Raw genomic sequence first — 57,671 nt, forward strand, 5'->3', positions numbered from 1 at the left:
TCGGGTTCGCTGAGTTGGTCGAGCGCCCAGCCAATATCGATGCGAGTTCGGCCCGAGTGCAGCTCCTCGCCGAGCCCGATTCTGCGCACCCCCTCGGCCAATGCAGACGCGCCCAGAACGACATCGGAGGCCACCTGCGGCCAGGTCGATACCGTGCGGTCGATCTCTAGCAGTGAGGCGGCCGTGCGGGGCGAAAGGCGTTCTGCTTCAAGGTGACGCAGGATATGGGGCACCTTGTCGCGGCTGCTCATGCCGGGTAGGAGCCCGAGGTCCAGGTCGCCGAGTAGACCATGCAGAATCGGGCGCTGAGGTTCTTGATCGAAACGCTCCACATCGACCAGTCCGCGATCACTGGTGGCCATCAACACCGGAATCCGGCGCGCGCGGGCGCCTTCCCGCAGCACCGCCTTCATGTCCAGCGAATCGCATTCTTCGATGACGATGTCGAGCCCGTCCAGAAACGAGTCGACGCTATCGAATGTCAGCCCGGCGTCAAACACCTCGACCGGTAGGTACGGGTCGAGTTCGGCGATCCGGCGTGCCGCCACACAAGCTTTGTTGACACCGAGGTCGAACACGCTGGCAGGCACCCGATTCAGGTTCGACAGCTCGAGGTGATCGAAGTCGGCCAGCCGGAGGCGGCCGCACAATCCCTGGGCGGCCAGGGTGTGCGCGATTACATGACCGACGCTGAGGCCGGCTACGCCGATGCGCAGCGCGCCGAGGCGATCCTGTTCCGCCGGGGTGATGTTGTTGCGGTTGCGGTCCAGGCGTACCGCGCGGTATCCGCGCGGACCCAGGATCACCACAACGGTGCGCCGCCAGGGATAGTAGGCCCATCGCGGGGGCTCGGCGAGGAGCTCACGATCCGGGCTGGGTCGAAGGCTGCCCAGATTGGCCACCTGTGCGTCGAGTCGGTCGATGAACTCCACGCTGGGATCGCCTTGGAGCCGCCGCAACACCGCGTCGTCGTCGGGCGCGTCGGCATCGAGAATCTGCGCGGAGTAAGCGGATACGGCGGCCTCATCCATGGTGCTTCGTGTATAGCACCCGGACGGCAAGCCGGACCGGGTTTGACCCGGTTTCCGTCGCGCAACCTCAGCGTTGTCGGCGATCTCACACGCGGTGACGACTTGATCCCGGGGGTTCCGCTTCATCGAGGAATTGGCCATGCCGTATGAGGTTGGTGACGGCTGCATCCCAGCGTCGCAACTGCGGCTCGGTAAAGAACGACTCTCGCAGGTATAGCTCGATGTAGGGATGCAGAATGATCGCGCCGACACGCAGAATCAACGGGTTCAGCGCCGCCCAATCGGGATCGAGGTCGGGATGGGTCTTGCTTCGTCGGGAGAACTCGTCGCGCTGAGCTGTGCTGATGCCCAAAAGTCCGGTGAAGATGACCGATCCGAATGCGCCGCCCTCGGCGAGCGCGCGCCCGAGGTAGGCCATCAGGTCGGGGCGTTCTGCCATCAATGAGGTCAGGCGGCGGCCGGCCTCGTCGAGCCCGTCGGCGGGTACGTCGGAAAGCGCCGTCGGTTCCAGCGCCTCGCCGACCACCTGCACCACGTACTGATTGACGGCGGCGGTGAGCGCCGCCTTGGTGCGGAAGTGGTGCTGCACCAGCCCGACTGACACCCCGGCGGCCTCGGCGATCGTGCGGAGCGACGTGGCGGCAATGCCGTGCGCGGCAAAGCAGCTCAGGGTGGCGTCGCGAATCCGATCCTTGGCCGTTGGCGCGACCGGCGGAGGCGGTTCGTAGGGGAACATCCGGCTGGATTCCATCGCTCGACAATACTTCCGCACCGTATGTCGATATACAACGATCGACTTACCTTATATACATATTGTTTTGCTGACAGTTCCTCGACCGACGGGGCGGAAGTCGGGGCGCGGCAAGTGAATGCGACTTTCCCGCGGGGCAGTTTTAGCCGATGTCTTTGCGCAGCAATATCAATAGCCAAGCGCCGTGGTCGAGGTCAATTATCCCAGCACTATCGGAACAGGAGGCGAGGACGCCTGGCGGCGGGTCGTCACCTTCTTTGATGCGCACCTCAGGTAGCCGTGCGCGTTCTTTTCGACGAAGGGTGTTCCCACGCAGAAGGTCCCGTTACGTTACGGCCGACTGCCGGTCGAGATACCGAACCATCTGTTGCCAGTACACCAGCGTCAGCGCCATCTGCACCACCAGGGCGATCAGCGCCGGCCGTAGCCGATGCCGGCGCGCGGCGACTACCGCCACCAACGCGGCCGCCGACGTCGCCGCGCTGACCAACATCGCCGCATCGCGTGGCCGGTCGCTGATCCACAGCTCTTCACCCAGCATCGCCCGCGTCGACCATGCGCGGTGATGCGCGGGCTTGCCGAAGACCACGGGATTCACGGCCAACCACAATGCAATCCATACCGCATGGGCCCGTCGCCGCGTCCAGACCGGGACCAGGATAAGCGGCGTGCTGGCCCAACGACTCCATGCGCTGAACGGATGGCAGTGCCGCGCGAAGACTGCACGCCGAACGCGCGCAACGGATGACACCGCGCGCTACCGCTTGGCGGTGTTGGAACGTTCGGCCGGCACGACCACCGGGGTGCCGGCGGCAGGCGCGGAGGCGGTGGGCAACGGTGTCCGCGGGATTCCCGGCGTGCCCAGCTCCCCGGCCAGCCAGGGCAACGAGGTCGCGAACACGCGATCCGCGAATGGCCAATCGTGCCTGCCGGGCTGCGGAACCACCGCGCAGTCGATTCCGTTGGAGCGGCTGAGCGCACACAGAGAGTAGGCGGCCGCGGTCTGATTGCCGGGGTTGGCGGCCGCGTCGCGTGCGGCGAGACGGATGGCGCCGCTGTCGGTGAGCTGGACGTCACGGCGTGGCGCGGGCGGGCCGTCGGACGAGATCGCGAACCAGCCCGCCACGTCGCGGTAGTGGCCGTGCCGGTTGATCACCGTGGTCGGATCGAATGCCGCCCAGGCGTCGGCATTTCCGCCGAACAGCCTGGCGATGGTTTGGGCCTTGTTGCCGGCGTTCGGAAAGAAATCACCGGCCACGTCGACGAACGCGCTGAACAGCTCGGGGTGCATGACGGTCAAATCCACGGCGCAGGTTCCGCCCATGGACCAGCCCGCGACACCCCAGTTGGACCGGTGGGCGCTGACCCCAAAAGTCGAAATCATGAACGGCACAACGTCTTTGGTCAGGTGATCGGCCGCATTGCCCCGAACCCCGTTGACGCATTCGGTGTCGTTGTTGAACGCGCCGCCGGAATCCACAAACACCAGCACCGGAGCCTTGCCGTCGTGCGCGGCCGCGAAGTCGTCGATCGTCTTGACCGCATTGCCCGCTCGCGTCCAGTCCGCCGGCGTGTTGAACTGGCCACCGATCATCATCACCGTCGGCAGCGGTGGAGGAGGAGTGGTCGCGAACCATTCGGGCGGCAGGTAGACCAGCTCACCACGGTGTTTGAAGTGTGATCCGTCCGAGGGGATCGCCACCGGCACGACGGTGCCGTGCGGTGGTCGGGTTCCCTTGGCGGCCATCGCGGTAACGGTGGCCTGATCGGTCTGATCGGGCAGCGGGCCGGACGTCAGCTGGCTCCACGCGGACTGCACGGTGGGGAAGTAGCCAACCCAGAGGTTGAGCACCAGCGCCGCGCTCAGCAAGCACAGGGGCACGGCCAGCACCGCGGCGCCACGCCGCCAGCGGCGCGCGGTACGCCAGCCCAGGACCAGCACCGCCGCCGCCGTGCCCGTCAGCGTGATCCAGAGCCACAGCGCCGCCGGCGCGGGGTCATCGGAGAGCCCGCGGTCCACGATGTACCAGTGCGTCAGGTAGGCCGCGACCCCACCGGCCAGCGCGGCCACCGGCATCCACACGGTGCGCCAGCGGCGCGATCGCCAGCCGACCGCGAGCATCAGCACAACCGCGGCAAGCACCTGGATCGTCGTCGGCACCCAGCCATGCATCAGCGAGGTGTGGCTACTTGCCAGGAACTGCGCGGGAGCGCCGTCCGTCGGGGTTGTCACGTGACCCATTGTGATCCATTGGTAACCGGCCTGGAACAAATTTACCGAATGTTCGCTCTGGGCTCTCTGGACGTTCGGGGCTGCCCTAATGCGGTTTGGCCAGCGGAAATGGCAATGTCTCGCGGATACTGCGGCCCGTTATGAGCATGACGAGCCGATCGACGCCCATTCCCAGCCCGCCGGTGGGCGGCATCGCGTATTCCATCGCCTGCAGGAAGTCCTCATCGAGCTCCATCGCCTCGGGATCCCCGCCGGCAGCTAACAGCGACTGCTCCTGCAGGCGGCGGCGCTGCTCGACCGGATCGGTGAGCTCGCTGTAGGCGGTGGCCAGCTCGACCCCCCAGGCCACCAGGTCCCACCGCTCGGCGACACCCGGTTGGGTGCGGTGCGGCCGCGTCAGCGGCGACACCGACGTCGGGAAGTCGATATAGAACGTCGGCTCCTCGGTCCGGTCCTCGACCAGGTGCTCATACAGTTCCAGCACCACCGCGCCGGCATCCCAGTGCGCCCGATAGGGGATGCGCGCGGCATCGGACAGCTTGCGCAGGGTGGACAACGACGTGGCCGGGTCGACGCGCTCGCCGAGCGCTTCGGATACGGCGTCGTAGACGGTCTTGACCGCCCAGACCCCGGATATGTCGACAGGTTCCAGCCGGCCGTCGGTCCCGCCGGCGCCGTGCCGCATCACGATCTGCTCGCCGTGCGCGGCCTCGGCGGCGTTCTGGATGAGCTCACGGCATCCGTCGATCCACACCTTGTAGTCGGCGTGTGCCTGGTAGGCCTCCAGCAAGGTGAACTCCGGGTTGTGGCTGAAGTCGACACCCTCGTTGCGAAACGCCCGCCCCAATTCGAAGACTCGCTCCACGCCGCCGACGCACAACCGCTTCAGGTAGAGCTCCGGTGCGATGCGCAGGAACAGGTCCAGGTCGTAGGTGTTGATGTGCGTGACGAAGGGGCGGGCGGTGGCTCCGCCGTGGATCTGTTGCAGGATCGGGGTCTCGACCTCGATGAACTCCTTGGCGAACAGCGTCTGCCTGACCGAGCGCAACACGTCGCTGCGCGCCCTGATCAATTCGCGCGACTCGGGATTGACGGCCAGGTCGACGTAGCGGGTCCGCACCCGCGCCTCGGGATCGGTCAGCCCCTTCCACTTATTCGGCAACGGCCGCAGGCACTTCCCGATCATCCGCCAGTCGGCGACGATCAGCGAGCGGGTTCCCTTCTTGGAAAAGCCCATGTGCCCGGACACCTCGACCAGGTCGCCCAGGTCGATGGCCGCGGTGAAGTCGGCGGTCCGTCCCTGGTGCAGCTGCGAATTGTCCAGCAGCACTTGCATTTGACCCGACCAGTCACGCAGGTCGGCGAACAGCACCCCGCCGTAGTCGCGGATCCGCAGGATCCGTCCCGCCACCGTCACGCTTTCCTGATCGTCGGCGTCCAGGGCGCGGACGATCGTGTGGGTGGGCGGGGATCCCACCGGGTAGGCGTCAACACCGTGGTGCTGCAGGGCTTTCAGCTTGGACAGGCGCACCCGGACTTGTTCGGGCAGACGAGACCTGGACTCTTCCTCGTCTGCGGACTGCCCGCGTTCCCGCAGTCCGCTGACGTCCGGCGCGCTGCCGTCGTGATGTAGCAGCCCGGATTCCGCGAGTCGTTGCGGGACCGCGGGATAGTGGCCGGTGTGCGTCTTGCGCCGGCCGAACGGCAACACCAGGAATCCCTCGGCCAGGGCCGAAGCGACGCCGACCCGCGGAATAAGGCGGGCGTCCTCATAACAGGCGTAACGCGGCACCCAATCGGGTTGGTACTTCATGTTGGAGCGGTACAGGGTCTCCAACTGCCACCACCGCGAGAAGAACAGCAACAGCCCCCGCCACAGCCGGGCGACGGGCCCGGCGCCGAGCTGGGCACCCTGTTCGAATGCCGAGCGGAACATCGCGAAGTTCAGTGAAATACGGGTGATGCCAAGGGTTTCGCCGTTGAGCGCCAGCTCGCTGACCATCAGCTCGATGGTGCCGTTGGGGGACTGCGGCGAACGGCGCATCAAGTCCAGGGAAACACCGGTGGTTCCCCACGGAACCAGCGACAGCATCGCCACGACGCTGTCGTCGCGGTCCAGCGCTTCGACCAGCAGGCAGTCGCCGTCGGCGGGGTCGCCGAGCCGGCCCAGCGCCATGGAGAAGCCGCGCTCGGTCTGGGTATCCCGCCAGGCGTCGGCACGGGCGACGGTGTCCGCCATCGCTTCGGCGGTGATATCGCGGTGCCGCCGGATCCGCACGGTCAGTCCCGCCCGGCGGGCCCGGGTCACGGCCTGGCGGACGCCACGCATATCGGGGCCGGAGAGCTTGAAATCGGAGGTACGCAGAATGGCTTCGTCACCGAGCTCGAGCGCGTTCAGACCGCCTTCGCGATAGGCCCGCGCTCCCTGGGTGCTGGCGCCCATCACACCGGGGGCCCAGCCGTAGGTTTGGCACAGACCCAGCCAGGCGTCGACGGCCTGCGGCCACGCCCTGGGATCACCGATCGGGTCACCGCTGGCCAGGCAGACGCCGATTTCGACCCGGTAGGTGATGGCCGCGCGCCCGGTTTGGGCGAAGACCACCGACTTGTCGCGGCGGGTGGCGAAGTAACCCAGGGAGTCGTTCTTGCCGTACAACTCGAGCAGCCCGCGGATGGCGGATTCGTCCTCACCGGTCAGCGCGTTCTCCGCGCGCTGGGATTGGAACAGCACGATCGTCGCCAAGATCAGTGCCAGCGCACCGAACAACCCGAAGATCGCGTTGAGGAAGACGTGCGGCCGGCCGGTGAACAGGTCCGGATCCGCGAGCGCGAATCCGACCACCCGGTTGGCCACGTACGGCAGCCGGTCCTGGCGGGCGAGCGTTCCGGGGAACAACTCCACCAGACCCCAGGACAGCAGGATCCCCACCACGTCCCCGGCCACCAACACCGCGGCCGCCTTGACCAGGGCGCCCTTGCGGACCTTGGCCCAGAACTCGCGGTAGGCCAGCACCAGCAGGACGATCGCGACGATGTGTATGGCGAAGCCGAGGTTCTCGCCGAAGATCTCGGCGGCGGTGTTGTCGCCCGCGGCGATGTCGGCGGCGTTCAGCGCGGCGGCCAGAATCATGTTGGCCAGCAACAGCAGCCAGGCGATGCGCTTACGGGCGGTCAGGGCCGCGGCCAGCAAAGCCAGGACGAACGACCACGCGATGCTGGTGTCCGGGAAGTTGAACAGGTAATCGTTGATGAACTCGCGCGGGACCTTGATCAGGTACCTGATCAGCGGGGACACGCTGCCCAGCAGTGACACGGTGGCGATGACGCCCACGGTCCACCCGGCCGCTGCCGGCACCCAGCGATACCGCGAGTTCGTCCGGCCGCGAGGCCCCAAACGCGGCCCCGAACGAGGACCCGAACCAGGCGTAGCGAGTGTCACAGACCGCGAGGATATGCCCTCAATCCGTGAAAAGCTTGTCGAAGCGCTAAGAGTGGCGGGCACGAGTTTGGACATGTTTTCGGGCCGGGTTGAAGCCGGTTGCAGCGCGGTCGTCCGGCCGAAGTGCTAAAAGCCACCTCAAGGCTGCTAAACTAGCGCCTGCGACCATCCCGGCGAATGCCAGGAACAGTTAAGTGGAGTCCCACTCCCACCGCGAGCCGATGAAATCCCGTTGCGGATCTTCCCAGGTTCAGTGGTCCGGTCACAGGCATCGCGTATGCCTGTTCCGCGAGCAACGCGGGCGGCTCGAGTAGTTTTCCTGCCGTGATCGGTCGGCATTGGGCCCTGCTTGTGCAGGGCTTTTTTGCTAGTGGTGTGGTGTCTCCGCCGCTGCTTCCCGGACCGACCCAGGCAACTGGTTGTGACCGCAGGACATAGAGAAGCCCAACAAGGGAGGCCCCATCAGCACTGAGACCCGCGTCAACGAGCGCATTCGCGTACCTGAAGTCCGATTGATCGGCCCAGGGGGAGAGCAGGTAGGCATAGTGCGCATCGAAGACGCACTGCGCGTCGCTGCGGACGCCGATCTCGACCTTGTCGAAGTTGCCCCGAACGCCAGACCACCGGTCTGCAAGATCATGGACTACGGCAAGTTCAAATACGAAGCGGCGCAAAAGGCGCGCGAATCCCGCCGGAACCAGCAGCAGACCGTCGTCAAAGAACAAAAGCTGCGACCGAAAATCGACGATCACGACTACGAGACCAAAAAGGGCCACGTCATCCGCTTCCTGGAGGCGGGATCGAAGGTGAAGGTCACCATCATGTTCCGCGGACGTGAGCAGTCGCGGCCCGAGCTGGGCTATCGGTTGCTTCAGCGCCTGGGTGCGGACGTCGCCGAATACGGCTTCGTCGAAACGTCCGCCAAGCAGGACGGCCGCAACATGACGATGGTGCTGGCACCGCATCGCGGCGCGAAGACTCGCGCCAAGGCGCGGCATCCGGAAGGGCCCGAGGGCGACGTCGCACCGGATTCCGATGCGGCCGCCGAAGCCGACCCCTCGTCGAACTGACCTAACGGAAACTCCCGAGAGCTCGAGTACTGCACAGAGCGCTCGAGCACTTCACAGAACAGAGGAAACATGCCCAAAGCCAAGACCCACAGCGGGGCGTCAAAGCGGTTCCGACGCACCGGAACCGGCAAGATCGTTCGTCAGCAGGCCAACCGCCGGCATCTGCTCGAACACAAGCCGACGAAACGAACCCGGCGCCTCGACGGCCGGACCGCGGTGTCGGCCAACGACACCAAGCGAGTTAACAGCCTGCTGAACGGCTGACCACCGCGTCGGCCAGACCCGCAGCGCGAGCTGGCACGGCAACCCCACCAACTAATCTTGAACGAGAGTAGGAACATCCAATGGCACGCGTGAAGCGGGCGGTCAACGCCCACAAGAAGAGGCGCAGCATCCTGAAGGCCTCGAAGGGCTATCGCGGCCAGCGATCCCGGCTCTACCGCAAGGCCAAAGAGCAGCAACTTCATTCACTGAACTACGCCTACCGCGACCGTCGTGCGCGCAAGGGCGAGTTCCGCAAACTGTGGATTTCACGGATCAACGCGGCGGCGCGCGCCAACGACATCACCTACAACCGGCTGATCCAGGGCCTCAAGGCCGCCGGGGTGGAAGTGGACCGAAAGAACCTGTCCGACATCGCGATCGCCGACCCGGCCGCCTTCACGGCGCTGGTTGACATCGCGCGGGCGGCACTGCCCGAGGATGTCAATGCTCCCTCCGATTCGGGAGAAGCGGCCTAACCCGCGACGGCAGGTGCTGACCGAACGTTCGGCCAGGGTCGCTGCGGCGGTCAAGTTGCATCGCCACGTCGGCCGCCGGCGGGCAGGCCGATTCCTGGCCGAAGGCCCTAACCTCGTCGAGGCCGCCGCCCGCCGCGGCTTGGTACGCGACGTCTTCGTCACCGAAGTCGCCCAGCAGCGTCATGCGTCGCTGCTGGCGACTTTGGATTGCGCGCAATGCCCGGTCCACCCGGTCACCGAGCGCGCGGCAAAAGCGCTGTCCGACACCGTCACCCCGGCGGGACTGGTCGCCGTGTGCGAAACGCCGGCGACGCAACTTTCCGACGTGCTCACCGGCACGCCTGCGCTGGTCGCAGTCGCCGTCGACATCAGCGAGCCGGGCAACGCGGGCACCCTCATTCGCCTCGCCGACGCCATGGGCGCGGCCGGCGTGATCCTCGGCGGCCACAGCGTCGACCCGTACAACGGCAAGTGCCTGCGCGCGTCGGCCGGCAGCATCTTCTCGGTCCCGGTCGTCGTCGCCCCGGATACCCGCGCCGCGGTCGAAGCAGTGCGTGCCGCGGGACTGCAGGTGCTCGCCACCACCGTGGACGGCGAGACGCGGCTCGACGAGGCCACCGAACTGCTCGGCACGCCGACGGCATGGCTGTTCGGGCCCGAATCACACGGTCTGCCAATCGAAATCGCAACGGCGGCCGACCACCGGATGCGCATCCCGATGGCCGGCGGTGCGGAGAGCCTCAATGTGGCGTCGGCCGCGGCCATCTGTCTGTATCAGAGCGCGCGGGCGCTGAGCCTGCCTACGCGGCCTTAGCCGACCGTTTCGGCCGGCCCCGCCCGGCGCGCAGGCCGGCCAGCGACAGCGTCGTATGCACCAGGGAGCCGGCGCGTTCCATCAGCGCCCGCGCGGGTTGCAGCGCGGGGTCGAACGGCGACTTGGCCGCCGGCGGAAAGTAATGCATCGGCAGCCCGCGGCGGTCGCGCGGTGGCGCCATGAACGGCGGGGCCTCGACCAGCGGCGCGTCGCTGGCCAGCCGTCCCTGCGCTCGGCGGTAGGCGGCCAGCGCGCGCGGATGCAGCCGGATTTCGTCGGGCACCGCCAGGAACGCCAGTTCGACGATCTTGCCGAACAAACGCAACAGCACCTCGTCGCCCGGTGTCCAGTGCAGTCCCGCCTTCTCGCGCACCGCGGGCTCGAAGAGTCCCGCCGCGATCCAGCGCTGGCCGGCGACCAGCGGCTTGAAGATCTGATCCCAGATCGGTGTCGGCATCAACACGAATTTGGGCTTCGGGATGCGCATCTCGAAGATGTCCAGCGTCGCCCGGTTGATCTCCAGGGTGTCGCGGCCGGTGCGCTCCCAGTACTCCTGGAATTCTTCCCACGATTCGGGCACCGGCCGCATGCTCATCCCGTACATCCGGTACCACTGCACGTGCTCGGCGAAGAGTTGCCGCTTCTCAGCCTCGGTCAGGCCGCCGCAGAAGTACTCGGCGACCTTGACGATCAGCATGAAAAACGTGGCGTGTGCCCAGTAGAAGGTCTCCGGGTTGAGGGCGTGGTAACGCCGCCCGGCGGTGTCGGTTCCCTTGATGGTGTGGTGGTAGCTGGTGATCTGCCGGCCGGTCTGCGATGCCCGGTCGCCGTCGTAGACGACCCCCATGATCGGGTAGACCGACCGGGCCACCCGCTGCAGCGGCTCCCGCAGCACGATCGAGTGCTCCTCGACGGCCGCGCCGAGTTCGGGGTACATGTTCTGGATCGCCCCGATCCACACGCCCATCATTCCGGTGCGCAGGTCGCCGAAATACTTCCAGGTCAGGGAGTCGGGTCCGAGCGGATCAGCGGATTCAGTCCCGCAAGCATGCACAGTGCCAGTCATCGCGGCCTCCTGCTCCAATTGCGCTCACGATAACTTTGACAACGCGCGTTGTCTACGATTCGGCGACGTGTCCGCCCGGGTGTTATCGAGCTTCCATACCGGTGTGGCGCCACCGTGATCAGGCGGTTCGATGCGAGATGTGACACATACGGCCGAACTGTCCGGGCCTGTCGTTGCCTGCCTCTGAAGAAAACAAATAACCTGGCCGGGTGGAACTGGCGCGTCGCGATCTGGACTCGGGCGAGCCCGAAGAATCCCAGGCGCAATCCGCGCCGCAGCGCTCTGCCCTGTCGGTGCACAGCGCGACTCAATGGCTGCACAGCCGCAACCGCAGCCCCGGGGCGGTTGCCTTCATCCGGCGTGCGCGCCGACTGTTGCCCGGCGACCCCGAGTTCGGTGATCCGCTGTCCACGGCGGGCGACGGCGGTCCGCGCGCCGCGGCGCGCGCGGCCGACCGGCTGCTGGGGGACCGTGACGCGGTGTCGCGCGAGGTCAGCCTCGGAGTGCTGCAGCTGTGGCAGGCGCTGACCGAAGGGGTTTCGCGCCGGCCGGCCAATCCGGAGGTGACGCTGGTCTTCACCGACCTGGTGGGCTTCTCGACGTGGTCCCTGCAAGCCGGCGACGACGCGGCCCTTGCGCTGCTCCGGCAGGTGGCGCGGGCCCTCGAGCCACCCTTGCTCGATGCCGGCGGGCACATCGTCAAACGGATGGGTGACGGCATCATGGCGGTATTCGGTGATCCGACGGTTGCTGTGCGGGCCGCGCTGGCCGCCAAGCAGGCGCTGAAATCGGTCGAGGTGGACGGCTACACGCCCCGGATGCGGGTCGGGATCCACACCGGGCGACCGCAGCGGCTGGCCGCGGACTGGCTCGGCGTCGATGTGAATATCGCCGCACGAGTTATGGAAAGAGCCACCAAGGGTGGAATCATGGTGTCGAGTTCAACGTTAGATCTCATACCGCAAAGCGAGTTGGACGCGTTGGGCGTCGAGGCCAAACGCACGAGGAAGCCTGTTTTCGGGCCGAAGCCCGCCGGCATCCCCGACGATTTGGCGATATATCGCCTCAAGACTCTTAAGGAGTTGTCAGGCCCTGATGACACAGCCGAAGCAAAACCGCAGCCATAATGGATGCCAATGCTAGGGGGCATCGTGTCCCGGCTCGCCCGGGTCCAATTCACTGTGGGGTATGCGGCACTGCTGCTCGCCATCAGTTGCGCCATCCTGGCCCTCGGCCCGCACGCGCATGACGTCATCGTTCAGCGCGCCAGCACCAACGTGCACAACCTGGCCCACGGCCACCTGGGCACGCTGCTGGGCAGCGCGCTGGTGGTCGACGCCGGTCCGCTCTATTTCTGGCTGCCCTTCCTGACCTGCCTGCTGGCGCTGGCGGAGCTGCATCTGCGCACCATCCGGCTGGTGGTTGCCTTCGTCGTCGGCCACATCGGCGCGACGCTGCTGGTGGCCGCCGCCCTGGCCGCGTCGGTCGAGTTCGGCTGGCTGCCGGGGTCGATCACCCGGGCCAGTGACGTCGGCATGAGCTACGGCGCGCTGGCGGTGCTCGGCGCGATGACGGCGGTGATTCCGTCACGCTGGCGGGCCGCCTGGGTGGGCTGGTGGGTGTCGGCGGGTATCGCTTCGGCGATCATCGGCGGCGACTTCACCGACGCCGGCCACACCGTCGCCGTGATCCTCGGTGTGCTGGTCTCCGCCCGGTTCCGCCAGCCGATCCACTGGACGCCGGCGCGCTACCTGATGCTGGCGGCCTCCTCGGGCTTCGGCTTCCTGATGCTGGCCCACCACTGGGGGACCATGGCCGCGACGCCGGTGTTCGGTGTCATGGGTGCCTTCGTCGCCTACAAGGTGGCGAAGCTCGCCGGCGATCGGGGCCTTGGCGTCGCCACGCCGGAGGGTCCCGCGCTGGGAGACGACACGCTGAGCGGTCCGCAGCCGGCCGTCACCGGCTAACCAACCAGCGGCTGTCGGTGGCCTGCAGCGGCCACCCGCCATCGAAACCGCCCAGCGCCCGGCGGACTCCACGCGTCGAATCACTATGATCAGCACTCGACCCGTGCCGCGCGGAAGCACATCGATGCGGGCAGCCCGAACAGCCTCGTCAGCAAGGAGAGTGTCGCCGCGTGGGTGATCAACCCGTCGACCTGTCGCCGGAAGCCTTGGCCACAGCGGTCAGCGCCGCCCGGGAAGCCTTCACGCGGGCCGGCGATCTCGACACACTGGCGCGCGTCAAGACCGAGCACCTCGGTGACCGCTCACCGCTGGCGCTGGCGCGCCAGGCGCTGGGCGGCGTCGCCAAGGATGAGCGCGCCGATGCCGGTAAGCGGGTCAACGCCGCCCGAACCGAAGCCCAGCAGGGCTACGACGAGCGGCTCGCGGAACTGCGCGCCGAACGCGACGCCGCGGTGCTGGTCGCCGAAGGCATCGACGTCACGCTGCCGTCGACCCGACAGCCGACCGGCGCGCGGCACCCGATCACAATCCTGGCCGAACACATCGCCGACACCTTCATCGCCATGGGCTGGGAACTGGCCGAGGGCCCCGAGGTCGAGACCGAGCAGTTCAACTTCGACGCGCTCAACTTCCCGGCCGACCACCCCGCGCGCAGCGAACAGGACACTTTCTACGTCGCGCCCGACGATTCCCGGCAACTCTTGCGCACCCACACCTCGCCGGTGCAGGTGCGCACCCTGCTCGCCCGCGAGTTGCCCGTCTACATCGTCTCGATCGGCCGCACGTTTCGCACCGACGAACTCGACGCCACCCACACGCCGGTGTTCCATCAGGTCGAGGGTCTGGCGGTGGACCGCGGCCTGACCATGGCACATCTGAGGGGAACGCTGGATGCCTTCGCGCGGGCCGAGTTCGGTCCCGAGGCGCGCACCCGGATCCGGCCGCACTTCTTTCCGTTCACCGAACCCTCCGCCGAGGTCGACGTCTGGTTCGTCGGCAAGAAGGGCGGTGCCGGCTGGGTGGAGTGGGGCGGCTGCGGCATGGTGCATCCAAACGTGTTGCGGGCCGCGGGGATTGACGCGGATGTCTATTCCGGCTTCGCATTCGGCATGGGCCTGGAACGAACGCTGCAGTTCCGCAACGGGATTCCGGACATGCGCGACATGGTCGAGGGCGACGTCCGGTTCTCGCTGCCGTTCGGAGTGGGTGCATGATGCGCGTTCCGTACAGCTGGCTACGTGAGGTCGTGGCAGCCGGTGCTCCGGACTGGGACGTCGCTCCCGCGGAGCTCGAGCAGACGCTGGTGCGCATCGGCCACGAGGTCGAAGAGGTCGCCACCCTCGGCCCGGTCGACGGCCCCCTGGCCGTGGGCCGAGTCACCGATATCGAAGAACTTTCCGGTTTCAAGAAGCCGATCCGGTTCTGCCGCGTCGACGTCGGCGAAGGAAAGGACCGCGAGATCGTCTGCGGTGCAACCAACTTCGCTGTCGGAGATCTGATCGTCGCGGCGCTGCCCGGTAGCACCCTGCCCGGCGACTTCACCATCGCCGCCCGCAAGACCTACGGCCGCAACTCCGACGGAATGATCTGCTCGGCAGCAGAACTCGGCTTGGGCACCGACCATGCCGGGATCCTGGTGCTGCCGCCCGGCACCGCCGATCCCGGAGCCGCCGCCGCCGCGGTGCTGGGGCTCGACGACGTGATCTTCCACCTGGCGATCACACCCGACCGCGGTTACTGCATGTCGCTGCGGGGCTTGGCACGCGAAATCGCCTGCGCCTACGACCTGGACTTCGTCGACCCCGCCGGCAGCCAGGTGGTCAAGCCGCTGCCGGTCGACGGCGAGGCCTGGCCGCTGACCGTGCAACCCGGCACCGGCGTGCGGCGATTCGCGCTGCGCCCGGTCACCGGCATCGATCCCACGGCCGTGTCGCCGTGGTGGCTGCAGCGCCGGCTGTTGCTATCCGGCATCCGCGCGACCTCCCCGGCTGTCGACGTGACGAACTACGTGATGCTCGAGCTCGGTCACCCCATGCACGCCCACGACCGCAACCGCATCACCGGAAGCTTCGACGTGCGATTCGCCACGCCCGGCGAGACGGTGGTGACCCTCGACGACATCGAGCGCAAACTCGAACCGGCCGACGTCCTCATCGTCAATGACACGGCGACCACGGCGATCGGCGGTGTGATGGGCGCGGCGAGCACCGAGGTGCGCGCCGATTCGACCGACGTGCTGCTCGAGGCCGCGGTCTGGGATCCTGCCGCGGTCTCGCGCACCCAGCGCAGACTGCACCTGCCCAGCGAAGCCGCCCGCCGCTACGAGCGGGGAGTGGACCCGGCCATCTCGGTGGCCGCGCTGGACCGCTGTGCCGCGCTGCTCGCCGACATCGCCGGCGGAGTGGTCTCGGAGGGGCTGACCGACTGGCGAGGTGACCCACCACGCGATGACTGGTCGCTGCTGCCGATCGACATCGCGGTCGACCTGCCGGATCGCCTGGCCGGCGTGGGCTATGCGCCGGGCACGACCGCCAAGCGGCTCTCCCAGATCGGCGCTGACGTGGCGGACCGGGGCGACACGTTGACGGTGACGCCACCCAGCTGGCGGCCCGACCTCGTGCAGCCCGCCGACCTCGTCGAGGAGGTGCTGCGCCTGGAGGGGCTGGAGGCCATTCCTTCGGTGCTGCCGGCCGCCCCGGCCGGCCGGGGCCTGTCCGCCGTGCAAAAGCGCCGCCGCGCCATCGGTAGGTCGCTGGCCCAATCCGGTTTCGTCGAGATCCTGCCGACCCCGTTCTTGCCCGCGGGCGTGTTCGATCAGTGGGGTCTGCCGGCCGACGACCCGCGACGCACGACGACCAACGTGCTCAACCCGCTGGAGGCCGACCGTCCGCAGCTGGCCACCACACTCCTGCCCGCATTGCTGGAAGCATTGGTGCGCAACGTCTCTCGCGGCCTGGTCGACATCTCACTGTATGCCCTGGCGCAGGTGGTACAGCCGACCGCGGAAACTCGCGCGGTTCAACTCATTCCGGTGGATCGCCGGCCCACCGACGCCGAGATCGCCGTGCTCGACGCGTCGTTGCCCCGGCAACCCCAGCACGTCGCCGCGGTGCTGACCGGCCTGCGCGAACACCGCGGACCCTGGGGCCCCGGCCGCCGCGCCGAAGCCGCCGACGCGTTCGAGACGGTGCGCATCATCGCCCGCGCCAGCGGGATCGACGTGCGGTTGCGGGCGGCGCAATACCTGCCGTGGCATCCGGGGCGATGCGCCGAAGTGCTTGTCGGGGACACCCGGGTGGGTTACGCGGGCCAGTTGCATCCCGCGGTGATCGAGCGCGCCGGGCTGCCCAAGGGCACCTGCGCCCTCGAACTCGACCTCGACGCGATGCCGATCGTCGCGGCGCTGCCCGCGCCCCGGGTGTCGCCGTTCCCGGCCGTCTTCCAGGACGTCAGCCTGGTGGTACCCGCGCACGTGCCGGCTCAGGCGGTGGCCGACGCCGTTCGCGACGGCGCGGGGGAGCTGCTGGAAGACCTTCAACTGTTCGACGTGTTCACCGGCCCGCAGATCGGCGAGGACCGCAAATCGCTGACCTTCGCGTTGCGGTTCCGCGCATCCGACCGCACGCTCACCGAGGACGACGCCACCGCGGCTCGCGACGCCGCGGTGCGCCGCGCCGCCGAGGCGGTCGGCGCGGAGCTACGCGCCTAGGGGAATGGATTTGCAAAGCACTGCATAACCATGCAGAATCGGCGGAATGGCCGAAGGAATGAAGGTGGCGGTTGCCGGTGCCAGCGGCTACGCGGGCGGTGAAATCCTACGCCTGCTGCTCGGACATCCGGCCTACGCGCACGGGCGCCTGACGATCGGCGCGGTGACCGCCGCCGCCAGCGCCGGCAGCGTGCTCGGTGAGCATCACCCGCACCTGACACCGCTGGCCCAGCGCGTGGTCGAGCCGACCGAGCTCGCCGTGCTCGCCGGTCACGATGTGGTGTTCCTGGCCTTGCCGCACGGTCATTCGGCCGCGCTGGCCGAACAGCTCGGCCCTGACACCCTGATCATCGACTGCGGTGCCGACTTCCGGCTCACCGACGCGGCCGCGTGGGAGCGGTTCTACGGATCCCCGCACGCCGGCAGCTGGCCGTACGGGCTGCCGGAGCTCCCCGGGGCGCGCGAGCGCCTGCGCGGCGCGCGTCGGATCGCGGTTCCGGGCTGCTACCCGACCGCGGCATTACTGGCATTGCTGCCCGCGGTGGCCGAGGACCTCATCGAGCCCGCCGTCACCGTGGTCGCCGTCAGCGGCACATCCGGGGCCGGCCGGGCCGCCAAGACCGACCTGCTGGGCGCGGAGGTCATCGGATCGGCGCGGGCCTACAACATCGCCGGGGCGCACCGGCACACCCCCGAGATCGCCCAGGGCCTGGGGGGTGTTAGCGGCCACGACCTCACCGTATCGTTCACCCCGGTGCTCATCCCGACATCCCGCGGCATCCTGGCGACCTGCACCGCGCGCACCCGGTCGCCGCTGTCGCAACTGCGGGAGGCCTACGAAAAGGCTTACCACGCAGAACCATTCATTTACCTGATGCCGGAGGGGCAACTGCCCCGCACCGGCGCGGTGATCGGCAGCAACGCGGCGCACATCGCCGTCGCGGTGGACGAGGCGGCCAGTACGTTCGTCGCGATCGCCGCGATCGACAACCTGGTCAAGGGAACCGCCGGTGCCGCCGTGCAGTCGATGAACCTGGCACTGGGTTGGCCGGAGACCGAAGGCCTTTCGGTGATCGGGGTGGCGCCATGACGCGCGCCGGCGACGATGATGCCGGCGTAGCCGGGATCGCAGGAGTGGCGCCATGACGAGGACTGCCGCTGAGGCGCGGTTGCTGCGCGAACAGGGTGTCACGGCGCCGGCCGGATTCCGGGCCGCCGGCATCGCGGCCGGTATCAAGGCGTCGGGCAACCGCGATCTGGCGCTGGTCTTCAACGAAGGCCCCGACTACGCGGCGGCCGGGGTGTTCACCCGCAACAAGGTCAAAGCCGCGCCGGTGCTGTGGAGCCAGCAGGTGCTGAGCACCGGCGCATTGCGCGCGGTGATCCTGAACTCCGGCGGCGCCAACGCCTGCACCGGACCGGGCGGGTTCCAGGACACCCACGCCACCGCCGAGGCCGTCGCGGCCGCGCTGTCGGACTGGGGAACCGAGACCGGGGCCGTCGAGGTCGCGGTGTGCTCCACCGGGTTGATCGGTGACCGGTTACCGATGGACCGGGTCCTCGCCGGCGTGCGCACGATCGTGCAGGACATGGCGGGCGGTCTGTCCGGCGGTGACGAGGCGGCTCAGGCGATCATGACCACCGACACCGTGCCCAAACAGGTTGCGCTGCACCATCCGAACAACTGGACGGTCGGCGGGATGGCCAAGGGCGCCGGCATGCTCGCGCCGTCGCTGGCAACGATGCTCTGCGTGCTCACCACCGACGCGGCCGTCGACGCCGCGGCCCTGGACTCCGCACTGCGCCATGCCAGCGCCCGCACCTTCGACCGGCTCGACATCGACGGCGCCTGCTCGACCAACGACACGGTGCTGCTGCTGACGTCGGGGGCCAGCGGAATCGCGCCCAGCCAGGCCGACCTCGACGACGCCGTGCTGCGGGTCTGCGACGACCTCTGCGCTCAGCTGCAAGCCGACGCCGAGGGCGTCACCAAGCGGGTGAACGTCACCGTGCTGGGGGCGGCCTCCGAGGACGACGCCCTGGTGGCCGCCCGGACGATCGCCCGCGACAGCCTGGTCAAGACGGCGGTGTTCGGCTCGGACCCCAACTGGGGCCGGGTGCTCGCCGCCGTCGGGATGGCGCCCATCGCCCTGGACCCCGACCGGATCATTGTGTCGTTCAACGGTTTCACCGTCTTCGCCGATGGGGTTCCGGCGCCGGGTGCGCGTGAGGTGGATCTCTCGGGAGCCGACATCGATATCACGGTCGATCTGCGGCTCGGTGATGGCCGGGCCACCATCCGTACCACCGACCTGTCGCACGGTTACGTCGAAGAGAATTCGGCTTACAGCTCATGAGCCGCGCAACGGAAGGGTTGTCCACCGCGGTCAAGGCGGAGGTGCTCGCCGAAGCCCTGCCGTGGCTCAAGCAGCTGCACGGCAAGATCGTCGTCATCAAGTACGGCGGCAACGCCATGACCGACGACACGCTGCGGCACGCCTTCGCCGCCGACATGGCGTTTCTGCGTAACTGCGGCGTTCATCCCGTCGTCGTGCACGGGGGCGGTCCGCAGATCACCGCGATGCTGCGCCGGCTCAACATCCCCGGCGACTTCAAGGGCGGATTCCGGGTCACCACACCCGAAGTGCTCGACGTGGCGCGGATGGTGTTGTTCGGCCAGGTCGGCCGCGAACTGGTCAACCTGATCAACGCGCACGGGCCGTACGCCGTCGGTATCACCGGCGAGGACGCGCAGCTGTTCACCGCCGTGCGGCGCAGCGTCACCGTGGACGGCGTGGCCACCGACATCGGCCTGGTGGGCGACGTCGAACGGGTCAACACCGCCGCGGTACTGGATCTGATTGCCGCGCGCCGTATTCCGGTGGTGTCGACGCTGGCTCCAGATGCCGAGGGCGTGGTGCACAACATCAACGCCGACACCGCCGCGGCGGCGCTGGCCGAGGCGCTGCGCGCCGAGAAGCTGTTGGTGCTCACCGATGTCGAAGGCCTGTTCACGAGTTGGCCGGATCGCGAGTCGCTGGTCAGCGAAATCGACACTGCCACACTGTCGCAACTACTACCGACGCTGGAGGCGGGCATGATTCCCAAAGTCGAAGCGTGTCTGCGGGCCGTGACCGCGGGCGTGCCCAGCGCGCACGTCATCGACGGGCGCGTCGAACACTGTGTGCTGGTGGAGCTTTTCACCGATGCGGGCACCGGCACCAAGGTGATGAGCGCGTGATGGCGACGATGCAGCGCAGCGATGGGGAGGAGCGGCACCGTTGATTGAGACGCGCACGCAGGACATGAAGACCCGCTGGGAAGCGGTGATGATGAACAACTACGGCACCCCGCCGATGGCCCTGGCCAGCGGCGACGGCGCCGTGGTGACCGACGTGGACGGCAACACCTATCTCGACCTGCTCGGCGGCATCGCGGTCAACGTGCTGGGTCATCGCCATCCCGCGATCATCGAGGCCGTCACCCAGCAGATGTCGACGCTGGGCCACACCTCGAACCTGTATGCCACCGAACCGGGTCTCGCGCTGGCCGAGGAACTCGTCGCGCTGCTGGGCGCCGGTACCGAATCGGGCAGCGCGGCGCGGGTGTTCTTCTGCAACTCCGGGACCGAGGCCAACGAGGTGGCGTTCAAGCTGTCGCGGCTGACTGGGCGCACCAAACTGGTTGCCGCACAAGAGGCTTTCCACGGCCGGACCATGGGCTCGCTGGCGTTGACCGGTCAGCCGAGCAAGCAGGCGCCGTTCGCGCCGCTACCCGGCGACGTCACACACGTGCCCTACGGCGACACCGAAGCACTGGCCGCCGCGGTCGACGACGCCACCGCCGCCGTGTTTTTGGAACCGATCATGGGGGAGAGCGGCGTCGTCGTCCCGCCCGAGGGATACCTCGTCGCCGCACGCGACATCACCGCGCGGCACGGGGCGCTGCTGGTGCTCGACGAGGTGCAGACCGGGATGGGCCGCACCGGAACGTTTTTCGCCCATCAGCACGACGGCATCATCCCGGACGTGGTGACGCTGGCCAAGGGACTCGGCGGCGGCCTGCCCATCGGTGCCTGCCTGGCCATCGGGCCGGCCGCCGACCTGATGACGCCCGGCCTGCACGGCAGCACGTTCGGCGGCAACCCGATCTGCGCCGCGGCGGCGCTCGCGGTCCTGCGGGTGCTGGCCGAGCAGAACCTCGTCCGCCACGCCGAGGTGCTGGGCAAGTCGTTACGTCACGGCATCGAGGCGCTCGACCACCCGCTGATCGACCACGTGCGGGGCCGCGGACTGCTCTGCGGTGTGGCGCTCACCGTGCCGCGGGCCAAGGACGCCGAAGCGGCGGCACGCGGGGCCGGGTTCCTGGTGAATGCGGCCGCACCCGACCTCATCCGGCTGGCGCCGCCGCTGATCATCACCGAAGCCCAGCTCGACGGCTTCGTCGCCGCGCTGCCGGGGATCCTCGATACGGCGGGAGCCACACATGGCCCGCCAGCGACGATGCAGAGCCAAGCGATGAGGAGTGGCGCAGATGGTTAAGCATTTCCTGCGCGACGACGACCTCTCACCCACCGAACAGGCCGAGGTGCTCCAGCTGGCCGCCGAACTGAAGAAGGACCCGCTGGGCGCCCGTCCGCTGGAGGGCCCTCGCGGGGTCGCGGTCCTGTTCGACAAGAACTCCACCCGCACCCGGTTCTCGTTCGAGGTGGGCATCGCCCAACTCGGCGGGCACGCCGTCGTCGTCGACGCCCGCAGCACGCAGCTGGGCCGCGACGAAACCCTGGAGGACACGGCGCGGGTGCTGTCGCGCTATGTCGACGCCATCGTCTGGCGCACGTTCGGGCAGGAGCGCCTCGAGGCGATGGCCGCTACCGCGACGGTGCCGGTGGTCAATGCGCTCTCCGACGAATTCCATCCCTGCCAGGTGCTCGCCGACCTGCAGACCATCGCCGAGCGCAAGGGGTCGCTGGGCGGCTTGCGTATGACCTACTTCGGCGACGGCGCCAACAACATGGCGCACTCGCTGATGCTGGGCGGGGTCACGGCCGGCATCCACGTCACGATCGCCGCCCCCGACGGCTTCGCCCCCGACCCGGCGTTCGTAGCGGCGGCCCGGCGGCGCGCCGAGGACACCGGTGCCTCGGTCACCGTCACCGCCGACGCCGACGCGGCCGCGCGCGGCGCCGACGTCCTGGTCACCGACACCTGGACGTCGATGGGGCAGGAGAACGACGGGCTGGACCGCCTCACACCGTTTCGGCCCTACCAGGTCAACGCCCGCCTGCTGTCCCTGGCCGATCAGGAAGCCATTGTGCTGCATTGCCTTCCGGCTCACCGCGGCGAGGAGATTACCGACGAGGTGATGGACGGGCCGGCCAGCGTGGTCTGGGACGAGGCCGAAAACCGGTTGCACGCCCAAAAGGCGCTGCTGGCGTGGTTGCTGGAGCGGTCGCGATGACTCGCAGCAAGACCACACCCGAAACCACCCGGGCCGGCCGCCAGGCCCGCATCGTGGCGATCCTGTCGTCGGCCGAGGTGCGCAGCCAATCCGAACTGGCGGCGCTGTTGGCCGACGAGGGCATCGACGTCACCCAGGCCACCTTGTCGCGGGACCTGGAAGAACTGGGCGCGGTGAAGCTGCGGGGCGCCGACGGCGGCGTCGGCGTCTACATGGTTCCCGAGGACGGCAACCCGGTGCGCGGGGTATCCGGCGGCACAGCACGGCTGTCCCGGCTGCTGAGCGAACTGCTGGTGTCGGCTGACGCCAGCGCCAACCTCGCGGTGTTGCGCACCCCGCCCGGCGCCGCCGACTATTTGGCCAGCGCGATCGACCGCGCGGCGCTTCCGTACGTCGTCGGCACCATCGCCGGCGACGACACCGTCTTCGTGGCCGCTCGAGAGCCGATGACCGGCGCCGAGCTGGCCACCACTTTGGAAAAACTCACGTAAGCGTTTCAACCTAAGGAGATTGGTTCATGTCAGAACGCGTCATCCTGGCGTATTCCGGCGGTCTGGACACCTCGGTGGCCATCAGCTGGATCGGCAAGGAGACCGGCCGTGAGGTCGTAGCGGTGGCGATCGACCTCGGTCAGGGCGGCGAAGACATGGAGGTCATTCGCCAGCGGGCCCTGGACTGCGGCGCGGTGGAAGCCGTCGTCGTCGATGCCCGCGACGAGTTCGCCGAGGGTTACTGCCTGCCCACGATCCTGTCCAACGCCCTCTATATGGACCGCTACCCGCTGGTGTCGGCGATCAGCCGGCCGCTGATCGTCAAGCACCTGGTGGCGGCGGCCCGCGAGCACGGCGGCAGCATCGTCGCGCACGGCTGCACCGGCAAGGGCAACGACCAGGTCCGGTTCGAGGTCGGATTCGGTTCGCTGGCACCCGATCTCGAGGTGCTGGCGCCGGTCCGCGATTACGCCTGGACGCGGGAGAAGGCGATCGCGTTCGCCGAAGAGAACGCCATCCCGATCAACGTCACCAAGCGCTCGCCGTTCTCCATCGACCAGAACGTATGGGGTCGCGCGGTGGAAACCGGGTTCCTGGAACACCTTTGGAACGCCCCCACCAAGGACGTCTACGCCTACACCGAGGATCCCACGCTGAACTGGAGCACTCCCGACGAGGTGATCGTCGGATTCGAGCGCGGCGTGCCGGTGACGATCGACGGTAAGAAAGTGTCGGTGCTGGGCGCCATCGAGGAACTCAACACCCGCGCCGGCGCCCAGGGCGTCGGCCGGCTCGACGTCGTCGAGGACCGGTTGGTGGGCATCAAGAGCCGCGAGATCTACGAGGCACCCGGCGCCATGGTGCTCATCACCGCGCACACCGAGCTCGAACACGTCACGCTCGAGCGCGAACTGGGCCGGTTCAAGCGGCACACCGACCAGCGTTGGGCCGAGCTGGTTTACGACGGACTGTGGTATTCACCGCTCAAGGACGCGCTGGAGAGCTTCGTCGCCAAGACCCAGGAACACGTAACGGGTGAAGTGCGAATGGTGTTGCACGGCGGCCACATTGCGGTCAACGGCCGTCGCAGCGCCGAATCCCTGTACGACTTCAACCTGGCGACCTACGACGAGGGTGACAGCTTCGACCAGTCGGCCGCAAAGGGTTTCGTCTACGTGCACGGACTGTCGTCCAAGATCGCGTCTCGCCGGGACCAGAATTTAACCGGCCCGGCCCAAGCGTGAGCACTCGCGAGGGTTCGCTGTGGGGCGGGCGATTCGCCGATGGCCCGTCGGATGCGCTGGCCGCACTGAGCAAGTCCACCCACTTCGACTGGGTGCTGGCGCCCTACGACATCGTCGCCTCGCGGGCGCACACCGTGATCCTGTTCCGCGCCGGGCTGCTCAACGAAGAGCAACGCGACGGGCTGCTGGCCGGCTTGGACCAGCTCGCCGAGGACGTCGCCGACGGCAGCTTCTCGCCACTGGTCACCGATGAGGACGTGCACGGGGCGCTGGAACGCGGACTGATCGACCGGGTCGGGCCCGACCTGGGCGGGCGGCTGCGGGCCGGCCGGTCACGCAACGACCAGGTGGCCACCCTGTTCCGGATGTGGCTGCGCGACGCGGTGCGCCGGGTCGCGGCCGGCGCGCTGGACGTCGTCGGCGCGCTGGCCGCCCAGGCCGCCGCCCACCCCCGTGCCATCATGCCAGGCAAGACGCATCTGCAGTCCGCCCAACCGGTGCTGCTGGCCCACCACCTGTTGGCGCACGCCCACCCGCTGCTGCGCGACGTCGACCGGATCGTCGACTTCGACCGGCGCGCCGGGGTGTCCCCGTACGGCTCGGGCGCGCTGGCCGGGTCGTCGCTGGGGCTGGACCCCGACGCGATCGCCGCGGAGCTGGGTTTCACCGCGGCCGCCGACAACTCCATCGACGCGACCGCATCCCGGGATTTCGCGGCGGAGGCCGCGTTCGTGTTCGCCATGATCGGGGTCGACCTGTCCCGGCTGGCCGAGGACATCATCCTGTGGAGCTCGACGGAATTCGGCTACGTCACCCTGCACGACTCGTGGTCGACGGGCAGCTCGATCATGCCGCAGAAAAAGAACCCCGACATCGCCGAGCTGGCGCGCGGCAAGTCCGGCCGGCTGATCGGGAATCTGACCGGTCTGCTGGCCACGCTGAAGGCCCAGCCGCTCGCCTACAACCGTGACCTGCAAGAAGACAAAGAGCCGGTGTTCGATTCGGTCGCCCAGCTGGAGCTGGTGCTGCCGGCGATGGCCGGGCTCGTGGGGAGCCTGACCTTCCACGTCGAGCGGATGGCCGCCCTGGCGCCGGCCGGCTACACGCTGGCCACCGATATCGCCGAATGGCTGGTGCGCCAGGGCGTGCCGTTCCGGTCCGCGCACGAGGCCGCCGGGGCCGCGGTGCGCGCCGCCGAGCAGCGGGCCGTCGGACTCGACGAGCTGACCGACGACGAGTTGGCCGCCATCAGCCCCGACCTCACGCCACAGGTCCGTGAGGTTTTGACGATCGAGGGCTCGGTGTCCTCGCGCGACGCGCGGGGTGGCACCGCGCCGGTTCGGGTCGCCGAGCAGATCGACACCGTCCTGGCCAGCGCCGAACGGCTCAAAAGCCGACTGGGCGGTGGCGGTTGAGATGAGGTTATTTTCCCTGACGGGCCGTGACATGCAGACTAGACTTCGGGCTCAAAGCGATTCGGTTGAACGTCACGGACCGGGTCCTCGTCACCAAGGGGTGGGAGAACAATGAGCGTCGTCGCCGGCGTCTTCGGTGCGTTACCGCCGCACCGATACTCCCAGCGTGAGCTCACCGACTTCTTCGTCAGCATCCCGGAGTTCGAGGGCTACGAGGAGGTCGTCCGGCAGTTGCATGCCAGCGCCAAAGTCGGTAGCCGTCACCTCGTGTTACCGCTGGAGCAATACCCCGCGCTGAACGACTTCGGCTTGGCGAACCGGATCTTCACCGAACACGCCGTGAAGCTGGGCTGTGAAGCGCTTGCCGGCGCGCTCGACGAGGCGGGACTGCGGCCGCAAGACGTCGACGTGCTCATCACCACCACCGTCACCGGACTGGCGGTGCCCTCCGTGGACGCCCGCATCGCCGCGAAGCTGGGCCTGCGCGACGATGTGCGACGGATGCCGCTGTTCGGGCTGGGCTGCGTGGCCGGGGCCGCGGGTGTGGCTCGCGTGAACGACTACCTGCGCGGCGCACCGGACGCCGTGGCCGCCCTGATCTCCGTCGAGCTCTGCTCGCTGACCTATCCGGGATACACGCCGTCGCTGGCCGGCATGGTCGGCAGCGCCCTGTTCGCCGACGGCGCCGCGGCGGTGGTGGCCGTCGGCGACCGGCGCGCCGAACAGCTGGTGGCCAGCGGACCCAGCATCCTGGATTCGCGCAGCCATCTGTATCCCGATTCGCTGCGCACCATGGGCTTCGACGTGCGCGCAGGAGGCTTCGAGCTGGTTCTGTCCAAGGACGTCGGGGCTGTGGTGGAGCAATACCTCGAAGACGATGTCACCCAATTCCTGGGGGCGCACGGGTTGACCACGGCCGACATCGGCGCGTTCGTGAGCCATCCCGGTGGCCCCAAGGTCATCGAGGCGATCAACGCGGCGCTCAGCCTGCCGCCGGAGGCCCTCGAACTCACCTGGCGTTCACTCGGCGAGATCGGCAACCTCTCCTCGGCGTCGGTGTTGCATGTGCTGCGCGACACCATGGCCAAGCCGCCGCCGAGCGGAAGCCCCGGTTTGATGCTCGCAATGGGTCCAGGATTTTGTTCCGAACTGGTGTTGTTGCGTTGGCATTGATCCTTGCCCGTGCACTTCCGTTCCGACCGTAAGGCGTTGCTTTTTGAGCTTGAAATTGGGGCTTGGAAGAGTTTGTGGCGGTGGGATCCCGGTCGGCGTGGAAAGGACCATTGCGGAGGGATCGCTGTGAGTGACACGAGAGGCCGCCTTCGATGAACGGCAACACCGAAGAGCTGATCAAGGCTCTTCGCCAATCGCTGAAAGAAAACGAGCGGCTCAAGCGCGAGAACCGCCAGTACCTGGCTAGCGCGACCGAACCGGTGGCGGTGGTGGGCATGGGCTGCCGGTACCCGGGCGGCGTGAATTCGCCAGAGGCTTTGTGGCAGATGGTGGTTGAGGGCCGCGATGTGGTCTCGGAGTTTCCCGCGGACCGCGGCTGGGACCTGACGGGTCTGTTCGACGCGGATCCCGACGCGGTGGGCAAGTCGTACGCGCGGTGCGGCGGGTTCCTCTCGGATGTAGCCGATTTCGATGCCGCGTTCTTCGGCATCGCACCCAGCGAGGCGCTGGCGATGGACCCGCAACAGCGCTTGCTGCTCGAGGTGTCCTGGGAGGCGTTGGAGCGGGCCGGAATTGACCCTGCCACCCTGCGCAACTCGGCGACCGGTGTGTTCGCCGGGATTTTCCATGGCTCCTACGGGGGTCAGGGACGGGTGCCGGGGCACCTGGAGCGATACGGCCTGCGTGGCTCGACGCTGAGTGTGGCCTCGGGGCGGGTGGCGTATTCGCTGGGATTCGAAGGTCCGGCCGTCTCGGTTGACACGGCGTGTTCGTCGTCGTTGGTGGCCCTGCATTTGGCGGCGCAGTCGTTGCGTTCCGGCGAGTGCGATCTGGCACTGGCCGGGGGCGTCACGGTGATGGCCACGCCGGCGATGTTCATCGAGTTCAGCCGCCAGCGCGCGCTGGCCGCCGACGGTCGATGCAAGGCGTACTCGGGAGCCGCCGACGGCACCGGGTTTTCCGAGGGCGTCGGTGTGCTGGTTCTGGAACGACTGGCCGATGCCCGGCGGCATGGGCATTCGGTGCTGGCGGTGGTGCGCGGATCCGCGGTGAATCAGGACGGCGCGTCCAACGGCCTGGCGACGCCCAACGGGCCGTCGCAGCAACGGGTGATTTGGGCGGCGCTGGCCAATGCACGGCTGGGCACTGCCGATGTGGATCTGGTCGAGGGCCATGGGACGGGGACCACGCTCGGGGATCCCATTGAGGCCCAAGCGGTTCTGGCCACCTACGGGCAGGACCGGCCGGCGGATGAGCCGCTGTGGCTGGGGTCGATCAAATCGAACATGGGTCATACTTCGGCCGCCGCGGGCGCCGGCGGAGTGATCAAGGTGGTGCAGGCGATTCGTCACGGGGTGATGCCCAAGACGTTGCACGTGGATGAGCCGACGCCGCACGTGGATTGGACCGCCGGGGCGGTGTCGCTGCTGACCGAACAGCGGCCCTGGCCGGTAGTGGACCGGCCGCGTCGCGCGGGTGTCTCGTCTTTCGGGATCAGCGGCACCAACGCGCACGTCATCGTGGAGCAGTACGCTGCGGAGCCGGAAAACGCCGCGCCCTCAGGCGATGACGTGGTGGTGCCGTGGGTGCTCTCGGCCCGCTCGGGTGAAGCGCTGGCGAACCAGGCGGCGCGGCTGCTGGCCCGGGTGAAGGCCGATCCCGGTGTGCGGGTGCTCGACGTGGGCTGGTCGCTGATAGTGACGCGGTCGCGCTTCGAGCACCGGGCGGTGATCGTGGGTGCCGACGGCGCGCAGTTGCTGCGTGGGTTGGCGGCATTGGCGGCCGGTGAGCAGGCCGCCGCCTTGGTGGTGGGCCGGGCGCGGCCGGTGGGCAAGACGGTGTTCGTGTTTCCCGGTCAGGGCTCGCAATGGGCCGGCATGGGCGCCCAATTGCTGGACAGTTCAACGATTTTCGCCGAACACCTGCAGCGCTGCGACAAGGCGCTCGCCGAACATGTCGACTGGTCGCTGATCGACGTCATCCGCGGCGTCCCGGGCGCACCCGGATTGGACCGGGTGGACGTGGTGCAGCCGGCGCTGTGGGCGGTGATGGTGTCGCTGGCCGAATTGTGGCGCTCGGTGGGCGTGACGCCCGATGCGGTGATGGGCCATTCACAGGGCGAGATCGCGGCGGCCTATGTGGCGGGGGCGCTGTCGCTGGACGACGCCGCCCGGGTGGTCGCGTTGCGCAGCCGGCTACTGGTGCAATTGTCGGGCCGCGGCGGCATGGTCTCGTTGGCATGCAGTCTGCCGCGCGCCGAGCAGCTCATCGACGGCTGGGGTGAGCGATTGAATATCGCTACCGTCAACGGTCTTTCGGCGGTGGTGGTGTCGGGCGAGGTGGACGCGCTGACGGAACTGATGCAACGGTGCGAAGCCGCCGACATTCGAGCCCGCAAGATCGACGTCGACTACGCCTCGCATTCCGCACAGGTCGAGGCGATTCGCGAGTCCCTTGCCGACGCGCTCGAGGGCCTCGCGCCGCGGTCGTCCGCGGTCGCCTTCTTCTCGACGGTGACCGGCGAGCCGATGGACACCGCGGGGCTGAACGCTGACTACTGGTTCCAAAGCATCCGCCGCACGGTGCAATTCGAGCGGGCGGTACGCAGTGCGTGCGATGCGGGCTATCAGGTGTTCATCGAATCCAGTCCGCATCCGGTGCTGATGGCCGCCATCGAGGAAACCATGCCCGCCGGCGAGCAGGCGTGTGTCATCCCGTCGCTGGGCCGCGATGACGGTGGCCTGGACCGCTTCTGGCTTTCCGCCGCCCAGGCGCACGTCGCGGGCGTGGGAGTGGACTGGCGCGCCGCCATGGCCGGCCTCGGCGGCCGCCCGGTCGACCTGCCGACATATGGGTTCGTCCGGCAACACTTTTGGCTTCCGGGCGGATCGACCGGTTCGCAAGACGTCGCAACCCTGGGCCTGGCCGGTGCCGATCACGGGCTGCTCGGTGCGGTGCTGCCGCGGCCCGATTCCGGCGGCGTGGTGCTGATGGGCCGGTTGTCGACGGCAGCCCACCCCTGGCTGGCCGATCACGCGGTGGGCGAGACGGTGTTGTTCCCGGGGGCGGGATTCGTCGAATTGGCCATCCGCGCGGGCGATGAGGTCGGTTGCGGGGTGCTCGAGGAGCTGACTCTGTCGGCCCCGTTGCTGCTTTCCGCGGCCGAGGCGATACGGGTGCAGCTGGTGGTCGGCGCCGCCGATGGGTCGGGACACCGGCGGCTGTCGGTGTATTCGGCCGGGGCGCAGCCGGACTCGGAGTGGGTGTTGCACGCCGAGGGCGTGTTGCGACCGGGCACGGTGACACCGGTCGCGGACTTCTCGATCTGGCCGCCCGTCGGGGCGACCGCGGTCGACGTCGCCGGCGCCTACGCGCGGCTGGCGCAGCGTGGCTACGAATATGGCGGCGCTTTCCAAGGTTTGCTGGCGATGTGGCAGCGTGGGGACGAGATTTTCGCCGAGATCGCCGTGCCCGACGAGGCCGCCGCCCAGGACGCCGGCTTCGGAATCCATCCCGTGCTGCTGGACGCCGCGCTGCACGCGATCGGCGTCGCCCACGAGCACGACCAGACCGTGTTGCCGTTCTCCTGGCAGGGCGTGTCGCTGCATGCATCGGGTGCTTCGCGGGCGCGGGTCCGGATTGCGCCGGCCGGCGCCGGCGCGGTGTCGGTGGAATTGGCCGACGGGGCGGGACTGCCGGTGCTTTCGGTGCGATCGTTGGCCATGCGCCCGGTCGCGCTCGAGCAGTTGACGGTCGCGGCCCCCGCGCAGCGATCGCTTGCCGAGGGATTGCTGGACGTGACCTGGTCGCCGATTTCACTGGGCAGCGGCGACGGTGGTGCCGACGCGACGTTGTGGAAGCCGGGCGATCATGGTGGCGACGTGGTGAAGTCCGTGCACGCCGCCGCCACCGAGATATTGGCGGTGTTGCAATCCTGGTTGGGCGAGGAGAGCGCCGGGGTGCTGGCCGTGCAGACGCGCGGGGCGGTAGCCCTTGCCGGTGAAGATGTTTGCGACCTGGCCGGGGCCGCGGTGTGGGGCCTGGTGCGGTCGGCGCAAGCCGAGCACCCGGGCCGGATGGTGCTGATCGACTCCGATGGCTCGGTCGATGTCGACACGGTAATCGGTTGTGGCGAGCCGCAAGTGGTGGTTCGCCAGGGTGTGGCGTATGCGGCGCGGTTGCGGCCGGTGCCCTCGGCCTCCGTTGTGCGGTTGCCTGCCGCGGGTTGGCGGTTGGATGCGGGCGGCGAGGGCACGCTGGAGAACCTCGTCGTGAGCCCGTGCCCGCGAGTGCAATTGAGCGCGGGGCAGGTGCGGGTGGAGGTGGCCGGGGTCGGGGTCAACTTCCGCGATGTCCTGGTGGCACTGGGGATGTATCCCGGCGGTGGCCGGCTGGGTGCCGAGGGTTCCGGCGTGGTCGTCGAGGTGGGGCCCGACGTGACCGGACTGGCGGTCGGGGATGCGGTGATGGGGTTGCTCGGGGTTGTGGCTTCCGAAGCGGTGGTGGATCAGCGAATGGTGACACCGGTGCCGCCGGGGCTGTCGCTGGTTGCCGCCGCGGGGGTGCCGGTGGTGTTCCTGACGGCGCTCTACGGGCTGTCGGTGTTGGGCGGGCTTCGGGCCGGCGAGCGGGTATTGGTGCACACCGCCACTGGCGGAGTCGGCATGGCCGCGGTGCAGCTGGCACGGCATTGGGGTGCCGAGGTGTTCGTCACCGCCAGCCGTGGCAAGTGGGATACCTTGCGCGCGATGGGATTTCACGACGACCACATGGGCGATTCGCGAACGACGGAGTTCGGGGCGAAATTCTTGTCGGCCACCGGCGGGGCCGGGTTCGACGTTGTGCTCAATTCCCTGGCCGGCGAGTTCACCGACGCGTCGTTGCGGTTGCTGGCTCCCGGTGGGCGATTCATCGAGATGGGCAAGACCGACGTGCGCGATCCGCGTGTCATCGCCGATGACTATCGGGGCGCCGAATATCGGGCGTTCGACCTTTTGGAGGCAGGACCCGACCGTATCGCGGCGATGCTGGCCGAGATCGTGGGATTGTTGGCGGACGGAGTCCTGACACCGTTGCCGCTGAAGGCCTTTGATGTCCGATGCGCCTCGGCGGCCTATCGCTACGTCAGCCAGGCACGTCATATCGGCAAGGTCGCTCTGACGGTCCCGTCGGGGCCCGGTGAGGTGCTCAGCGGGTGCGGCGGTGGGCTTGCGGGGGCCAGCGTGGTGATCACCGGTGGCACCGGTATGGCCGGTTCGGCGCTGGCCCGCCACCTCGTCGGCCGTTACCGGGCGGCGCACGTGGTGTTGGTCAGCCGGGCCGGCGACCGGGCTCCCGGGGTCACCGAGTTGGTGGCCGGCCTGCAGGCCGCCGGCGCGCAGGTGTCGGTGGTGGCCTGTGATGTCGCCGACCCCGACGCGGCATCGGCCATGTTGGCCTCGATACCGGCGCAGTATCCGCTGCGCGGCGTCATCCATGCGGCGGGCATCCTCGACGACGGGTTGATCTCTTCGCTGACCCCGGACCGGGTGGACGCGGTATTGCGCGCCAAGGTCGACGGGGCCTGGAACTTGCACGAGCTGACCCGGCACCTGGATTTGTCGGCGTTCGTGGTGTTTTCGTCGATGGCCGGAATCGTGGGGACCCCGGGTCAGGCCAACTATGCGGCGGCCAACAGTTTCCTCGACGCGCTGGCCGCCTACCGGCGTGCCCACGGACTGCCCGGCGTGTCACTGGCCTGGGGGCTGTGGGAGCAGGCCTCGGCGATGACCGCACACCTGGGGGATCGCGACAAGGCCCGGATGAGCAGGATCGGGCTGGCGCCGCTGTCCACCGAGCAGGCGCTGGCGGCTTTCGACGCCGCGATGCTGGTGGACAGTCCGGTGCTGGTGGCCGCTCGGGTGGACCGGGCCGCCCTGTCCGACAACATCGCCGCGCTGCCTCCGCTGTTGCGGGAACTCGTCGCCGGCCCGACCCGGCGCGTCATCGACGACTCGGACGTCACCGCGTCCACGACCGGGCTTTCCGCGCGCCTGCACGGCCTGAGTCCCGAGGCGCGACAGCGTGAGCTGGTCGATCTCGTCTGCGGCAACGCGGCGATGGTGCTGGGCGTGCCCAATCCGGCAGACATCGACGACGCCCGCGCATTCCAGGAGCTCGGCTTTGATTCGCTGACCGCCGTCGAATTGCGTAACCGGCTCAAAAACGCCACGGGGCTTACCCTTTCGCCGACACTGATCTTCGACTACCCGACACCCACCGTGCTGGCCGCGCATCTGGATACCCAGCTGGCCGGCACCTCCGGCAAGGACCCCGACGATCAGCCGAACTTGATGGGCCGGTTCAACGACATCACCCGCGAACTTCAGAGGTTGCTCGGCGCGCCCGGCTGGAATTCCGACGACAAGTCGGTGCTGCGGGGCCGTATTCAGAACCTGCTCGCGACGCTTCCGTCAAATGATCTTTCCGATTCCGAACACCTCGACGACGACCTCGACGCCGCCACCGAAAGCCAACTCTTTGCGATCCTCGATGAAGAACTCGGCCGCTGATACCCCACAAGGAGCAACGATGCCGGGCACCGCGCAGCACGTCGACTACCTGAAACGCCTCACGGCGGATCTCAGGCGGACCCGTCGGCGCGTCGCGGAACTGGAGGGCCAACGTTCCGAGCAGATCGCGGTGGTGGGCATGGCCTGCCGCTACGCCGGCGGCGTCGAATCGCCAGAAGACCTGTGGCAACTGGTGATCGAGGGCCGCGACACGGTGTCGGACTTTCCGGCCGACCGCGGCTGGGACCTCGAGGGGTTGTACGACCCCGACCCAGACACCAAGGGAAAGATGTACACCCGGCAGGGCAGCTTCCTGCGGGACGCCGGCGACTTCGACGCCGGGTTCTTCGGCATCGGGCCCAGCGAGGCGCTGGCCATGGATCCTCAGCAGCGGATGATGCTGGAAATCAGCTGGGAAGCGTTGGAGCGGGCCGGCATTGACCCATTCGCGCTGCGCGGCTCGGCGACCGGCGTGTTCGCCGGCGTCATCCACGCGGGCTATGGCGGCGAAGTCAAGGGCGAGCTGGAGGGCTACGGGCTCACCGGTTCGACGCTGAGCGTGACCTCGGGCCGCGTGTCCTATGTGTTGGGGCTGGAAGGCCCCGCGGTATCGGTGGACACCGCGTGTTCGTCGTCGCTGGTCTCCATGCATCTGGCCGCGCAGTCGTTGCGGTCCGGGGAATGCGATCTGGCGCTCGCCGGTGGCGTGACCGTCATGGCCACCCCCGCGGCCTTCGTCGAGTTCAGCCGCCAGCGTGCGCTGGCCCCCGATGGTCGCTGCAAGGTGTACGCCGGTGCGGCGGACGGGACTTCGTGGTCGGAGGGCGCGGGCGTCCTGGTGCTGGAGCGGTTGGCCGATGCCCGGCGCCTGGGGCATCCGGTCTTGGCGGTGCTGCGTGGTACGGCGGTGAATCAGGATGGCGCGTCGAATGGTTTGACCGCACCCAACGGGCCGTCCCAGCAGCGGGTCATCCGGGCGGCGTTGGCCGACGCCGGATTGACGGCCGCGGACGTGGATGTGGTTGAGGGCCATGGGACCGGGACGGTGCTCGGCGATCCCATCGAGGCCCAGGCCCTGCTGGCGACGTACGGGCAGGATCGCCCCGCGGACCGGCCGCTGTGGTTGGGGTCGATCAAATCCAACATCGGTCATACCTCGGCGGCGGCGGGGGTGGCCGGCGTGATCAAGATGGTGCAGGCGATTCGGCACGGGGTGATGCCCAAGACGCTGCACGTGGACATCCCGTCGCCACACGTGGATTGGTCGGCCGGTGCGGTCTCGCTATTGACCGAGCCGCAGCCGTGGCCGGATCACGGGGGGATACGACGCGCGGGCGTCTCGTCGTTCGGAATCAGCGGCACCAACGCGCACGTGATCGTCGAGCGGGCTCCAACCCAACTCGAGCGCGAGGCCGAGCCTGAGACGCCCAATTCGGTTATCCCGTGGGTGGTTTCGGCTCGATCGCTCGAGGCGTTGGCCGGTCAGGCGCAACGGCTGCTAGACCGGCTGAGCGCCGACGCGGGGCTGCGCGCGGTGGATGTGGGTTGGGCGCTGGCGACCACCCGGGCGGCCTTCGAGCATCGCGCGGTGCTGGTCGGTGCTGACCGTGCGACCCTGACGGCGGGGTTGGCCGGACTGGCGTCCGGGCGTCCGGACCCGGCCGTGCTGGTCGGCCGCACCCGGTCGGTGGGTAAGCGGGTGTTCGCCTTCCCCGGCCAAGGCTCGCAGTCGCTGGGCATGGGTGCCCAGTTGTATGAGCGTTTCCCCGTGTTCGCGCAGGCTTTCGACGAGGCCGTCGCGGCGGTGGACGGTCATGCGCGGCTGCCGCTGCGTGAGGTGATGTGGGGCACGGACGCGGAGTTGTTGCAAAGCACGGAATTCGCGCAACCGGCGCTGTTCGTGTTGGAGATCGCGTTGGCCGCGTTGTGGCAGTCCTTCGGTGTGACACCGGATGTGGTGATCGGCCACTCGGTGGGCGAGATCGCCGCGGCGTGCGTGGCCGGGGTGTTGTCGCTGTCGGATGCGGCGCGGCTGGTGTCGGCGCGCGGACGGCTGATGGCCAGGCTGCCGGCCGGCGGGGTGATGGTCGCGGTGACCGCGACCGAGGCCGAGGTGGCTCCGTTGCTGAACGGCGCGGTGAGCATCGCGGCGGTCAACGGCCCACAATCGCTGGTGCTCTCCGGTGAGCAGGCCGCGGTGGGGGCGCTCGCGGACCGGCTGGCCGCTGGCGGCGCACGGGTGCACCGGCTGGCGGTCTCGCACGCGTTTCACTCGCCACTGATGGAGCCCATGATGGAGGACTTCGCGGCGGTGGCGGCCGAAGTGTCGGCCGGTGAGCCGCGGATTGCTCTGGTGTCCAACCTGACCGGGCAACTGGCCGGCCCCGAATATGGTTCGGTTGCGTACTGGGTGGACCATGTGCGCCGGCCGGTGCGGTTCGTCGAGGGTGTGCAGCTGGCCGAATCCCTGGGCGCCGGTGTGTTTCTGGAGGTGGGTCCGGGCGCGGCGTTGACGTCCGCGGTGGAACAGTCCCTGACCACCGACCGGGCGACGTCGGTGGTGACCATGGCCAAGGGCCGCCCCGAAGTGGACTCACTGCTGCGGGCGGCGGGGCAGCTGTTCACCGACGGCGCCGACGTGCACTGGGCCGCGGCGTTCGCAGAATTGAATGCCCGACGGGTCGAGCTGCCCACGTATGCCTTTGTGCGACGACGGTTTTGGTTGCCCAGCGATTCGGTGGGTTCGGCGAACATCGCCAGCCTGGGTTTGGCCGAGGCCGAGCATGCGTTGCTGGGTGCGGTGGTGGACCGGCCGGATTCCGGCGGTGTGGTGTTGACGGGCCGGCTTTCGGTCGCCGCTCAGCCATGGCTGGCCGACCACACGGTCGCGGGAACGGTGCTGTTCCCGGGGGCCGGCTTCGTGGAGTTGGCGTTGCGGGCCGGTGATGAGGTCGGCTGCTCGGTGATCGAGGAGTTGACGCTGTCGGCGCCGCTCTCGCTGCCGGCGAACGGTGTCGTGCACCTTCAGGTCGTGGTGGCAGCGGCCGCCGAGACGGGTGCCCGGTCCGTCGCCGTGTATTCGCGCGCCGTGCAATCCGATTGGGTGTTACACGCCGAAGGCGTGCTGAGCGACGGTGCACCCACACCGGCCACCGACTTGTCGGAGTGGCCGCCACCGGGGGCGGACGCGGTGAACGTGACCGGCGCGTACGACGGCTTGGCCGGTCGGGGCTACGGATATGGACCGGCCTTTCAGGGGTTGCGGGCCGTGTGGCGCCGGGGAACCGAGACTTTCGCCGACGTCGAACTTCCGCAACAGGCGGGCGTCTCGACCGGCGGCTTCGGCATCCATCCGGTGGTTCTGGATGCGGCGCTGCATGCGCTCGGGGTGGCCGACGAGCGGATCGAGACCGTCTTGCCGTTCTCGTGGCAGGGCGTGAGTCTGTACGCGGCCGGCGCGTCGCGGGTGCGGGTCAGGCTGGCGCCGGCCGGGGCCGGTGCGGTGTCGGTCGAGCTCGCTGACTCGTCGGGGCTGCCGGTGCTGTCGGTGCGCGAGCTGGTGACGCGCGCCGTCTCGGCCGACCAGTTGACCGCGGCCGTGGCGGCCCGCTACGGTAGCGGCGAGTTGCTCGACGTGGCGTGGTCGCCGGTTTCGTTGCCGGGCAACGACATTAAAGAAGACATCACCGTATGGGAGTCACCGTCCGCGGAGGTCGGCACGGTGACGTCGGTGTACACCGCGACGCACGAGGCTCTGGGCGTGCTGCAGTCCTGGCTGGCCGGTGAGGCGACCGGGGTGCTGGTGGCGCTGACCCGCGGGGCGGTCGGATTGGCCGCCGGCGGCGTCGCGGACCTGGCCGGTGCGGCGGTGTGGGGGTTGGTGCGTTCGGCGCAGGCCGAGCACCCGGGCCGGCTGATGCTGGTCGATACCGACGGAACACTGGATGTCGCCGCGGTGATCGGTTGCGGTGAGCCGCAATTGATGGTGCGCGACGGTGTGGCCTACGGTGCCCGGTTGAAACCGGCGGCCCAGCGACCCCTGCTGCGGTTGCCCGAGCCCCCGTCGGTATGGCGGCTGGCCGCCGGCGACGCCGGAACGCTCGAGGACTTGGCCGTCCAGGAGTGCCCGCCGGCACCGTTGGAAGCCGGTCAGGTGCGGGCGACGGTGGCCGCGGCCGGCGTGAACTTCCGGGACGTGCTGGTGGCCCTGGGCATGTATCCGGGTGCCGCGCAGCTGGGTGCCGAGGGTGCCGGAATCGTCACCGAACTCGGCCCCGGCGTGACCGATGTGGCCGTCGGGGATGCGGTCATGGGGATCTTCGGGCTGGCCGGCTCCGAGGCCGTCGTCGATCGCCGATTGGTGACCCGGGTGCCGCACGGCTGGTCGATGGCTCAGGCCGCGGCCGTGCCGGTGGTGTTTTTGACTGCCTATTACGGGCTGGCGGTGCTGGCCGGGCTGCGTGCCGGACAGCGGGTGCTGGTGCACGCCGCCACCGGCGGGGTGGGCATGGCCGCCGTACAGCTGGCCCGGCATTGGGGTGCGGAGGTTTTCGCCACCGCCAGCCGCGGTAAGTGGGACACCCTGCGCGCCATGGGATTCGACGACGCGCACATCGCGGATTCTCGCACGCTGGACTTCGAGCAGAAATTCGCCGCCAACGCCGGCGCCATGGACGTGGTGCTCAACTCGCTGGCGGGGGAGTTCAACGATGCGTCGCTGCGGCTGCTGGGGCCCGGCGGTCGCTTCATCGAAATGGGCAAGACCGATCTGCGTGACCCGGATGCCGTCGCGCGGACCCATCCCGGGGTGGCGTATCGCGCGTTCGACCTCATGGAGGCCGGCCCCGACCGCATCGCCGAGATGCTGGCGGAATTGATGGGATTGTTTGCCGGCGGCGTCCTTTCGCCGTTGCCCGTCAAGACATTTGACGCGCGCAGCGCCGCCGACGCCTACCGGTTCGTCAGCCAGGCCCGCCACATCGGCAAGGTCGTGCTCACCATGCCGGACGGCCCCGCCGGGCTGGCCGCCGGCACCGCGCTGATCACCGGCGGCACCGGCATGGCCGGCTCGGCGGTGGCCCGGCACCTCGTCGAGCGGCACCGGGTCCCCCATGTGCTGCTGGTCAGCCGCAGCGGTGACCGCGCCGCCGGCATGACCGAGCTGGCCGCCGAATTACGCGACGCGGGGGCATCGGTGTCGGTGGTGGCCTGCGATGTCGGCGACCGGGACGCGGTCGCGGCCGTGCTGGCGCAGGTACCGGCGCACTACCCATTGCGGTCGGTGTTCCACGCCGCGGGGGTGCTCGACGACGCGGTGATCGCGTCATTGACGCCCGCGCGTATCGATACGGTATTGCGGGCCAAGGTCGACGGAGCCTGGAATCTGCACGAGCTGACCCGAGAGCTGGATTTGGCGGCGTTCGTGTCCTTTTCGTCCATGGCGGGCATCGTGGGCGCGCCGGGCCAAGGGAACTATGCGGCGGCCAACAGCTTCCTCGACGCCTTGGCGGCGCATCGCCACGCTCGCGGGCTGCCTGGACTGTCGGTGGCCTGGGGGATGTGGGAAGAACCCTCGACGATGACCCAACACCTCGGTGAGCGTGACAAGGCCAGGATGAGCCGCGCCGGGCTGAGCGCGTTGTCCACCCGGCAAGCGCTGGAGCTACTGGACGCCGCGTTGGTCGGCGAATACCCCATGGTGGTGGGCACCCGACTCGACCGGGGCGCGCTGGCGCACCACCACGCCACGCTGCCGCCGTTGCTGGGCCAGTTGGCCACTCGCCCGGCCCGCCGGATGTTGGAGCACACCGACATGGTGTCGCTGACGGGCCTGCGGGCGCGCCTGGAAGGCATGACCGCCGAGCAGCGGCACAGCGAGCTGGTGGAATTGGTCTGCAGCAACGCGGCCACCGTATTGGGTCACAGCACGGCGGACGTCAACGCCGACGACGCGTTCGCCGACCTCGGGTTCGATTCCCTGACCGCCGTCGAATTGCGCAACCGCCTCAAAATCGCCACCGGGCTCACCCTTTCGCCCACGCTGATTTTCGACCAGCCCACGCCGGCCGCGCTTGCCGAACACCTCGGCACCCAACTGGCCACCAGCACCTCGGGGACCTCCAACACTGCGGCAACTACGCCGCCCGATCGGATGGCCCGCTTCAACGACATTGCCCGCGAACTGCAGGCGCTGCTCAACCAACCCGACCTGACTGCCGGCGACAAGGCGCAACTCGTCACCCGGCTCGAAAGCCTGTTGGGCACGGTGACGGCCCCGCCGCCGACCCCGTATCTGGAACACCCCGAGGACGCGTTCGACGACGACATCTCCACCGCCACCGAGAGCCAGCTCTTCGCCATTCTCGACGACGAAGTCGGCCCCTGACCTTGACATCGACAGACGTCGCGATCATCGGGCTGGCTTGTCGGTTTCCTGGCGCGGCCGACCCCGGCTCGTTCTGGCGCCTGATCCGCGACGGGCGTGAGGCCACCCAGTTCACCGGGGACACGGGCGAATTCGACGCCGACTTCTTCAACGTGTCGCCACGCGAGGCGTGCGCGATGGATCCCCGGCAACGCCTGGCTCTCGAACTGAGCTGGGAGTTGCTCGAAGACGCCTTCGTGATTCCGGAAACGCTACGGGGAGAGCAGGTCTCGGTGTTTCTCGGGGCCATGACGGACGAATACGCGGCACTGACGCTGCGCGATCTCGCCGACAACCTGGACCACCACACCTTCACCGGCATCAGTCGGGCGATGATCGCCAACCGCATCTCCTACGCCTTCGGGTTGCACGGACCCAGCATGACCGTCGATTCCGGTCAGTCGTCATCCCTGGTGGCGGTGCACCTCGGCAGTCAGAGCGTGCGCAGCGGGCAGTCGTCGCTCGCCATCGCGGGCGGGGTCCACCTCAACCTGTCCGACGAAATCGCCATGCTGGAACGCGAATTCGGCGCAGTTTCGGTGTCGGGTCACACTTACGCGTTCGATCGGCGTGCCGACGGCTACGTGCGGGGTGAAGGCGGGGGACTCGTGCTGCTGAAGCCCTTGGCGACGGCCCTGCAGGACGGAGACCGCATCCGCGCCGTCATTCGGGGAAGCGCAGTGGGCAATGCCGGGCACAGCGCGTCCGCCCAGACTGTGCCGTCGGCTCGCGGCGAAGCGGACGTGATCCGGCGCGCACTCGCCGATGCCGGCCTCGAGGGCGGCGATATCGATTACATCGAGGCGCACGGCACCGGAACCAAGGTCGGCGACGCGATCGAAGCCCAGGCGCTGGGCGAGATCTTCGCCGAGCGCGCGGACGATCCGGTGCGGGTGGGATCGGTGAAGACCAACATCGGGCACGCCGGAAGCGCCGCGGGAATCGCGGGGCTGCTCAAGGCCGTACTGGCGATAGAACATTCCGCGATCCCGCCCAGCCTCAACCACGCCGACCCCGAGACCGAGCTGAATCACCTTGGTCTGCAAGTCAATACCGCCCTGGTGTCGTGGCCGTCCGCAGATCATCCGCGGCGGGCCGGGGTGTCCTCGTTCGGGATGGGCGGCACCAACGCACACCTCGTCGTCGAGCAGCCCCCGACCGGGTGGGAAACGGCGCCGCCGGAATCGCCCGCGGGCACGGACGAGGCGGTGCCGTGGGTGCTGTCGGCCCGCTCCGAACGGGCGCTGGCCAACCAGGCCCAACGGTTGTCCGCCCATCTGGCCGACCGCGGTGAGGTGAATCCCCTGGATGTGGCCTGGTCGCTGGTCAGTACCCGGACGCACTTCGAGCACCGTGCGGTCGTGGTGGCCGGCGATCGCGAGGCGCTGGCAACGGGTTTGGCGGGCGTCGCGACGGGAGAGTCACGGCCGGACGTGGCGGTGGGCCAGTCGATATCGTTGGGCGAGACGGTCTTTGCGTTTCCGGGACAGGGGTCGCAGTGGTTGGGAATGGGGCGGCAACTGTATGACCGGTTCGACGTGTTCGCCCGGGCCTTCGATGAGGCCGCCGCGGCGGCGGACGTGCATCTGCGGCGGCCGCTGCGCGAGGTGATGTGGGGCGCGGACCCGGACTTGTTGCGCAGCACCGAGTTCGCCCAGCCGGCGTTGTTCGCGCTGGGCATCGCGCTCGCGGCGTTGTGGCAATCCTTCGGTGTGACACCGGATGTGGTGATGGGGCACTCGGTCGGTGAGATCGCAGCGGCGTGCGTGGCCGGCGTGCTGTCGCTCGCGGATGCGTCGCGCATGGTGGCGGCCCGGGGACGGTTGATGGCGCAGCTGCCGCCCGGCGGGGTGATGGTGGCGGTCGGCGCCGGCGAAGCCGAGGTGGCCGGGCTGCTGACCGACGGGGTGAGCATCGCTGCGGTCAACGGCCCCAACGCGGTGGTGCTTTCCGGCGCGCAGACCCCGGTGGAAGCGCTGGCGGACCGGCTGGCCCAGGCGGGCCGGCGCGTGCATCGGCTGGCGGTGTCGCACGCGTTTCATTCGCCGCTGATGCAGCCCATGATCGCCGAGTTTTCCGCAGCGGTGGCCGACATCGAGAGCAGCGCGCCGCGGATCAGGTTGGTGTCGAACGTGACCGGCCAGCTGGCCGGCCCCGGGTACGGATCGGCGCAGTACTGGGCGGCGCATATCGGTGCGCCGGTGCGCTTTTTCGAGGGCGTGCGCGTCGCGGAGGCGGCCGGCGCCGGAATCTTCGTGGAACTGGGTCCGGGTGCGGCGTTGACGGCGGCGGTGGACCAATCGCTGAGCAACGCGCGGGCCATATCGGTGCCCAGCATGGCCAAGGACCGCCCCGAAACGGAATCGCTGCTGAGCGCCGCCGGCCAATTGTTCACCCGGGGCGTCGACCCGAACTGGGCGGGCGTGTTCGCCGGGCGCAACGCCCGACGCGTCGAGCTGCCGACGTATGGCTTTGCACGGCAAAGGTTTTGGTTGGGGGGCCGGGGAGCCTTGGCGACGGGAGCGCCGCCCGCCACGGCCACTCGAACACCCGACCTGGCGCACCGGCTGCACGCACTGGCGCCCGACGACCAACGCCGTGTGCTGCTCGAGCTGGTCTGCGAGCACGCCGCGGCCGTGTCGGGGCATCCGGGCGGCCACGCGATCAACCACGACCGCGCTTTCGGCGACCTCGGGTTCGACTCGATGATCGGGGTCGAACTGCGCAACCGTCTTACCAGCCATACCGGACTGGCTTTGTCGCGAACGCTGATCTTCGATTACCCGACGCCGGCCGCGTTGGCCGATCACCTTCGCCATCAACTGCTCCACGACGAGCCCGTCGAATCCGACGATGAAAAAATGTGGTCGGCATTGCGCAAGATTCCGGTGCGAGAACTTCGAAGAACCGGATTGCTCGAAAAACTGCTATTGCTCGCCGGCACACCGGAAAACCCCGTTGCCGACGCGAATGCCGGTGCTGACCGCATCGACTCTTTGAGCCCGGACGCGTTGATCGCGATGGCGCTGAGCTCGGCGGATGAAGAAGACACCGAACGATGAATTCCTTGCTGGCGGAGATGATTACGCGAACACAAAGCCGCCTTAATGCGACATGTGTTGAATACGAGATACTTTTGCGCGACCAAACAGGACGGCATAAACTTCCGGCATCAAGTGCAGTGGTGTTTAAGCTGGTTGGCATTCAAGAGAGCAGAGCATGAGCGTCATCGCGGGTGTGTGCGGCGCGTTGCCGCCGCACCGTTATAGCCAAAGCGAAATCACCGACCAGGTGGTCAAGTTCCCGGCGTTGACCGAACACGAAGAGATCGTCCGGCGCCTGCACGCCGCCGCCAAAGTCAACAGTCGCCACTTCGTGCTGCCCATCGAGCGATACCACGCGCTCACCGACTTCGGTGACGCCAACGAAATCTTCATCGACAAAGGCGTGGAGCTGGGCTGCGACGCGCTACTGGGCGCGCTCGATGAGGCCGGGCTGCAACCGCAAGACATCGACATGATCGCCACGACGACGGTCACCGGCATTGCGGTGCCGTCGCTCGACGCCCGGATCGTCGGGCGCCTCGGCCTGCGTCCGGACGTGCGCCGGGCGCCGCTGTTCGGCCTGGGTTGCGCGGCCGGGGCGGCGGGTGTGGGGCGGCTGCACGATTACCTGCGTGGTGCGCCCGACGGCGTCGCTGTCCTGGTGTCGGTCGAGCTGTGCTCGCTCACCTTTCCGACGGTCCGGCCGACCGTGTCGGGATTGGTCGGCACGGCGATGTTCGGTGACGGCGCCGCCGCGGTGGTCGCCGTCGGCGACCGTCGCGCCGAGCAGCTGAATTCCGCCGGACCCGACATCCTGGATTCGCGCAGCCGTCTGTACCCCGAATCGCTGCACATCATGGGCTGGAACATCGGCTCGGACGGAATGCAGCTGGTGATGTCCCCGGAGCTGCCGAGCGTCATCGACCGTTACCTGGCCGACGACGTGAACACGTTCCTCGTCGCACATGGGCTGACGAAGGACGACATCGGCGCCTGGGTGACCCACCCCGGAGGCCCGAAAGTCATCAGCACGATCGCCAAGTGCCTCGAACTGCCCCCGGAGGCGCAGGAACTGACCTGGCGCTCGCTCGGGGAAGTTGCCAACATGTCGTCGGCGTCAGTGCTGCACATCCTGCGTGACACCGTCGCCAAACCGCCGCCCAGCGCAAGCCCTGGGCTGATGCTCGCGATGGGTCCCGGGTTCGGCTCCGAACTGGTGCTACTGCGCTGGCACTGAGCGGGTAACCGACTCACGAAACCTGTTGCCGCACAACGACGTCACTCGAGCAGCTCGGAGAGCTCCAGCCAGCGACTCTCCGTCGCGGCGACCTCGTCCTCGAGTGCGCGCAACTCCTGGGTGAGCCGGGTGATGCCGACATGGTCGGAATGGTCATGCGCGGCCAGTTCGTTGTGCTTGTCCTTGATTCGGTCCGCCAACCGCGCGAGCTGGCGGTCGACCGAGGCCACCTCTTTCTCCGCCGCGCGGCGTTGCGCGCCGGACATCGCCGGCTGCGATGTCGTCGAAGCCTCGGACGGGGGTGAGGGCCGCGACGATTCAGTGCTCGGCTGGGTCGTCCGGTGCTCGGCCAGCCGCAGGTACTCGTCGACGCCGCCCGGCAGATGCCGCAGCCGCCCGTCGAGCACCGCGTACTGCTGATCGGTGACCCGCTCCAGCAAGTAACGGTCGTGCGAGACGACGATCAGCGTGCCCGCCCAGGAGTCGAGCAGATCCTCCATCGCGGTCAGCGTGTCGGTGTCGACGTCGTTGGTCGGCTCGTCCAGCAGCAAAACGTTGGGTTCGGACAACAGCGTGAGCATCAGCTGCAGTCGCCGCCGCTGGCCGCCAGAGAGATCATCGACGCGGGCGGACAGCTGGCCTCGGGAGAACCCGAGTCGCTCCAGCAGCTGCGCCGGCGTGACCTCACGGCCGTCGACCTGATAAGCGCCGGGCAGTCTGCCCAGCACATCGGCGATCCGGTCGCCGCTGACCGCGGCCAGCGCATCGCCCTGTTGGTCGAGCACCGCCAGTCGCACCGTCTTGCCGCGCTTGACCCGTCCCGCGTCCGGCTCGATAGTGCCGTCGATCAATCCCAGCAAAGTCGACTTACCGGCGCCGTTGGCTCCGACGATGCCGGTGCGTTCGCCGGGAGCGATCCGCCATTCGATATCGCGCAGCACCGGTCGCCCGTCAAACGCGACCGACACGTCGAGAAGATCGATCACGTCCTTGCCGAGGCGGGCGGTGGCCAGCTTGGCCAACTCGACGGTGTTGCGCAGCGGCGGCACGTCGGCGATCAGCTGGTTCGCCGCCTCGATCCGGAACTTGGGCTTCGAGGTTCGCGCTGGCGCGCCGCGACGCAGCCACGCCAGCTCCTTGCGCATCAGGTTCTGCCGCTTGGACTCGGCAAGGGCGCCCATCCGGTCCCGCTCGACGCGCTGCAGCACGTAAGCCGCGTACCCGCCGTCGAACGGTTCGACGATCCCGTCGTGCACCTCCCACGTCGTGGTGGCGACTTCGTCGAGGAACCAGCGGTCGTGGGTCACCAGCAGCAGCCCGCCGGTGTTGCGCGCCCAGCGTTGCCGCAGATGTCCGGCCAGCCAGGTGATGCCCTCGATGTCGAGATGGTTGGTCGGCTCGTCAAGCGCGATGACGTCCCATTCGCCGATCAGCAATCTGGCCAGTTGCACCCGGCGGCGCTGTCCGCCGGATAGCGTGGAAACTGTTGCCTCCCAGGTGATGTCGGAGACCAGCCCGGCGACCACATCGCGGACCCGCGCGTCACCGGCCCACTGGTGTTCGGCCGCCTCACCGACGAGCGTGTAGCCCACGCTGCTCTCCGGGTCCAGGGTGTCGGCCTGGCTGAGCGCACCGACCCGCAACCCGCTGCGTTGGGTGACCCGGCCGGAATCGGGGCGTAGCTGGCCGGTCAGCAGCCGCAACAGGCTGGATTTCCCGTCACCGTTTCGCCCGACGATGCCGATGCGCGCGCCGTCGTTGACCCCGAGCGTGATCGACTCGAAGACCACCTGAGTCGGATATTCGAGGTGTACGGCCTCAGCTCCAAGTAGGTGCGCCACTGGGCCGACCCTAGCGCGGCGACGATGCCGGCCGGCCGACGGCCGGGGGAGGAGCCGCGCAGTTTGGCCCCAGCGCGGTGACGATGCCGGCCGGCTGACGGCCGGGGGAGGAGCCGCGCAGTTTGGCCCGAGCTGTCGCTATTCCAGGGTCAGCAGTGCCTGGTCCACTTGGCTTTGCGTCTCCGCCGATGCCTTGCTGGCCACGGCGTCCAGGAAACGGCTCGCGACGTCGCGCAGCTTGAGGTTCGCCTCCTGGGAACGCCACACCAGAATGTCGAACGCACGCTCGGCGGAGATGCCGTAGGCGATCATCAGCACGCCCTTCGCCTGCTCGATGCGCGCGCGGGCGTCGGCCACCGCCGAGAGCACGTTGCTGATATCCGAGTGCAGGGAGTCGGTGACGTCGACATAGAACCCGGACGTGCCGGCCAGCGCGCCGCTGCCGTCGACCATCCGATCGCCGGCGACGACGACGCAGCGGGTGCGTCCGGCGGTGTCGATAATGCGGTGCCGGCTGCTGAACGGCTTTCCCTTCATCACCCGGTCCAGCACGGCGGCCACCCGCTCCCGGTCCTCGGGATGCTTGTGTTGCAGCAGCAGTTCCGTGGTGGGCTCCACCTGTCCCGGCTTGTAGCCGTGCATGCGCGCCACCGCATCCGACCACTCCCAGCGATGGCCGTCGATGTAGAACCAGAACCTGCCGACGCGTTGCGGCTCACCGAGACCCAATACCAAGTCGACAGCGCTCAGGTCGTCTTCCACGACGACGTCAGGCACCAGCGCCTCCGGGCGCTCAACAGCTTCGTCGTTGGAGTTCACCGTCATCGTGCGTTTCCCCGATCCCCTTTGTGAAAACCTTGGCCTATCGATTCCCGTTTTGCGCGCGTTCATTCCTCGCCATACGGCGTTTACCGGCAGTGCTTGACGGTCAGGCCACCCGGTACCGCTCGGCGTCCTGGTGTTTGAACTCCAGGCCGAAGCCCGGTCGGTGTTGATCGGGCCGCAACGCGCCGCCCTCGGGCGACAGGGCGCCTTCGAAGAGCATCTGTTCGATGCGGTGGTGGTCGTGGAAGTACTCCAGGTGCCGCAGGTTCGGGATGGTGCTGGCGACGTGGGCGTGCAGGTTGGGAGCGCAGTGCCCGGACACGTCCACGTTGTGCGCGGCGGCCACGGCGGCGGCGCGCAACCAGTCGGTGATGCCCCCGCATCGAGTGACGTCGATCTGCAGGCAGTCCACCGCGTCGGCGGCGAGCATCCGGTTGAAGTAGGCCAGGTCGTAGCCGTACTCACCGGCGGTGACGTCCGGGGTCACCTGGTCGCGGACTTCCCGTAGCCCGGCCAGGTCATCGGAGGAGACGGGTTCTTCGAACCATGTGACATCGTGGTCGGCCATGGCGTGGGCCACGCGGATCGCCTGCTTGCGGCGATAGCCGCCGTTGGCGTCGACATACAGCGCGGCGTCGGGCCCGATCACCTTGCGCGCCAGGGCAATCCGATCAAGGTCGCGGCTCACGTCGGAGCCCCATGACTCACCGATCTTGATTTTGACGCGGGGGATCTTCCACTCGTCGACCCAGCGTTCGAGCTGGGCGCGGGTGGTGCGCTCGTCGTAGGTGGTGAAGCCGCCGCTGCCATAGATCGGTACTTCGGCATGTGCCATGCCGATCAATCGGCATACCGGTAGCTCCAGCAGCTTGCCCTTGAGGTCCCACAGCGCGGTGTCGAGCGCCGAGATCGCGCAGGACGCCAACCCGGGCCGCCCGTTGTTGCGCATCGCCCTGACCATCGACGTCCACCGGGCTCCGATGTCCACGGCGCTGTGTCCGGTGAGCGCGCCGGCGAGCTTCTCGCTGATCAGCTTGCCGCACACGCCGTCGGCATAGGTGTAGCCGATTCCGCGTCGACCGCCGGCCGTGACCTCGGCCAGCACCAGGGTGGTCGACGACCAGGACAGCGTGCCATCGGCTTCCGGTGCGTCGGTGGGGATTTCGTAGACCTGCGCGGTGACTTCTTCGATCCGCGCGTCGGGCGTCATCGCGCCCACCGGCGGCCCGCGCGCGCCGCTAGCCACGCGCCCAGCCCCGCGGCGCTCAGCGCGCCGGTGCCGCTGACGATCGGATGTTGGGACGCCCACAGTTGCGGGCTGTGGTCGTGCGACTCGTCGTCGAACTGACCGCGTGGGCCATGGTCGGTGCCCGGTTCCTGGTCCAGCGGCTGCCACAGGTTGTGGGGCCGGTCGGGACCGACGTGTTCCTCGGTCTGCTGGGAGTCGTATCCGGTCCGGCCCAGGTAGCGGTCCAGCAGCGGCGCGGCGAACTTCTGCGCCAGCAGCGTCACCATGGTGGAATCGCCGACCCAAAATTGTTTGCGCCCCGGGTGATCGGCGGCGTACAGGACGCCGCGGGCGGCGACCTCGGGCTGGTAGATCGGCGGCACCGGTTGGGGATGGCGGGGCAGCCTGGACAGCACCCAGGAGAATTGCGGGGTGTTGACCGCGGGCATTTGGACCACGGTGATCCGCACGTTGGAGCCCTCATGGAACAGTTCGCAGCGCACCGATTCGGTGAACCCGTTGACCGCGTGCTTGGCCCCGCAGTAGGCCGACTGCAGCGGGATGGATCGCTGACTGAGCGCCGAACCCACCTGCACGATGGTGCCGCGGTTGCGGGGACGCATCTTGGCCAGCGCCGCCATGGTGCCGTGCACGTACCCCAGGTAGGACACCTCGGTCACGCGTTTGAACTCCTCGGCACTGATCTCGCTGAACGGCGCGAACACGGAGGTGAACGCGACGTTGACCCAGACGTCGATGGGACCGAAGGCGGCCTCGGCCTCGTCGGCGGCGGCGGCGACGGCCGAGTGGTCGGCCACATCGGTCGGGATGGCCAACGCCTTGCCGCCGCCGGCTTCGACGTCGCGGGCGGCGCCGTCAAGCCCGGCGGCGCCGCGCGCGAGCAGGGCGACGTTGGCGCCGCGCTGCCCGAACTGTTGGGCGGTGGCGCGGCCGATGCCGGCGCTGGCTCCGGTGATCACCACTGTCTGTGTCATCGCGAATCTCCTTTCCGTTCAATCAGTCTCGATCACTCACTGTGGACTGCCTCGTCGGCGAGGGTGGCCGTGCATTCCAACATCAGCGCGTGCGCGAACGCCTGGGGCAGGTTGCCGCGGAGCTGGCGCTGCTTAATGTCGTATTCCTCGCAAAACAATCCCGGGGGCCCGCAGGCGGCGCGGTTGCGTTCGAACCAGCGCATCGCGCAGTGACCGTGGCCGAGCTGGTGTTCGGCCAGCGCCATCATGAATCCGCAGAGCAGGAAGGCCCCTTCGGCGTCGCCGAGGTCACGCTCGTCGTGGCGGAAGCGGTAGACGAACCCGTCTTCGGTGAGCTGGTTGCGAACGGCGTCGAGGGTGGCGCGGGTGCGAGGGTCACTGACCGGGATGGCGCCGCGCAGCGGCGGCAGCACGAGCGACGCGTCGACCTGGGACAGCTGTGGGCTGCGCTGCCAGTATCCGCCCTGCGGGTGCAGGCTGCTGCAGGCGGTGTCGGCCAGGATCGCGTCGGCCAGTGACGTGCACGCGGCGATCTCGGCGCCGGCGCCGGCCACCTCGCCGATGCGACGAAGCCCGGCCACGCAGGCCAGCCGGGATTGGGTCCAGTGCTGGTCATCGATTTCCCAGATCCCGGCCTCTGGCTCCCGCCAGCGCTTCTCGATGGCGCTGATGGCGATCTGTGCGGCGCGCCATCCTTCGGCGTCGAGGCGGTCAGCCCGTCCGGCTACGGCCAGCAACTGCAGCGACTCGCCGAAGACGTCGAGTTGGAACTGCTGGTTGACCCGGTTGCCGAGCTTGTCGGTGCCGCCCGGGTAGCCGGGGAGATCCAGGGTTTGTTCGCTGGGCACGGAACCGCCGCTGATGGTGTAGGCGGGTTTGAGGTTCGGACCGTCCTCGAGAAGTCGGGCGCCGACGAACTCGACCGCACGGTCGAGCAGCTCCGTGGCCCCGGCGGCCCCGGCGGCAATCCCGGCATAGGCCTGGTCGCGGATCCACGCGTAGCGGTAGTCATAGTTCCGGCTGGTGTGCGCCCGTTCCGGCAGGCTCATCGTGGCGGCGGCCACCATGCCGCCCGCGCTGCTGGTCAGCCCGCGCAGCACCGCGTAGGAGTGATGCCCATCGCGGGGAGCGATGCTGCAGTTCAGCTGAGGCACGCTGCGGTGCCAGGCATCCGTGGTGGCGTCCCAGGCGATGTTCAGATCGGGCGGTTGGTCGCTCAGTGGGCGTTCGGATAACTCGAGCATGAGGTCGTAATGCTGACCCTCGCCGACAGTGATTTCGGTGGTGAGCAGTCCGCCCCGGCCGCGTGCCGAGCGCACGGTGTGCGCGTCGGAGCCGCCCACCCAGCGCCAGTTCAACGGCCCTGACCGGCCGCGCCAGATTCCGTTATCCAAGCTCAGGCGGCCCGGACCGTGGCGACCGAACGCGGCGCTCGGGGCCAGCAGCACCCGCAGTCGCGTGGTGCCACGGCAACCCATGATGCGCCGCAGCAGCACCACGCGATCCGGCTCCCCTGGAAAGGCCAGCGCCTCACGGCATTCCACGACGCTGGTGCGGGTGATCCAACGGTTGCGCCAGATCAGGGTGCCCGGTTCGTAATAGCCGCCCCAGACGTGCCGCACGTCCGTCGGCGTGACCGCAAATACTCCGTCGCCGCCGATCAGCCCGGAGAAGACGGCGTCGGAATCCCAGCGCGGCGCGCACATCCACGCGACGTCGCCCTGTGGCCCGATCAAGGCGCCGCGCTCGCCGTCGGCGAGCAGCGCGTACTCGCGCAGCACCCGCGGCGGCAACGCTGCCTCGACGTCGATAGTGCGCTCAGCCACGGGCTCCCGCCTTTGACCCCTGTCCGGCAGTGGTATCGATCTTGCCGGCGGCCAACCGCTCGGCGAGCCGCGATGCCAGCGCCATGATGGTCAACGCGGGGTTCGCCGAGCCCTGTGTCGGGCACACCGACCCGTCGGCGAGAAACAGGTTCGGCACGCCCCACACGCGTTGATCTGAGTCGACAACGGAGTTCTGCGGACTGGTGCCCATGCGGGCTCCACCGATCAGGTGGGCGAAACGCTCGATGGTGAGCACGTCCTGTGCGTCGGCGGCCTGCAGGATGTCGCCGATCACCTTGGTGGAGTAGGCCATGTTGGCCTTGTCGTTGTCGCAGAGCGTGTAGTCGAACCGGGCCACCGGGATGCCGTACGGGTCCTTTTCGTCGGCCAGCGTCACGCGATTGTCCGGTAGTGGCAACAGCTCGTTGAGCACGCCGACGGTTGCCCAGTGGTTGTAGTCGCGCATGTACTCCCGCAACGCGCGGCCCCAGTGCCCGTCGGCCAGCACGTGTTCGGCCCAGCCGATGGGCATCGGCGACACGGTCTGGATGGCGAATCCACGGGCAAAGCCACGGGAGAGGTCGGTCTCGTAGAACTGTTCGGAGGTCACCTCGGGGGGCGGCGCCTTGTACATCCGGACCTCTTCGGGCCACCGGCCCGCGGACTGGGTGGCGCCCTGCACCATCACGTAGCGCCCCACCTGATCGTCGTTGTTGCCCAACCCGTTCGGGAACCGTTCGCTGACCGAGTTCAACAGCAGGCGCGGTGTTTCGATCGAATACCCGGCGACGGCAACAACCTTGGCGCGTTGCAGTCGCTCCTTGCCGCCTATCTCGTCGTAGTAGACCACGCCGCGGGCCACGCCGTTCTCGTCGAGCTCGACCCGGGAGGCCATGCAGTTCGCGCGGATCTCCACGGCGTGGGCCAGTGCGTCGGGCAGGTGCGTGACGTACGGGCTGGCCTTGGCGTTGACCTTGCAGCCCTGCAGGCAGTAGCCGCGGTAAATGCAGTGCGGGCGGTTGCCGAAGGTGCCGTTGACGATCCCGACTGGCCCGACGCGCATCTCGATGCCGAGCTTGAGCGCGCCCCGCCAGATCTTCGCGGCGGCACCCGAAATAGGGTGTGGGGCAAAGGGATAGCGATGCGGATCGCCCCAGGGCCAGTTCTGGCCGGCCACCGGAAGCTCGAGTTCGACACGCTCGTAGTGGCGGCGAATGTCCTCGTAGCGGATCGGCCAGTCGGCCCCGATCCCGTCTCGGGTGTAGGTCTCGAAGTCGCTGGGATGGAACCGCGGGGTGTACCCGGCGTAGTGCACCATGGACCCGCCCACCCCGCGCCCGGAGTTGTTCTTGCCCAGCTCAATCGGGTCGTCGCCGCCGATGATGCGTTTCTGTGTCCAGTACAGCGCGTGGGAGCCGGCCTCGTCGGACACCCAGTCCTGATCCGGGTGCCAGAACGGGCCGGCCTCGAGGATCACCACCCGCCAGCCCTGACGTGCCAGCCGTTGCGCCAGCACCGACCCGCCGGCCCCGGCGCCGACCACAACCAGATCGACCTCGTCGTCGTCGGCATAGCGGCGCATGGTCTTCTCGCCGGGCAGGTCGCGCGTGTGCACGTCGAGCAGGAACCGCGAATCGTTGTCCTTCGGTTCGACCGCTCCCTTGAACAGACCTCGCAAGAAGTCGCCCATCACAACTCCCCGTTCTGCACGACTTGCACCGGATCCTCATCGGTGGCGCCGCGGGTCTCGTAGGGTTCGCGTGAGGCCGCCGGGCCGGTGGCGCCACCGAGGCGCATGAAACCGCGCGGGTAGGCCGGGCCGCCGAACCCGATCTCGTTCCACGCCCACGGGTGGGAGTAGAAGCTTGCCAACGTCATTCGCATGCACACCGACCACGCGCGCTTGACGTTAAGGCTCTCCCACGCCCCGCCCTGCAGGTCTGCCTGCGAGAACCGGTCGATGATCGCTTCGCGGGTGGCCAGATCGGCGTCGGCGAATGAGGATTTGCCGTAGTGGGTCGAAGCCGTCTCGTCGAGCCCGCGCAAAACCAGTCGCCAGGTATCGCGGTCGTCGGGCATGTCGGCGTACTGGTAACCGTCGAAGTGCCCGTCGGCAAGCTTGGAGTCGACAGATTCGGCCACCGGCACTCGCGGTTCGACGTCTTGGGCGAGCACCGTGTCGCAGAACGCGCGCAGGCACGGTTCTTCTTCCGCGGTGAAAAACCGCAGCGGGCCCGGTGGTTCGAGCCGGGCCAGCACCACCTTCCTGGTGGCCTCGTCCCACTTGTCGGCGGTTTCCAGCACGTCGTAATCGGGATAGCGCCCGATCATCTGCGGCGTGACGCCGCGGCGCTGCCTGGGCAACCAGGACGGGTGTGGCGGTTTGCCGTCGGGACGCAAGTTGGGCAGGTGGTCGGGGCGTGAGGTGTTGGCCATCCGGAGTCCCAGCGCCCTAGTCCCGGAACCGCTCGCGGCGCAGGATCGACGCCAGTAGCCCCATCCCGCCGACCATGCACATCAACCCCGGCGCCGCGATCGGCGGCCCCATCGGCACGTTGTAGGAAGCGTTCTTCCACCCGCCCGGCTTGCGCGCGACCCCGCGCGCATGCAGGTATTCGCCCATCAGTCCGTTGGCGGTGTAGATGCCCGCGGTGATGGGCAGCCAGAGTTTGGCCCAGCGCCGCGAGAACACCCCACCGATTCCGGCGACGACCACCGGCGGGGTCACGACGATGGGGCTCCACATCCATTTGTTGCCGAAGCTGGCCTTGTAGTGCTCGAAGTAGATTTCGGCCGTCGTGACCAGTGCCGCGATGGCCGTCAGCCCGGACAGCGAGCGTTCGAACCGGCCGTGCGCGACGTCGTACAAGGCTCGCTCGGCCAAGTGTTGGACCTCACCGAGTCCGTCGCCGGCGGTGCGGCCTTTTGACCGTCCGCCGTTGCCCAGCAACAACATTTGTGTCCCTTTCTCGCGCGCATTGACCCGGGCCCGGTGACTACCGGCCGGGGCTGGTTTGGGTGGTGGAGTGGTTGGCGGCCTTTCGCGCACCAAGGACGCCGTCGTTCGGTGACCGCAGAAATGCGGCGGTGATTTCGGTGGCGCGCTCGCCGAGTGAATCCGTCGTCGTCTCCATAAGCAACCTCGCCTTCGGGCTGGAAGGAAGCATGGCCTGGCGGGCTTCGGCCCCGGCACTGTCAACGCAGTAACGGTCGCCAAAACCGCCCAGAAAACTGGGAAGCGCCCAGCTGTGTCTTTCAACCGAGAAGGCCCCGACGATGCGTCGCGACCGAAGCGCAACGGCTGTGTACCCGGCGTCCTGCTGCGCAAACGGGATGGCAGCCGGTTCTCAGCGTGCCTTCAGGAGGGCAGGTCGCGACGGAATCGGTGGGTTTTACGACAGCCGGCGGATCATGATGGGCTGGAATCCAGGGCGCGCAACCGCGTGAGCGTGCGGTTGCGCACCCGGGTGAACCGTCACGGGGCTCAGCCCGGCGAACCGGGTCATCGGCACCCGATTCGGGGGAACCACCGCCCTTCTAGCTGCCCTGATGTGCCATGATGTCCAAGCTGTCAAGACTCAGGGAGCAGCAGTGGATCTCAATATTTCGATGGTCACCCGACCGGTCGAGCGGCTGATCGCCACGGCGCAGAACGGGCTGGAGGTCTTGCGACTGGGGGGCTTGGAAACCGGTAGCGTCCCGTCGCCGTCCCAGATCGTCGAGAGCGTGCCGATGTACAAGCTCCGGCGGTATTTCCCGCCGGACAGCCGGCACGGCCAGTCGCCCGCCGGGCCGCCGGTGCTGATGGTGCACCCGATGATGATGTCGGCGGATATGTGGGACGTGACGCGCGAGGAAGGCGCGGTGGGGATCCTGCACGCGCACGGCCTTGATTGCTGGGTCATCGACTTCGGCGAACCCGACAAGGTCGAAGGCGGCATGCGGCGCACCCTGGCCGACCACATCGTCGCGCTGGGTGAGGCCATCGACACCGTCAAGGACGTGACCGGCAGCGACGTGCACCTGGTCGGATATTCGCAGGGCGGGATGTGGTGCTACCAGGTTGCCGCCTACCGCCGGTCGAAAAGCCTGGCCAGCATCGTCACCTTCGGTTCGCCGGTGGACACGCTGGCCGCGTTGCCCATGGGCATCCCGGCAAACTTCGCGGCGCCGGCCGCCAATTTCATGGCCGACCACGTGTTCAGCCGGCTGGCCATCCCCAGCTGGATGGCGCGCACCGGATTTCAGATGCTCGACCCGCTCAAGACCGCGAAGGCGCGGATGGACTTTTTGCGCCAGCTGCACGACCGCGAGGCGCTACTGCCGCGCGAGCAGCAGCGCCGGTTCCTCGAGCGCGAAGGCTGGATCGCGTGGTCGGGCCCGGCGATCTCCGAGCTGCTCAAGCAATTCATCGCGCACAACCGGATGATGACCGGCGGCTTCGCCGTCAACGGCCAGATGGTGACGCTGACCGACATCACCTGTCCCGTGCTGGCCTTCGTCGGCGAGGTGGACGACATCGGCCAGCCCGCCTCGGTGCGCGGCATCCGGCGGGCGGCACCGGATGCCGAAGTCTACGAATACACCATTCGCACAGGGCATTTCGGCTTGGTCGTCGGATCGAAGGCGGCACAACAGAGTTGGCCGACGGTCGCCGAATGGGTGAAGTGGCTGTCCACCGGAGGCGACAAACCCACCAGCATCGACCCGATGGCCGACCAGCCCGCGGAACACACCGACAGCGGGGTGGCGCTCAGCTCCCGGATCGCGCACGGCCTGGGGGAAGCCTCCGAGGCGGCGCTGGGAATAGCGCGCGGCGCGGCCAACACCGTCGTCGCCGCCAACAAGTCCGTGCGCACCCTGGCCGTCGAGACAGCCCGCACCCTGCCACGCCTGGTCCGGCTGGGCCAGATCAACGACCACACCCGGATCTCGCTGGGCCGCATCATCGAAGAACAGGCCCACGACGCCCCGCAGGGCGAATTCCTCCTGTTCGACGGCCGCGTGCACACCTACGAGGCGGTGAACCGGCGCGTCAACAACGTCGTTCGCGGCCTGATCGACGTCGGGGTGCGCCAGGGTGACCGGGTCGGTGTGTTGATGGAGACCCGGCCCAGCGCGCTCGTGGCCATCGCCGCCCTGTCCCGGCTGGGCGCCACCGCGGTGGTGATGCGGCCCGACGCCGATCTGGCCGCGTCGGTGCGCCTCGGGGGAGTGACCGAACTGTTGACCGACCCCACCAACCTCGAGGCGGTGCTGGGCTCCGACCGCCAAGGGCTGCGCCAGGTGCTGGTGCTCGGTGGCGGGGAGTCGCGGGATCTGCACCTGCCCGAGGACTCCTTGGAGCAGCCCCAAGTGATCGACATGGAGAAAATCGACCCGGACGCCGTCGAGCTGCCCGGCTGGTATCGGCCCAACCCGGGACTGGCCCGGGATCTGGCGTTCATCGCGTTCAGCGCGGCGGGCGGCGAGCTGGTGGCCAGGCAGATCACCAACTACCGCTGGGCGGTATCGGCCTTCGGTACCGCCTCGACGGCGGCGCTGGACCGTCGCGACACCGTCTACTGCCTGACGCCGCTACACCATGAGTCGGCGCTGCTGGTCAGCCTGGGCGGCGCGGTGGTCGGCGGCACCCGCATCGCGCTGTCGCGCGGCCTGGACCGGGACCGATTCGTCCAGGAGGTGCGGCAATACGGCGTCACCGTGGTGTCTTACACGTGGGCCATGCTGCGCGAGATCGTCGACGATCCCGCGTTCGTGCTGCAGGGCAATCACCCGGTGCGGCTGTTCATCGGTTCGGGCATGCCGACCGGACTGTGGGGGCGCGTCGTCGACGCGTTCACGCCCGCCCACGTCGTCGAGTTCTTCGCCACCACCGACGGGCAGGCCGTATTGGCCAACGTGTCGGGCGCCAAGGTCGGCAGCAAGGGCCGCCCCCTGCCGGGTGCCGGGCACATCGAGCTGGGTGCCTACGACGCCGAGCACGACCTGATCCTGGAGAACGAGCGTGGCTTCGTGCAGATCGCCGAACCCAAACAGGTGGGGGTCCTGCTCGCCGCCTCCAACGGCCCGATCGATCCGAACGCCTCGGTCAAACGCGGGGTCTTCGCCGCCGGTGACACCTGGATATCGACCGAATACCTGTTTTACCGCGACGACGACGGCGACTACTGGTTGGCAGGCCGGCGCGGCTCGGTGGTCCACACCGAGCGCGGCCTCGTCTATCCCGAGCCGGTCACCGAGGCATTGGGATGCATCACCGGTGTCGACCTCGCGGTGACCTACAACGTGCCGGTGGGTGACCACGAGATAGCGGTGTCGGTGGTGACGCTGTTGCCGGGAGCCTCGATCACCCCGGCGGACCTGACCGAAGCGTTCGCCAAGATCCCGATCGGCCTGGGGCCCGACATCGTGTGCGTCGCGCCGGAGATGAATCTGAGCGCGACGTACCGCCCCACCGTCAGTGCCCTGCGTGCGGCCGGCATCCCGAAGCCGGGACGCCATGTCTGGTATTTCGATGTGGCGGCCGACCAATACCGGCGGCTGACCGTCGGGGCCCGAACCGAGCTGACCGGGGCGCAGTCATGATCGACGATGCACTGCTGAACATCCTGGTGTGCCCGGACGACCGGGGCCCGCTGGTGTTGGTGGGGGACGAACTGCTCTACAACCCGCGGCTGCGGCGTGCGTACCGCATCGAGGACGGCATCCCGGTGCTGCTCATCGACGAGGCCCGCGACGTCGGCGACGACGAACACGCCCGGCTCATGGCACAAGGCCGTTCGGCAGATCCCCGGTGAGGTAGCGCTGCAGGTTAGGCGCGATGGTCTGCGCGATCTGCTCGGGCGGCAGCGATGCGAAGGGCTCCAACTGCAGGATGTAGCGTGCCATCACCACGCCGACGAGTTGTGACGCGACGAATTGGATGCGGATGGTTCCGCTTCCCGGTGGATTGTCCACGCGGGTACCCACTTCGACGGCGATGATGTCCTGGATGAACGCGCGGAACAGGTTCACCTCCTCGCCGGACAGGATGGAGCGCAGCGTGGCGATGAAGGCCGCACCGACCTCGGAGTCCCAGAGCGGCAACAACATTG

38 protein-coding genes and 1 pseudogene (1 of these 39 running past the window's edge) are annotated in these 57,671 nt (G+C 68.4%); 23 read left to right on the forward strand and 16 right to left on the reverse strand.

All coding sequences use genetic code 11. The annotated features are described in order from the left end of the window. The 5 genes from A5782_RS04805 to lysX all read right to left on the reverse strand — a co-directional run. Window positions 1-1,031, reverse strand: a 1,031-nt coding sequence (locus A5782_RS04805) for an Rv1355c family protein (RefSeq protein WP_156623800.1), incomplete at its 3' end; no start/stop codon positions are given. 85 nt (window positions 1,032-1,116) lie between these two features. Then, window positions 1,117-1,782, reverse strand: a complete 666-nt coding sequence (locus A5782_RS04810; protein WP_067095916.1) for a TetR/AcrR family transcriptional regulator — start codon at window positions 1,780-1,782, stop codon at window positions 1,117-1,119. Between the two features lie 325 nt (window positions 1,783-2,107). Continuing rightward, complete coding sequence (locus A5782_RS04815; protein ID WP_067095918.1) at window positions 2,108-2,533, reverse strand: DUF6653 family protein; 426 nt, start codon at window positions 2,531-2,533, stop codon at window positions 2,108-2,110. A 6-nt stretch (window positions 2,534-2,539) separates the two neighbouring features. Beyond that, window positions 2,540-4,024, reverse strand: coding sequence for an alpha/beta hydrolase family protein (locus A5782_RS04820; RefSeq protein WP_197694110.1), 1,485 nt, complete (start codon window positions 4,022-4,024; stop codon window positions 2,540-2,542). A 76-nt stretch (window positions 4,025-4,100) separates the two neighbouring features. Beyond that, window positions 4,101-7,478 (reverse strand): bifunctional lysylphosphatidylglycerol synthetase/lysine--tRNA ligase LysX, encoded by a 3,378-nt coding sequence (lysX, locus tag A5782_RS04825; RefSeq protein ID WP_369815585.1) that lies wholly within the window; start codon window positions 7,476-7,478, stop codon window positions 4,101-4,103. 437 nt (window positions 7,479-7,915) lie between these two features. On the opposite strand from lysX, the gene infC reads away from it, so the two are divergent. The 4 genes from infC (at window position 7,916) to A5782_RS04845 (ending at window position 10,078) form a co-directional block, all read left to right on the forward strand. Next, window positions 7,916-8,524: a translation initiation factor IF-3 gene (infC, locus tag A5782_RS04830; RefSeq protein WP_082942782.1), complete on the forward strand. Its 609-nt coding sequence runs from the start codon at window positions 7,916-7,918 to the stop codon at window positions 8,522-8,524. A 69-nt stretch (window positions 8,525-8,593) separates the two neighbouring features. Continuing rightward, window positions 8,594-8,788 carry a 50S ribosomal protein L35 gene (gene rpmI / locus A5782_RS04835; RefSeq protein ID WP_067095926.1) on the forward strand — a complete coding sequence of 65 codons (195 nt, stop codon included), beginning with the start codon at window positions 8,594-8,596 and terminating at the stop codon, window positions 8,786-8,788. Between the two features lie 80 nt (window positions 8,789-8,868). Then, on the forward strand, window positions 8,869-9,264 hold the full coding sequence (gene rplT, locus A5782_RS04840; protein ID WP_007776071.1) for a 50S ribosomal protein L20: 396 nt from the start codon (window positions 8,869-8,871) through the stop codon (window positions 9,262-9,264). Between the two features lie 13 nt (window positions 9,265-9,277). Beyond that, a complete protein-coding gene (locus A5782_RS04845) occupies window positions 9,278-10,078 on the forward strand; it encodes an RNA methyltransferase (protein ID WP_067095927.1) in 801 nt (266 codons plus the stop codon). On the opposite strand, the gene A5782_RS04850 is transcribed toward A5782_RS04845, so the two are convergent. Beyond that, window positions 10,065-11,144: an oxygenase MpaB family protein gene (locus A5782_RS04850; protein WP_067096064.1), complete on the reverse strand. Its 1,080-nt coding sequence runs from the start codon at window positions 11,142-11,144 to the stop codon at window positions 10,065-10,067. The genes A5782_RS04845 and A5782_RS04850 overlap by 14 nt on opposite strands. Before the next feature lie 209 nt (window positions 11,145-11,353). On the opposite strand from A5782_RS04850, the gene A5782_RS04855 reads away from it, so the two are divergent. From A5782_RS04855 to A5782_RS04935, 17 genes and pseudogenes are all read left to right on the forward strand, one after another. Beyond that, window positions 11,354-12,271, forward strand: coding sequence for an adenylate/guanylate cyclase domain-containing protein (locus A5782_RS04855; protein ID WP_067095929.1), 918 nt, complete (start codon window positions 11,354-11,356; stop codon window positions 12,269-12,271). Between the two features lie 9 nt (window positions 12,272-12,280). Then, the gene (locus A5782_RS04860; protein WP_067095932.1) at window positions 12,281-13,111 is read left to right on the forward strand and encodes a rhomboid-like protein; all 831 of its coding nucleotides are present in this window, start codon (window positions 12,281-12,283) and stop codon (window positions 13,109-13,111) included. A 170-nt stretch (window positions 13,112-13,281) separates the two neighbouring features. Next, window positions 13,282-14,325, forward strand: a complete 1,044-nt coding sequence (gene pheS / locus A5782_RS04865) for a phenylalanine--tRNA ligase subunit alpha (RefSeq protein ID WP_067095937.1) — start codon at window positions 13,282-13,284, stop codon at window positions 14,323-14,325. Beyond that, window positions 14,325-16,820 (forward strand): phenylalanine--tRNA ligase subunit beta, encoded by a 2,496-nt coding sequence (gene pheT / locus A5782_RS04870; RefSeq protein ID WP_067096067.1) that lies wholly within the window; start codon window positions 14,325-14,327, stop codon window positions 16,818-16,820. The genes pheS and pheT overlap by 1 nt, the downstream gene beginning before the upstream one ends. Before the next feature lie 30 nt (window positions 16,821-16,850). Further along, window positions 16,851-17,910, forward strand: a pseudogene (gene argC, locus A5782_RS04875) (N-acetyl-gamma-glutamyl-phosphate reductase). A gap of 52 nt (window positions 17,911-17,962) precedes the next feature. Next, window positions 17,963-19,177, forward strand: a complete 1,215-nt coding sequence (argJ, locus tag A5782_RS04880) for a bifunctional glutamate N-acetyltransferase/amino-acid acetyltransferase ArgJ (protein WP_067095942.1) — start codon at window positions 17,963-17,965, stop codon at window positions 19,175-19,177. Next, entirely contained in the window at window positions 19,174-20,061 is an 888-nt protein-coding gene (gene argB / locus A5782_RS04885) for an acetylglutamate kinase (protein WP_067095945.1), read from the forward strand. The genes argJ and argB overlap by 4 nt, the downstream gene beginning before the upstream one ends. Before the next feature lie 40 nt (window positions 20,062-20,101). Beyond that, on the forward strand, window positions 20,102-21,361 hold the full coding sequence (locus A5782_RS04890; protein WP_255360770.1) for an acetylornithine transaminase: 1,260 nt from the start codon (window positions 20,102-20,104) through the stop codon (window positions 21,359-21,361). Continuing rightward, window positions 21,354-22,280 (forward strand): ornithine carbamoyltransferase, encoded by a 927-nt coding sequence (argF, locus tag A5782_RS04895; protein ID WP_067096073.1) that lies wholly within the window; start codon window positions 21,354-21,356, stop codon window positions 22,278-22,280. Before A5782_RS04890 ends, argF begins: the two co-directional genes overlap by 8 nt. Beyond that, window positions 22,277-22,771 (forward strand): arginine repressor, encoded by a 495-nt coding sequence (locus A5782_RS04900; protein WP_064953357.1) that lies wholly within the window; start codon window positions 22,277-22,279, stop codon window positions 22,769-22,771. The genes argF and A5782_RS04900 overlap by 4 nt, the downstream gene beginning before the upstream one ends. A 26-nt stretch (window positions 22,772-22,797) precedes the next feature. Then, window positions 22,798-24,015: an argininosuccinate synthase gene (locus tag A5782_RS04905; protein WP_067095948.1), complete on the forward strand. Its 1,218-nt coding sequence runs from the start codon at window positions 22,798-22,800 to the stop codon at window positions 24,013-24,015. Continuing rightward, complete coding sequence (argH, locus tag A5782_RS04910) at window positions 24,012-25,430, forward strand: argininosuccinate lyase (RefSeq protein WP_067095951.1); 1,419 nt, start codon at window positions 24,012-24,014, stop codon at window positions 25,428-25,430. Before A5782_RS04905 ends, argH begins: the two co-directional genes overlap by 4 nt. A 111-nt stretch (window positions 25,431-25,541) precedes the next feature. Then, window positions 25,542-26,603, forward strand: a complete 1,062-nt coding sequence (locus tag A5782_RS04915) for a type III polyketide synthase (protein ID WP_067095954.1) — start codon at window positions 25,542-25,544, stop codon at window positions 26,601-26,603. 152 nt (window positions 26,604-26,755) lie between these two features. Next, window positions 26,756-33,154, forward strand: a complete 6,399-nt coding sequence (locus A5782_RS04920) for a type I polyketide synthase (RefSeq protein ID WP_067095957.1) — start codon at window positions 26,756-26,758, stop codon at window positions 33,152-33,154. Then, window positions 33,135-39,539 carry a type I polyketide synthase gene (locus tag A5782_RS04925; RefSeq protein ID WP_067095959.1) on the forward strand — a complete coding sequence of 2,135 codons (6,405 nt, stop codon included), beginning with the start codon at window positions 33,135-33,137 and terminating at the stop codon, window positions 39,537-39,539. The genes A5782_RS04920 and A5782_RS04925 overlap by 20 nt, the downstream gene beginning before the upstream one ends. 2 nt (window positions 39,540-39,541) lie before the next feature. Beyond that, window positions 39,542-42,640 (forward strand): type I polyketide synthase, encoded by a 3,099-nt coding sequence (locus A5782_RS04930; RefSeq protein ID WP_067095962.1) that lies wholly within the window; start codon window positions 39,542-39,544, stop codon window positions 42,638-42,640. Between the two features lie 157 nt (window positions 42,641-42,797). Beyond that, window positions 42,798-43,859 carry a type III polyketide synthase gene (locus A5782_RS04935; RefSeq protein WP_067095965.1) on the forward strand — a complete coding sequence of 354 codons (1,062 nt, stop codon included), beginning with the start codon at window positions 42,798-42,800 and terminating at the stop codon, window positions 43,857-43,859. Between the two features lie 41 nt (window positions 43,860-43,900). On the opposite strand, the gene A5782_RS04940 is transcribed toward A5782_RS04935, so the two are convergent. The 9 genes from A5782_RS04940 to A5782_RS25975 form a co-directional block, all read right to left on the reverse strand. Next, the gene (locus A5782_RS04940) at window positions 43,901-45,700 is read right to left on the reverse strand and encodes an ABC-F family ATP-binding cassette domain-containing protein (protein ID WP_067095968.1); all 1,800 of its coding nucleotides are present in this window, start codon (window positions 45,698-45,700) and stop codon (window positions 43,901-43,903) included. Window positions 45,701-45,838: 138 nt separating this feature from the next. Next, window positions 45,839-46,525 (reverse strand): PAS and ANTAR domain-containing protein, encoded by a 687-nt coding sequence (locus A5782_RS04945; protein WP_067095970.1) that lies wholly within the window; start codon window positions 46,523-46,525, stop codon window positions 45,839-45,841. A 103-nt stretch (window positions 46,526-46,628) separates the two neighbouring features. Then, complete coding sequence (locus A5782_RS04950) at window positions 46,629-47,744, reverse strand: enolase C-terminal domain-like protein (protein WP_067096076.1); 1,116 nt, start codon at window positions 47,742-47,744, stop codon at window positions 46,629-46,631. Further along, complete coding sequence (locus A5782_RS04955; RefSeq protein ID WP_067095972.1) at window positions 47,732-48,748, reverse strand: SDR family oxidoreductase; 1,017 nt, start codon at window positions 48,746-48,748, stop codon at window positions 47,732-47,734. Before A5782_RS04955 ends, A5782_RS04950 begins: the two co-directional genes overlap by 13 nt. Before the next feature lie 32 nt (window positions 48,749-48,780). After that, a complete protein-coding gene (locus tag A5782_RS04960) occupies window positions 48,781-50,574 on the reverse strand; it encodes a glycoside hydrolase family 15 protein (RefSeq protein WP_067095975.1) in 1,794 nt (597 codons plus the stop codon). Continuing rightward, window positions 50,567-52,264, reverse strand: coding sequence for a GMC family oxidoreductase (locus tag A5782_RS04965; protein WP_067095978.1), 1,698 nt, complete (start codon window positions 52,262-52,264; stop codon window positions 50,567-50,569). Before A5782_RS04965 ends, A5782_RS04960 begins: the two co-directional genes overlap by 8 nt. Beyond that, window positions 52,264-53,010, reverse strand: coding sequence for a gluconate 2-dehydrogenase subunit 3 family protein (locus A5782_RS04970; protein WP_067095981.1), 747 nt, complete (start codon window positions 53,008-53,010; stop codon window positions 52,264-52,266). Before A5782_RS04970 ends, A5782_RS04965 begins: the two co-directional genes overlap by 1 nt. 16 nt (window positions 53,011-53,026) lie before the next feature. Beyond that, complete coding sequence (locus A5782_RS04975) at window positions 53,027-53,530, reverse strand: hypothetical protein (RefSeq protein ID WP_067095984.1); 504 nt, start codon at window positions 53,528-53,530, stop codon at window positions 53,027-53,029. A 40-nt stretch (window positions 53,531-53,570) separates the two neighbouring features. Beyond that, entirely contained in the window at window positions 53,571-53,708 is a 138-nt protein-coding gene (locus A5782_RS25975) for a hypothetical protein (RefSeq protein WP_156623801.1), read from the reverse strand. A gap of 415 nt (window positions 53,709-54,123) precedes the next feature. Between A5782_RS25975 and A5782_RS04980 the strand changes: the two genes are divergently transcribed. Together A5782_RS04980 and A5782_RS04985 are read left to right on the forward strand one after the other, a co-directional pair. After that, entirely contained in the window at window positions 54,124-57,162 is a 3,039-nt protein-coding gene (locus A5782_RS04980) for an acyl-CoA synthetase (protein WP_156623802.1), read from the forward strand. Next, window positions 57,159-57,374 carry a Trm112 family protein gene (locus A5782_RS04985; protein ID WP_067095990.1) on the forward strand — a complete coding sequence of 72 codons (216 nt, stop codon included), beginning with the start codon at window positions 57,159-57,161 and terminating at the stop codon, window positions 57,372-57,374. Before A5782_RS04980 ends, A5782_RS04985 begins: the two co-directional genes overlap by 4 nt. On the opposite strand, the gene A5782_RS04990 is transcribed toward A5782_RS04985, so the two are convergent. Continuing rightward, window positions 57,340-57,671: the 3' portion of a TetR family transcriptional regulator gene (locus tag A5782_RS04990; protein ID WP_067095993.1), read on the reverse strand. Its footprint extends 289 nt past the window's final position; the window shows 332 of its 621 coding nt (coding positions 290-621); its start codon lies beyond the right edge, outside the window; it ends in the stop codon at window positions 57,340-57,342. The genes A5782_RS04985 and A5782_RS04990 overlap by 35 nt on opposite strands.

The sequence above is a fragment of the Mycobacterium sp. 852002-40037_SCH5390672 genome (assembly GCF_001665875.1).
Lineage (GTDB): Bacteria > Actinomycetota > Actinomycetes > Mycobacteriales > Mycobacteriaceae > Mycobacterium.

What these genes read in the sequence shown, in the direction of transcription:
- argF (WP_067096073.1), top strand. Translation starts at nt 21,354, where the DNA reads ATGGTTAAGCATTTCCTGCGCGACGACGACCTCTCACCCACCGAACAG.
- A5782_RS04945 (WP_067095970.1), bottom strand. Translation starts at nt 46,525, where the DNA reads ATGACGGTGAACTCCAACGACGAAGCTGTTGAGCGCCCGGAGGCGCTG.
- A5782_RS04955 (WP_067095972.1), bottom strand. Translation starts at nt 48,748, where the DNA reads ATGACACAGACAGTGGTGATCACCGGAGCCAGCGCCGGCATCGGCCGC.
- A5782_RS04920 (WP_067095957.1), top strand. Translation starts at nt 26,756, where the DNA reads ATGAACGGCAACACCGAAGAGCTGATCAAGGCTCTTCGCCAATCGCTG.
- pheT (WP_067096067.1), top strand. Translation starts at nt 14,325, where the DNA reads ATGCGCGTTCCGTACAGCTGGCTACGTGAGGTCGTGGCAGCCGGTGCT.
- A5782_RS04985 (WP_067095990.1), top strand. Translation starts at nt 57,159, where the DNA reads ATGATCGACGATGCACTGCTGAACATCCTGGTGTGCCCGGACGACCGG.
- A5782_RS04915 (WP_067095954.1), top strand. Translation starts at nt 25,542, where the DNA reads ATGAGCGTCGTCGCCGGCGTCTTCGGTGCGTTACCGCCGCACCGATAC.
- A5782_RS04850 (WP_067096064.1), bottom strand. Translation starts at nt 11,144, where the DNA reads ATGACTGGCACTGTGCATGCTTGCGGGACTGAATCCGCTGATCCGCTC.
- A5782_RS04925 (WP_067095959.1), top strand. Translation starts at nt 33,135, where the DNA reads ATGAAGAACTCGGCCGCTGATACCCCACAAGGAGCAACGATGCCGGGC.
- A5782_RS04860 (WP_067095932.1), top strand. Translation starts at nt 12,281, where the DNA reads ATGCTAGGGGGCATCGTGTCCCGGCTCGCCCGGGTCCAATTCACTGTG.
- A5782_RS04810 (WP_067095916.1), bottom strand. Translation starts at nt 1,782, where the DNA reads ATGGAATCCAGCCGGATGTTCCCCTACGAACCGCCTCCGCCGGTCGCG.
- A5782_RS04965 (WP_067095978.1), bottom strand. Translation starts at nt 52,264, where the DNA reads ATGGGCGACTTCTTGCGAGGTCTGTTCAAGGGAGCGGTCGAACCGAAG.
- A5782_RS04900 (WP_064953357.1), top strand. Translation starts at nt 22,277, where the DNA reads ATGACTCGCAGCAAGACCACACCCGAAACCACCCGGGCCGGCCGCCAG.
- A5782_RS04980 (WP_156623802.1), top strand. Translation starts at nt 54,124, where the DNA reads ATGTGCCATGATGTCCAAGCTGTCAAGACTCAGGGAGCAGCAGTGGAT.
- argB (WP_067095945.1), top strand. Translation starts at nt 19,174, where the DNA reads ATGAGCCGCGCAACGGAAGGGTTGTCCACCGCGGTCAAGGCGGAGGTG.
- rpmI (WP_067095926.1), top strand. Translation starts at nt 8,594, where the DNA reads ATGCCCAAAGCCAAGACCCACAGCGGGGCGTCAAAGCGGTTCCGACGC.
- rplT (WP_007776071.1), top strand. Translation starts at nt 8,869, where the DNA reads ATGGCACGCGTGAAGCGGGCGGTCAACGCCCACAAGAAGAGGCGCAGC.
- A5782_RS04975 (WP_067095984.1), bottom strand. Translation starts at nt 53,530, where the DNA reads ATGTTGTTGCTGGGCAACGGCGGACGGTCAAAAGGCCGCACCGCCGGC.
- argJ (WP_067095942.1), top strand. Translation starts at nt 17,963, where the DNA reads ATGACGAGGACTGCCGCTGAGGCGCGGTTGCTGCGCGAACAGGGTGTC.
- A5782_RS25975 (WP_156623801.1), bottom strand. Translation starts at nt 53,708, where the DNA reads ATGGAGACGACGACGGATTCACTCGGCGAGCGCGCCACCGAAATCACC.
- A5782_RS04820 (WP_197694110.1), bottom strand. Translation starts at nt 4,024, where the DNA reads ATGGGTCACGTGACAACCCCGACGGACGGCGCTCCCGCGCAGTTCCTG.
- A5782_RS04905 (WP_067095948.1), top strand. Translation starts at nt 22,798, where the DNA reads ATGTCAGAACGCGTCATCCTGGCGTATTCCGGCGGTCTGGACACCTCG.
- A5782_RS04970 (WP_067095981.1), bottom strand. Translation starts at nt 53,010, where the DNA reads ATGGCCAACACCTCACGCCCCGACCACCTGCCCAACTTGCGTCCCGAC.
- A5782_RS04935 (WP_067095965.1), top strand. Translation starts at nt 42,798, where the DNA reads ATGAGCGTCATCGCGGGTGTGTGCGGCGCGTTGCCGCCGCACCGTTAT.